This window comes from Rhodococcus sp. USK10, assembly GCF_019378875.1.
Taxonomy (GTDB): Bacteria; Actinomycetota; Actinomycetes; order Mycobacteriales; family Mycobacteriaceae; genus Rhodococcus_F; species Rhodococcus_F pseudokoreensis.
In genome coordinates this window covers 2,890,284-2,947,513 of record NZ_CP076048.1, presented here as the reverse complement: position 1 = coordinate 2,947,513, position 57,230 = coordinate 2,890,284, and the positions used below count along the sequence as shown (strand labels likewise).

Below are 57,230 nucleotides of genomic sequence, written 5' to 3'. Positions count from 1 at the left end.
ATCACCCGAGGAGAGGAACCCACGTGCGTCGACCGACGCGGCCGTGCGTTCGGGGTCGCGCCAGTACCCGAGGAAGATGCCCGGTCCTCCGTAGAAGATCTGGCCCTCCTCGCCGGCCGGTACGGTGGTGCCTTCCTCGTTGCGGATCTCGAGACCGACACCATCGAAAGCACGCCCGTCTGAGGAGAGCACTTTCTCAGGGGGGTCGTCGACACGCACTGCCGTCACCAGTAGTCCTTCGCTACTGCCGTATACCGGCAAGAGTGTGCAGTCAGGTAGTGCCGTCTTCCATTTCCGAAGAAGAGTTTCGGGTATCGGTGCGCCGGCGCTGACCCAAAGTCGCATCGCGCTGACGTCGTGCTCGGCACCGGACTCGATGGCCCCGAGTGCCATCTGGAGGAATGGTGTCGCGGCCATGCTCACTGTGGTCTTGAATTCCGCGATACGCCGGAGTCCCTCGTTGGGCTCCCACACGTCGAGAAGGTGGATCCCGCTTCCGAGGATCAACGGAGTCGCCACACCTACGGCCAGTCCTGTCGCGTGGGTGACGGGGGAGGGCATGAACATCACGTCGTCGGGGTTCAGCCCCATCACCTGCCCGCCGAGCCCGTGGACTGTGAAAGACAGTGTGTTGAAGGTATGTTGACAGCCTTTCGGCCGCGACTCGGTTCCCGAGGTGTAGATGATGGCGTGGGCGGCATCCGCGGGCGGTGGTGGTCCGAGTTCGTCGTCGCCAGGTACATGGTCGCCGGCAATCAGCTCATCGAAGACGATCTCGCCGGCGCCTGCCGTCCCGCGCACGACGACGACGTGTTCGAGTCCGGGTACATCCTTACGCACCTCGGCGAGCATGTCCGTGTATCGGAACTTGCGGAATTCCTCTGTGACGAAGGAGATCTTGGCTCCGGAGTGCGCCAGTACGTAGCGCACCTCGTCGTGCCGGTACACCGGCATGGTCGGCACGAGAACGGCTCCGATCCGGGCGAGTGCCACGTAGATGACGACGAACTCGTTCCAGTTGGGCAACTGGACCTGAACGCGGTCACCCCGTTCGACGCCGAGCGTCTTCAGGGAGGCCGCGAGACGGTACGCCTGCGCTCGAAGTTCACCGCGCGTGAGAGTTCCGTAGCCATCGGTGACGGCGACGAAGTCCGGATCGGTCTCCGCCCACCGGTCCACGTACTGGGTCAGGCTCTCGTCGCGCCAGTACCCGTTCGATCGGAACGCCTCGACGGTACTTGCACTGTAGCGATCCTCGGGGCGAATCGCTCCCGCGTGTTCCATGACATCCATGTGCGGATCCTTGCTTTCAGGTGCCTCTCCTCATCGGGAGACAGGCCGAAGTGTTTGGTCAAACCATAATGCCGACCGGGAGGGGAGGAAAGGTACGAAACGGACTTCTTTTCATCCTCTGGGGTGAGGCAAATATCCCGTTGAGATGAGTGTGCGGAAGGTGCGGGCCCGCAGTGTGCCGCGCCCGCACCCGCGCGTCACAAGTAGATCGACTTCGGCACGAGATAGGCGGACAGGGCTTCTGGACCCAATTCGCGCCCGAGACCACTGGCTTTGACACCACCGAAGGGTGCCGTCGGATCGGGAAGGTAGCCGTTGATACCGATCGTTCCGGTCTGGATACGCCGGGCCACGGCGACACCGTGATCGTGATCAGCGGTGAAGACGGTGCCACCGAGACCGAAGTCGCTGTCGTTCGCGATGCGGACGGCGTCCTCGTCGTCGCGGTACGAAATGATCGACAGCACCGGGCCGAAGATCTCTTCCTGGGCGATGCTGTAGTTGTTGTCGACGTCCGCAAAGATCGTCGGTTCCACGAACCATCCCTTGTGGAGGTCGGTGGGGCGCCCACCACCGACCGTGATGCGGGCGCCGTCGCCCTTGCCCTTCGCGATGTAGGACTCCACCCGCTCGCGCTGCCGGGCGCTAGCCATCGGCCCGATCATCGTGGCGGGGTCGAGGGAACTTCCTACGGTCAGCGACCCGGCGAGGGCGCTGAATGTGTCGACCACTTCCTGGTAACGCGATTGCGGTGCCAGAATGCGGGTGCCGAGGTAGCAGACTTGCCCATTGTTCAACATGGTTGCACCGAACAGCTGTTCCCCGACGGTGGCGAGATCCAGATTCGCGTCGTCGAGGATGATCGCCGCCGACTTTCCACCGAGTTCCAACGTGACCGGCCGCAGCAGTCGGCCGCAGGCCTCGGCGATGTTGCGGCCGGCAGTCGACGACCCGGTGAACGCCACCTTGTCGATGCCGGGATGCGAGACCAGGTACGCGCCCAGTTCGCGACCACCGGGCACGATGTTGATCACGCCCGCCGGCAGGGCGGCTTCTTCGACCGCTTCCGCGAGAACGTAGCTGTCGAGGACCGTCTCGGGGGACGGCTTGATGACGATCGTGCACCCGGCAGCGAGGGCGGGAGCATATTTGAACGCGGCGAGCGCCTGCGGGAAATTCCACGGGACGATCGCGCCGACGACCCCGATCGGGGTCTTGGTCACGAGAGTCGATCCGCCGAGCAGACCCGGCCGCGTCTCCTCGAAGCTGTCGTTTGCGATCAGTCCGGCGTAGTAGCGGAGGAGGATCTGCGGGAAGACCGCCTCCAACTTCTCGGCGACGGCGACGGGCATGCCGTTCTGGGAGCTCACCGCCTGGACCATTTCGGCTGCGCGCTTGTCCAGCGCATCGGCCAGGCGCCCCAGCGCCTGTGCTCGCCGCGCCGGCTCCCACTGCGACCACCCGGCCGGGTCGTCGAATGCGCGGCGTGCGGCGCCGACGGCGGCATCCATGTCGGCTTCAACGCCGTCGGGGGCGTGGCCGACGACCTGTTCGTCGTTGGGTGAGACCACCGTGATCACGCCACTCGAGGTGGGCGCATGCCATTCGCCTCCGATGAAGAAGGCATTGTTGTTCGTGGTCATGACTGGTTCCTCTCGTCTATCTGGGTTGCGGTGCTTTGTTGCCGAGTCGTGAATTCGGACGGTGGCTTACACGGATTCGAGCGGCTCCTCGTAGAGCGGGAATTCCTCGGTGTCGTCGTAGGAGCCGAGGCTCTCCTCGAAACTTTCGTGGATCGCGATCTGGGCGTTCTCGGGGAGGGTGTGCATGATGTGCCGGACGCGTTCCTGGCGGCGGGCGACGGCTTGCCGGAACGGCATGCCGGGTGTGGCTTTCATCTGCGGGACGATGCCTTCGACATCGTCGACGCCGCCGGCGTGGTGGCCGGCGTCGACCATCGCCTGTTCGGCGGCCATGGTGGCTTCGTCTTTTTCCTCGGACATTCCGATCGGGCCGATCATGGTGCCGTTGAGGAATTGTTTGACGACCGGCTGGTCGCTGGTGAGCAGCACTTCGCGGGGTCCGAACATCACCAGTTCCCGGCGGAAGAGCATGCCGATGTTGTCGGGCACCGTGCGTGCGAGGTTGATGTTGTGCGAGACGATCAGGATCGTTGCGTCGATTTCGGCGTTGATGTCGATCAGCGTCTGGGAAATGTAGGTGGTGCGGACCGGGTCCAGACCGGAGTCGGGCTCGTCGACGAGGATGATCTGCGGGTCGAGGACTAGGGCGCGTGCCAGGCCAGCGCGTTTGCGCATACCGCCGGAGATTTCGCCGGGCAGTTTGTCCTCGGCCCCGAGGAGGCCGACGAGTTCCATCTTCTCCATGACGATCTTGCGGACGTCGGATTCGGACTTTTTGGTGTGTTCGCGCAACGGGAACGCGACGTTGTCGTAGAGATTCATCGATCCGAACAACGCACCGTCCTGAAACAGCACCCCGAACAGTTTGCGGATCTCGTAGAGTTCCTTGCTCGAGCACTCGAGAATGTTGGTGCCGTCGATCACGATCGAGCCCTGCTCCGGGCGGAGCAGACCGATCAGCGATTTCAGGAACACCGATTTGCCCGTTCCGGACGGGCCGAGCAATGCGCTGACCTCGCCGGTGGGCAGGGTCAACGTGACGTCCTGCCAGATCCTCTGTGAGCCGAACGACTTGGTCAGTCCCTCGACGGATACCTCGACACCCACGACTACCTCCTAGGTTTGCGAAAACATCGACTGATCCCTTTGTTTCGGGATGCCGTCAGACCGGGGACATTTCCGTCATGACCCACGTACCCTCCTGCTCGGTCATGCCGACCCGGACTCGACTTCCGTCCAACTTCGGTGCAGCGCTGTCGGTGCTGGTGGTCGATTGATTGACGAAGAACAGCAGCGTCACCGCGCTTTCCGATGCGGACACGACGGACGATTCGACGACGGTCGCCGAGGTGACGACCTGGCGTTGTTTCGCCGACGGAATGATGACCTCCTTGCCGACGCTGTCGAACTGGTCGCGGAGGTCGCCGCCGAGACTGGGAAGTACGTCGGTGAAATGGGTGTCGATGGTGTTGAAGTCGTACGACAACACGTCGCCGAGCAGTTGGGTGGCGCGGTCGCGCGCCTGTGTCTGCGCGGCGTCGACCTGGCGGTGGTCGTGCACCTGGAGGGTGATGGCGGCGGCCACCGCGACGAGGCCACCGGCGACGAGCACGGCGAGATAGCGAGTGGCCCGCCGACGTGCGAGGGACCAGGTTGCGACTGCCTGGGGTATTTGGGCGAGTGTGTTTCTCATGCCACGAACTCCACATCTGAGACGAGCCAGCGGCCGTCCACCGAATCGAGGGAGACCTTCATGCGGTACACCCGGATCTCCCCGTCGGGTGCCTCGGTGTTTTTCACCGTGGATGTCACGGCGGCGAGGACGACGGCGTGGTCGTCGTCCGCCTTGACGAGGCCGGCTTCCTTCACTTCGCCGGTCGACTCCACCTGGCCCTGGTTGAGCACGTCACCGAAACTTCCCGATGCGCTGGTGAACTGGTCTCGGAACGGCCCGGTGGTGCCGTCGGCGACGCGCTGGATGTCTTCGTCCACGCTCTGATGCCGCAGCGTGACCAGATTGACCACCACCTGGCGGGCCGTCTCGAGGACCTGTTGGTCTCGTGACTGTGCGGTCTGTTCGGCGCGCAGGTTCGTCCACGAGATCCCGCCGACGACCAGGGCGGCGACGGCGACGAGTACGACTGCCGCCGTCGTCACGATCAACCCTCGGGCACTCTTACGCACCTCGGAGTCGGCTATCGCGGCCGCGGCATCGTTCCCGGCGTGATCGAGGTCTGGTTCGACCTCTACCGGAGCAGTAGTGCCTGCCATGTCAATTCCTCCTCTAACTTTGGTGCAGAAACGCTGGCGATCGAGTACAGATCGCCGTTCGGTGCCCGGAAGTTCCCGGTGATCGGGTCGTACGGGACGCTGGTGTCGCCGTTGCCGCCGGTGAAGTCCTGCGGGTTCGACCATGAGGCCGGTGCGACGGTCAGGGGTTCGGGACCGCCGGGAGCGGGTTGGCTCGCGATCGGGCCCGCGTTCGGTGCGCCGGTGTCCGTCGCCGGCGGCGAATACGGTTGTCCGGGCCGGGCCAGCATTCCCGGCCAGGTGGACGGCAGACCGCCCGGGCAGTTCTCGATCTCGGCTGTTCGCACGGTGGGATCGGTCGCACAGGGGATGTTGCGTGCCCCTCGGGCGACCCGGGGGTCGGCCTGCGGGAGTTTGCAGTAGGAATTTTCCGGTGCCGGGACCGCGCTGAGATCGCTGGGGTCGCGGCGCTGCGTTTCCTGGTACCCCTCGGTGCAGGGGAGCGGGTTCGCGGAGTTGCCGAGTTTGACGTCGAGGGCGCCCTGACCGTACACCCGGTCGTCGGTCTGGACTCCTCGGTGCATGTAGTTGATCGACGCCGACACAGCCGGGTAGATCACCAGGATCTGCTGGATCCCAGGGATGTTGACGCGAGCGACCTCACCGACTGTCTGGAGGTTCGCCAGCAGCAGCGGAACGGTGGGGCGGACGTCGTCGAGAGTGCCACTGACCGTGTCGAAGAACTGTGACCCATTGTCGAGGACGCCACGGACCTGTGCGTCGCTCATCACCAACTGCTCGGAGAACGAGGACAGATCGTGGGAGAAGCTCGCGATGTCGGCGCGGGAGTCGACACCGGCACCGAGGACCGGTTCGGCGTCGTCGAGCAGGGTTCGGGTGGTCCCGATCTTCGCCTGCGCGAGTTCGATGAGTGGACGGGAGGAGTCGATGAGCCGCGACAGCGCCGGTCCCGCCCCGTTGAAGGCAGTGTAGGCCTCGTCGACGGTGACGCGGAGGTCGTCCTTGGGCAGCTCGGACAGGAGAACGTTCACCTTGTCGACGACCTCGGAGGCGGGCACCGGGATTTCGGTGTTCGCCTCGGTGATCACGTCACCGTCCGCGAGGAAGGGGCCTTCGGACGACGCCGGAACCATGTCCAGATATTGCTCGCCGATGGCCGAGACGCTGCGGACGAACGCCCGGCTGTCGGCTGGAATCGCGAAGTCCGAATCGAGCTGTAATTCTGCGGACGCTCGATCGGGGCCGACGTCGATCGATTTCACGACGCCGACGTCGACGCCGCGATAGGTCACCAGGGAGTTCACATAGAGGCCACCCGCGCGGTCGAATTCCGCCGTGACCGTGTACATCCCGATCCCGGTGACCCGCTCGAGCCCGAGGTAGTTGACCGCGGCGTTGCCGACGGCGAGAACAGCCACCACTGTGAAGACGATGAGCTGGAAGCGGACGAGTTTTGATCTCATCAGCGCGGTGCTCCGTTCTGCGGTGCGGACGTCGCTGGTCCGCCGGATGTTGTTGCGCCTGTGGGTGCCAACAGAGGATTCACCGCTTGGCGGGCCGGGTTCAGTCCTGCCAACTCGTCGAGCGGGATACTGCCGAGAACCTTGCCGCCGACCGTCTCGGCGCTGACGTCGAGGGTGAGGAAGAGATTCATGTAGTCACCCCGGACGGCGCGCTGGGTGGTCGTGACCGGGAACGGTATGGTTCCGGCGATCTTCAGCGCCTCCGGCAGGTGATCACCGGCCGCAGCGAGCTGCGAAAGCACCGGCTGCAATGACCGCAGATTCGCATCGAGATCCTCGCGGCTGCTCTCGAGCACCTGGGTGGCGACCTCGCCGAACCGGCCCACGTCGTTCAGCATGGTCGTGAGTTGCTTCTGCTGCTCGTCCAGGATCTGCAGCGCCGGCTGGATCGAGGTGATGCCTCGGTCGATCGTCTGATTCTGGCTGGCGAGTTCCGCGCCGAGGCGGTCGAGCCCGTCGATCGCGCGGACGATGTCGTCGCGCTGTTGATCGACTCCGCCGACGAACTCTTCGAGGTTGCCGAAGAGGCTGCGCAACGATTCCTCGCGGCCACCCAGAACGCGATTGAGTTCGGAGGTCACGGTGCGGATCTGTTGCAAACCACTACCGTTGAGCACGAGGGCCAGCGCCGAGAGCACCTCCTCCGTGGACGGGTACTGACTGGTGCGGTCGAGGGGGATCACGTCCCCGTCGGCGAGTGCACCGACCGCCTCGACGCCGGGCGGCACCGTCAGCTCGAGGTACTGGGAGCCGAGCACGCTGGTTTGCGCGAGCTTGGCGCTGACGTTCGCCGGGATCTCGGCCCCGGGATCGATCTCGAGTGTCAGTTTGGCGCCCCAGTTGTCACCCGTGATGTGGCTGATGTTCCCCACAATGACGTTGTTAGCCTTCACTGGCGAGTTTCCCACCAGATTCTGGATGTCCGCCAACTCGACGGTCACCTCGTGCGCATCACCGCCGACCGCGTTGCCGGGCAGCCCGATCGAATTGATCCCGTCGAATCGGCACCCGGCCGCCGCGGCCACGACGCCGACGAGCATGGTCGCCGTGAGCGCCGACCTTCGAATAGAGTTCGTCATCGTGGTCCCTCCGGAAGGATGAGGTTCTGGAGACTCTGGGTGATGGAGGCGACGGGATCGCTCGGTGCAGGCGCGCCCGGCGTACCTCCCGGCGCAGCCGGGTTGACGGCGGATGCCGGTGTCGCCTGTCGCACGGCGGCGTTGGCCAGAGGTGCGGCAAAAGCGCCTGCAGCCGTGGCGCATTCATTCGCAGGCGCGTCGACCGTGGTCAAGAGTGCGCAGATGAGCGAGCGGGGGTCCGGCATCTCGGGCACGGCGAGGGCACCCGTGAGCGAGTTGGCGTCGGCGTCGTAGATGTTGTAGAAGTCCGACAGCGCCGTCGGTCCGGCGTGCAGGATCGACATCAGGGTGTCTTGCCGGTCGACGAGCAACCGGGTGATGGTTTCGAGCTGCCCGGTATTCTCGACCAGTGCCCCCCGGTTGTCTTCGACAAACTTCGTGACTTCCTGGAACGTGGTCAACATGCTGCTGAGCAGTGCGTCGAGTTCGGTCCGGTTGGCGTTGAGCAGCCCCGACACGTTCGCCAGTTCACCGCTGAACGCCCGAATCTGCTGGTCGCTGGCGGCGAGGGCGGTGGTGAACTTCTGCAGGTTCTCGACGGTGCCGAACAGATCCTCGCCGCTCGCGTTCAGTGTGGTGGCGGCGTCGGAAAGGTGGGTGAGGGAGTCGTGCAGTGCGGTACCCGTTCCGTCCAGGGTGTGGGCGGTGCTGCTCACGAAGCGATTGAGGGAACCGTCCGGGTGCTCCGGGGTGCGGCCCGCGTCCTCGCTGAGTTTGACCACCTGCTTCTTGATCTCGTCGAACTCGACCGGGACGGCGGTGCGGTCGAGGGGGATCTCGTCGCCGTCGGACAGGGTCGGTCCACCCGAGTAGGCCGGCGCCAGCTGGATGTAGCGGCCGGTCACCAGTGTCGGGGCGACGACTGCCGCCTTCGCGTCGGCGGGGACGTCGTACTCGTTGTCGTAATCGAACTCCACGCGGACCCGTTCGCCGTCCGGTTCGATCGTCGTGATGCGGCCGACCTCGACGCCGAGAATCATCACCCGGTCTCCGACATACATGCCGGTGGTGTTCCGGAAGTAGGCCGTGACGTGGTTGACGGAGTGGTTTTCGATCCAGGCGGCGGTCAGCAACCCGACGAGGGCGACCGCGATCACCACGGCGAGCAGTCTCGCAGGCAGTGCCCGTGCCATCTCACGTACCGATGCCATCAGCGCGGCCCCCCGAAACTTCCGGGAAGCTGCCCGGAGAGATTGGCCGGGACTATGTTGTGCAGCAGCACGCCGAAGAACGGTCCGCTGCCCACCGCCTCACCGACCTGCCTTGCGAACCGTTCGAGGCCGGTCAGCGATGCGTTGATGTTGTCGTAATTGCTGTTCAATGTGGCCACCAGAGTCTTCATCTGATCGAGAGTGGGTCCGAGTGTTGCCGCGTTGTCGCGGGACAGCCCGGTGAGCGCATCGGCCACCTGACGGGACTGCACGAGGACGTGATGGATGGTGTCCGCCCGATTGTTCAGCGCGGCGAAGAGCGACTGGCCTTGGCCGAACAATGCGGAGACCTGACCGTCCCGATCCGCGAGGATCTTGGACACGTCGGCCGCACCCGCGAGCAACCGACGCAGTTTCTCGTCCCGGCTCGATACCGTCTCCGACAGGCGGGACAGCCCGTCGAGAGAGGACCGCAGGTCCGGCGGAAGCTCGTCTTCGACCGAAGACACCTGCTCGAGTGCGCCGGACAGGTTCACGGTGTCGGTCTCGGACACCTTGTCGGTGACTTCTTCGAGCGCCCGGGTGATGTCGTATCCCGAGCTGGTCTGTGCCAGGGGGATGGTCGCGTCGTCGGCGAGCTCGCCGTGACGCCCCGGCGTGATCTCCACGTAACGCCGACCGAGAGCAGTTTCGACCTTGATCGCAGCCGTCGTGTCGTCACCGAGCCCGACCGCGCCGCTGTCCACGTCGAACTCCACGTCGACCTTTCCGTCGCTGATCGAAAGCTTCTTCACCTCACCGACTTTCACGCCGGCGATTTGCGTGGTGTCACCGACGGCGAGGCCACTGGCATCGGCGAATTCGGCATGGTAGGTGGTGGCCCCGTTGATGCCGGGGATGGACTTGAAGTTGAGCGCAAGGAAGAGGACCCCGATCAGGACGGCTGTTCCGATCAGTCCCATGCGGAACGCATCCCGCTCGAGGAAGGACTTCTGAGCCATTACTGGCACCTTTCTGCGGGGGCCTTGAACATCGGTGTGACGCCACCGGGACCGGGCCCGGACGCGTACTTGATCGCGAGACCACAGACGAAGAAGTTCACGAAACTGCCGTAGCCCGCGACGCGGCTGATGAGGCGGTAGTTCTCGGGCAAGGTGGAGAGCACCATGTTCAAGGTGTCGGTGTTGGCGTTGAGATTGCCCGCGAGATCACCCAATGCGACGACATCTTGCGCGATCGCCGGCCGGTTCTGGTCGAGCACACTCGAGAGACTGTCGGTGACCTGGTCGATGTTCACCAGGGAGTTGGTGATCAGATCACGGTCACCGTCGAGGCCCGCGACCAGCCGCTGAAGCTGGTCGATGAGCGTCGAAAACTGGTCACCGCGATTGTTCACGGTCCCGACGACGGTGTTGAAGTTGCTCACCACCTGACCGATCGCCTGATCCCGGTCCGCCAGCGTGTTGCTCAAGGACCCGATCTGACTCACCAGACGCCCGATGCTCGCCTCCTGGCCGTTGAGTACCTCGATCAGGGAGGCGGACAGTTGATTGGTCTGATCCGGGTCGAGCCCCTGCAGGAGAGGCCGGAACCCGTTGACCACCTGGTCGAGGTCGAGTGCCGGGGTGGTCTGCTGGAGTGGAATCGGGCCGTCTAGCGCACCGATGGCACCCGGTCCGTTCGACAACTCCACGTAACGGTCACCGATCAGGTTCTTGTACTTGATCCGTGCCGTGGTCCCCTCCGTCAGCGGGCGCTCGGTGGACAGGGAGAACGACACCACCGCGGTGCCGTCCGCGGCCAACTCCACCCCTTTCACCTTGCCCATCGGCACACCACCGACCTTGACGTCCTCGCCGTTGCCCAGGCCGGAGGCGTTCGCGAAGACGGCCTGATAGGTGTTTGTGCTACCGAAGCGCATGTTGCCCACCACCGTCGCGACACCGAATCCGGTCAACGAGGTGACCAGGACGAAGATCAGCAACTTGATTCCGGGTGCCTTCGTCATCAGCGCCCACCTCCGAACATGAACTGTGCGAACGGGTTACCGATCAAATCTTCGACACCGCGCGCGGGCTGGTATGCCTTGCTGCCGTCGTCGAAATCGGTGTGTCCCGGTGCCTGCGCGGGGTCGTAGCACCGCGGTGCGCCGTCCGCACCGTTCTTCGGTGCGTTCTCCGGGTACGTGTACGGCGGATCACCCATCAACAGGGTGCCGAGGATGTTCAACCCGGCCTGATCACTACCACCGACGGTGCGCTCGAGATATTTGTTGGTCTGGTCCATGCTCGCCAAGAAGCACGGATACATCGGCGCATTCTGCGCGAGCAGTGCCGTCGTCGGTTCCAGCACATCCAGCGACTTCTCCAACGGGTCGCCGGAGGCCTCGAAGAAACTCCGTCCGCTGTTGCCGAAGCTGCTGAAACTGAGCAGGAACGCGCTGAACTGATCCTTCTTCTCGGTCACCGTGTCACCGGTGGTGCTGACATGGTCGACGGTCCGAAGGAGGTCCGGAGCGGCGTCGGCGAGGACGTCGGAGACCTCGGCACCCTTGACCAGATCGCGCTGCAACGTGGGAAGACTGCCGTTGAACTCGGACAGGTAGGCGTCGAGCTCGACCATCATGTCGCCGAGTTGGTCGCCGCGGCCCTGCAGCGACGTGGACAACGCACTCAACGTCGCGTTGACCTTCTGCGGTTCCACGGTGCGCAGCACCGTCACCAGCGAGTCGAGGAGGTCGTTCACCTCGGTGGCCACGCCGGTTCCCCGGACCACCGAGCCCGCCGACACAGTGGTCGCCGAGGGATGCTCCGGCTGCACGAGTGTGACGAACTTGCGACCGAACAACGTGGTCGGATCGATCACGGCAGTGATGTTCTCCGGTATCGCCGACGTCCGGCGCTCGTCGATGTCCATGGTGATCTGGGCCTGGTCGTCCACCAGCTGCACCTTCGAGACCCGGCCGACGACGACGTCTCTCATCTTGATATCGGATCCGGGTTCGAGCATGAGACCCGACCGCGCCGAATACAACGTCACCGGGACGGTCGAGGCGAACGATCCGCGGTAGACGCCGACGGATACCGCCGTCGCAATCGCGAACAGCGTCACCAGACACACCCCCAAGAGCACGTACACCAGGCGGCTTCGCTCTTCGATATGGCCACCCATGTCAGCCCGCCACTTTCACGGCGCCGGCGGAGCCACCGTAGACGGCGATTCCGATCAGCAGGTCGATGACCATGATCGCGATCAAGGAGGTGCGCACGGCCCGCCCGACCGCGACGCCGACTCCCGCAGGCCCGCCCTTCGCGTTGTAACCGTGGTAGCAGTGCACACACATCACCACCACTGACATCGCGAGGACCTTCACCATCGACCACGCGACGTCGCTGGGCACGAGGAATACGTTGAAGTAGTGCTGGTACGTTCCGCTCGCCTCGCCGAGGTATTCGGTAACAAGCTGGGTGGCGACGTATCCGACGAACAACGCCACCGCATACAGCGGAATCACCGCGATGATTCCGGCCATTACCCGGGTCGTCACCAGATAGGGGAGCGACGGAATCGACATGGTCTCCATGGCATCGATCTCCTCGCTCACGCGCATCGCGCCGAGTTGCGCGGTGAAACCCGCACCGACCGTTGCCGTCAGCGCAATACCTGCGATGACCGGAATGGCCTCCCGGGTATTGAAGAACGCCGAGATGAATCCGGACAGCGCGCCGATCCCGATGCGCCCCATCGAGGTAGCACCCTGCTGGCCCACTTCGTATCCGACCGCGGTGGTGAGCAGGGAGATGACGACGAGAGTTCCCCCGATGACCGCGAGGGCGCCGGTGCCCATGCTGACCTCGGCGAGTAGCCGGAGCGTTTCCTTCCGGTACCGCCGGAAAGTGCGCGGAATCGCGGTGACGGCATGGCTGTAAAAGTGGAGCTGTCGCCCCATCTCCTCCATGTGTCCGATCGGTGCATCGACCACGCTGAGCGCGACCGTGGCAACCCTGGGTCTCGCGCCGGTGGCCCGAGTAGCTTTCGACACAGAATTCTCCCATTGACAGCCGTCTTCGCGGCTAGAGGTGGAGCGCTGTCAGTGCAGCGCGAGAGTCGTGATAACCGAGTTGGCGAGGAAAAGCAGCAGAAAGCTGAACACGACGGTCTGGTTCACTGCGTCTCCCACGCCCTTGGGTCCGCCCTTCGCGTTGAGTCCCAAATGGCACGCGACGAGTCCTGCCAGCAGGCCGAACACCGCCGCCTTCACCTCGCTGACGAGGAAGTCGGGCAGTTTGGTCAGGATCGAGATCGCCGTGACGTATTGCCCCGGCGACGCGCCCTGCATGTACACCGTCGCGATATAACCGCCCACCAGGCCGACCGCCGACACGAGGCCGTTCAGGAACATCCCGATCAAAGTGGACGCCAACACCCTCGGCACAACGAGGCGTTGAATCGGATCGATCCCCAGCACCTTCATTGCGTCGATCTCTTCACGAATCGTCCGTGAACCCAGGTCGGCGCAGATCGCGGTCGAGCCGGCACCTGCCACGACGAGAACCGTGACAACCGGGCCGATTTCCCGAATGATCGCGACGCCGGCGCCGGCGCCACTGAGGTCGACGGCACCGATCTCGGCCAACAGGATGTTGATCTGATAGACGAACATCATGCAGAAGGGAATCGCCATCAGCAGCGCCGGCATGATCGACACACCGGCGATGAACCACGCCTGCTGCACGAATTCGCGAGCGTGGAAGGGGCGCTTGAACATGCATCGGAACGTCTCCATCGACGTCGCGTAGAACGCACCGACGGCCGTCGGCGCGACCTGGACGGCCTTCCGGACAGCACTCGCTCTCGGCGGGCGAGTTTTCGGATCTACAGACATCGAACGGCCTTTCTCACTGTTTCCGGAGCATCCGACGGGAAAAACAGGGTTGGCCATCACTCGTGGACGAGGACGACCTTCACCGCCTCACCTCGATGCTGCACGGCCACAGCCTCGTTGATCTGAGAGAAGGGCATCGTCGTGATCAACTTGTCGAACGGGAACTTGCCCTGACGGTGGAGATCCAGAAGGTGAGGAATGAACGTGTCGGGATCGGAATCACCCTCGACGATCCCGCGAATCGTGTGACCGAAGAGCTGCGTCGACATCATGCCGACCGGGAGTGTGGCGGTCGGGTCGGCGGGGACCCCGATGAGGCCGAGGGAACCCCGGACGCCCAGTGACTGCAGGATCTGGTCCAGCACGGGAAGTAGCGCTGTCGTGTCGATCGCATAGTTGACGCCGTCGGGAACAATTGCCCGGATCTGCTCGGAAAGAACGCGATCCGCGGGATCGACGACGTGTGTGGCGCCCAGGGAGAGCGCGAGTTCGCGGCGCGACTCGTGCGGTTCGACGACGATGATCACACCGACCTCGCGTACCACCGCGGCAAGGACGGCTGCCAGGCCGACCGAACCTGCCCCGACGACGACCAAGGACGAACCCGGCTCGACGTCGAGAGAGTTCAACACCGCACCCGCGCCGGTCTGGATTCCACAGCCGAGCGGACCGACGAGTTCGAGAGGCGCGTCGTCCGCGACCTTCACGACATTGCGCTCGTGAGCGATGGCATGTGTCGCGAGGGAGGACTGGCCGAAGAAGTTGCCGCCGAGCGTGTCGTCGCCCGAGGTGAGTGCCGAACTGCCGTCCGGGCGCACACCACCGAAGTTGTATGCCATGAAATTGTGGCAGTAGGCAGGCTCACCCTTCTCGCAGTGGGCGCACTGGCCGCAACTGTTGAAGCTGATGGCGACCTTGTCGCCTTCAGCGACCTTGGTGACCCCGGATCCGACCTTCACGACCGTGCCGCTGCCTTCGTGGCCGACGACGCCCGGAAGGGGGAACGGCAGATGGCCCTCCTTGACGGCCAGATCGGTGTGGCAGAGACCGACGCCGGCGATCTCGACGAGGACTTCGTGTTCCGTGGGTTCGCTCAGAGACACGGTCTCGATGGCGAAGTCGCCCGCGACTTCGTGGACTACGGCGGCGGTGATCTGCACGACTGCTCCTCATTTCAGGTGTTCGCCCGAGGACGGGCATCACTTGCGTAGGTGCAATGTTAGGTAGATCACAAGCTCTGAAAACAGGGATGAGCGGCAAGTTCGCTCCAATCTCCCCCCATTTACCCCCGATGGGACTACGGCAGCCCAGGGGGCCAGTCCTCCTGTGAAACTTCTCCACACGGAGTCAAGGCTCGTGCGGCGGAGTCGACGCAGGGTCGGCAGTCTGCGCGCCGCGGGAACCCGATGCCCCCGACGAAGTACCGAAAGCACCCCCTGGTGTGACGCGTCGAGTGCACGCATGAAGAGAGACTTGAGTCACATTCCGAGATCAACTCGATCGATGTCCCATCCCAGGAGGAACCAGTGTCTGTTGATCCTTCGTCGCTCATCATGGGGGTCGCCGCCGCAATCGGCGGTATCGTCCAGGGCGCCGATATGCCCGATGCAGCAGAAGATTTCGCGATGCAGCAGATTTACGCGGTGGCGGATCAGGCGAAAGCCGTCGACGTGACAATCGACGACTACATCGAGTTGCTGCCCGAAAATTCCCGCGAGCCCGCTCGGCAGACACTCGACACGGCTGCCGAGACGGCCCAAAGCGCCGTGGCGCCGTTTCTGCCACCACCCGTAATCGCTGCCCCTGCCGCTGATCCCGGATTCGACGAGCCTCCACCGGTGGTCCCCAGCGAGCCCGAAGAGGTGTGGTCTGCGGAAGAGTCGGAAACTGCAGGTGGCACTGTGGCGGAATCTGTTTCGAACACGGAGCGTGTTGTCACCGGCAACAGCGCAGCCGGTCCGATGCCGATCAGCTCGATCGCCGTGTTCGTCCCCTGGTTCACGAAGGCGGGTGGAATCTGCGAGGGAATCACCGCGCCCGTTCTCGCAGCGCTGTATTCCGTCGAGAACGGATTTCGGTACGGTGCGGCCTCGCCGGCCTCGCCGGCGGGTGCACGTGGACCCGGACAGTTCATGCCGGCCACCTGGGCGCGATACGGCAAGGACGCCGACGGCGACGGAAAGTCGGACGTTCTCGGAGTCGCCGATTCGGTGATGGCGTCCGGGAACCTGCTGTGCGACATGTACAGCCAGATCGGTGAATGGAAGGCGGAGGGTCTCGTGTCCGGGGACACCCTTGACCTGACTCTCGCCGGATACAACGCGGGGATAGGAGCGGTACGCCAATTCGGGGGAATGCCCCGAGGGACCGACGACTACGAGAACCAGACGCGGCCGTACGTCGCGAAGATTCGTGAGTCGGAGGAGCGGTTCGCGTCGGTTCTGCAACTCCTGCGCAGTGATTCGGGGAGTGTCGGTGGTCGCATCGTACAGGCGGCGATTCGGTATCTCGGCTTGCCGTACGTGTGGGGTGGCGGCAGCGTGAAGGGCCCGTCCTCCGGAGGATTCGACTGTTCGGGTCTGACGTCCTATGCGGTGTACGACGCGACCGCCGGATTCATCCTCCCGCGCACGTCGGAGACCCAGTGGAACGTCGGCGTCGAGGTCCCGCTGGAAGACGCGAGGCCGGGCGATCTGCTGTTCGGCAACTGGGGCTCGGGAGGGCCCGGCCACGTGGCGATCTATCTGGGAAACGGTCAGATGGTGCATGCGCCGACGACAGGTGACGTCGTTCGGATCGCACCGGTCTTCGAGGGCATGAAGGCGCGGCGAGTGGTGTCGTAGAAGGCCGGACGGGACGAAGCCCCCACGCCGAGCAGCGCTCGACGGAGGGGCCTCGGTCGGTTGCTAGCCGCGCCCGACACGGGACGCCGGGTCCTCCGGTGTCTTCGCGTCCGGTCGACCGCTGGGCACGCGCGACAGGAAGCGCTCTCGTGCAACGAGATAGAACGGGAAGGCCATGGAGACGCCGATGTAGGACAAGAGCACGAAGACCACGCCCCACTTCCGGCCCAGGCCGATCCGTGCGGTGTCCGTGAGCACCCAGACGATGAAGACCGTCCAGGCGATCAGCATGTCGATGCTCAGGAAGGCGGCGGTGCCGCCCGGCTCGATACCGTCTCCGAAGAATTCGACCGGGTTGAGGATGTTTCCGCCGTCGCCGATCCAGTCGAACGCGAATGGCCAGGTCAGGAGGAGCGCCGCGATCCCGGCGACGACGTAGAAGGCGTGGCGGGCATTCATTGCGGTATTTCCGCGCATCTGCGTGGTCACGACGTCACCTGCTGTCTGCGACGCGAACGTGGATCTCGGCCTCGCTGTCGGCGACGACGAGTTGGCAGGACAGGCGAGAGTCGTCGTCCGCGGCGTCCAGATAGGCGATCAGATCCGTCTCCTCGTCCGTCGGTTCGGCGAAGAAGCGGGTGTACTGCTTCGGGAGGTGGACGTGGCACGTAGCACAGGCGCAACTGCCGCCGCATTCGGCGACGATGCCGGGGAGGTTGTTGCGGAGCGCTGCGTTCATGAGCGTTTCACCGGGTTCGACATCGACGTGCTCCGTCGACCCGTCCGGCAGGTGATAGGTAACTTTCGTCATGTACTGGGGGCACTTTCTCACTCGAAGGTGGTGCGCCGAGTGTCATCTTGTCTCGGCGCACCACCTGGTCAGGCGAACGTCAGGTGGACGGGGAGGTGCCGCAATCCGCCGACGAAGTTGGTCTGGATCATCTTGGGCTCGCCGGTCACCTCGACGCGGCGAAGCTTGGGCAGCAGTTCCTCGAGCATGACCTTCATTTCGAGCTTGGCGAGATGCTGGCCGATGCACATGTGCGGTCCGTAGCCGAACGCGATCTGCTTGTTCGGACGCCGGTCGATGTCGAAGGTGTCCGGGTTGTCGAACACGTCGGCATCGCGGTTACCGGACTGGAACAGCAGCATCAGTCGGTCGCCGGCCTTGATCGAACTCCCACGGAGTTCGTAATCGGTGAGTGCGACTCGGGTGAACTGTTTCACCGGAGACACGATCCTCAACGCTTCGTTCACCAGGTGGGGAACCAGATCGAGGTCTCCCTGCACCTGTTCGAGGATGTCGGGACGCGCGGCCAACTGCTGCAGGCAACCTGCAAGGGTGCTCGCCGTGGTGTCGTGGCCGGCGGTGGCGATGGCGACGAACCACCCGTAGGCGAACGTCTTGGGGAAGTACTCGCCGTCGGCATCCTTCGCGACCGCGATGAGGGTCGCCAGATCGTCGCGTGGTTCTGCTCGCCTGCTTTCGACGAGAACATCGAAGTAGGCGTAGAAGTCGGAGATCGCCGCTGCCCACTGCTGTGCGGCGGCATCGGGAGACAGGCTCTCGATGTCCTCGCGTGTCGCATCCGGGTCGGCGACCCCGAACAGGTCCTGTGTCAGTGCCATCATGCGCGGTTCGTCTTCGACCGGCACACCGAACAACGACATGATGACATGCAGCGGGAAGAACACCGCGAATTCCTGTACGGCGTCGAGGTCCTGGCTACCGGACACGAGCCGATCGACGGATTCCTTCGCCGTCTCGCGGATGCGGGCCTCCCACTTCTTGAGGTTGGCCGGCCGGAACCAGTCGAACGCAACATCCTTGACGGTGGAGTGCTCCGGGGGATCGAGGTAGGGCAACGCGTCCAGGATGCGCAGACTTCCGCCGGTGAGTTTCTTCGTGAACTCGTCTCCGGCCTGGTTGGCGAGAATGGGGTTGTGCGAGCCCTTGTCCTCGCCGCCGCCTGCGCTGAAGATCTGTGGCTGCCGCTCGATCTCCATCAGATCGGCGTGCTTACTGACCAGCCAGAGAGGGTCGTACCCCTCCACGCGTGCCTGCCCGAGCGGCCGGTTCTCGCGCAACCATCGGTAGGCCTCGTACAGCTTCGCGTCGTCCGTGTGTCCCTCGGCGAGAACGATCTGCCGTGCTATCTCATCGGGAATTGTGGCGGTGTCGGCGGATTCGACCGTCGTCATGATCAACCTTCTCTCTGGTGTGGGCTGAACAGCGCTGGGACGTACCGGCGCTGTCGCACGGTGTCCGTTCATGCTGTGACTCGAGTCTCATGCATGAACGGCACCCATGCGTCACCCAGACGAGGGGTTTCGCCCCCGATTCGGAGGCAGTTCTCAGGCCGCCGAGATTCCCCCGTTGACGCTGATTGCCTGCCCGGTCAGCCGGCGGGCGGCGGGGGACGCGAGGAAGACGGCGAGGGCAGCGAGGTCCTCGGATTCGGGTACGCCGAGGTGGGCCTGCTGTGCCGCCTTGGCGAACAGTTTGGCACTGAACCCGTCGGAGGTGATGCGTTCGGTCGACGCGGTGCCGTTGACCAGCGACGGCGTCAGAACGTTCACGCGGATTCCGCTGCGCTTGGCTTCGATGGCCAGCGTGCGGGTGAACATGACGATCGCCGCCTTCGCTGCCCCGATCACGGACTCGCCCGGCGTAGCGGTCTTGCCCGCATCCGAGGCGAGATTGATGATCACTCCGCCCTTCCTCGCCGTCATGTGCGGGACAATCTCGCTCGCGAGATACATGCACGGGAGCGCGAGTTGGTTGAAGATGCGCGCGATGTCGTCGGTGGGAATGTTCGCGAACAGTTCCGGCCGAACGTCGGCGGCTGTCGTGGATACCAGGATGTCCACGCCGCCCAGAATCCGCTCGGCTTCGGACGCGATATGGGCGGCGCCGTCGGAGGTGGTCGCGTCGGCGGAAAGGAAGGACACCTCACACGCCGAGTTGACGGACGAGATGCGTTCGACGGCAGTCTGTCCGCGTTCCGTGCCGCGCCCGACGACCATGATGCGCGGTGCGCCGGCCTGAGCGAGACCGACGGCGGTCGCGAGCCCGATCCCGGCCGTGCCACCGACGATCAGCCCGCTGCTGTCCTTCAGCTCTTTCGGCGGTGAGATTTCATGCGTTCCCATTGTGAGCTCCTTCGGGTGGTGGGTCAGAGAGATACGGTGCCGCGGGCGAAGATGTCCTTCGCGATGATGCGCTTCTGGATCTCGGCTGTGCCGTCCGCGACGAGGTACGCGGTGACGTCGCGGTAGCGTTGCTGCAGAGGCGATTCGGTCGAGTACCCGAGGTTTCCGTGTACGCGCATGGCGAATTCGATCGCGTTCTTGGCCACGACGGGAGGCCACCACTTGCTCATCGACGCCAGGGCGGTGTGCGGCTGGGCGGTGTCCCGGAGCCACAGCGCTCGGTAGCAGATCCAGCGCGCACCTTCCAGATAAGTGGCGTGCTCGGCGAATTGGAACGCGAGTCCCTGGTGCTCGGACAGCGGCTGCCCGAACGTCTCGCGTTGCTGTGCGTACGCGGCGGCTTCCTCCAGGCTCTGTTTCGCGGCGCCGAGGCACATCAGACCGAGGGCGGCACGGCTGAAGTCGAAGTGGTCCATGACCGAGTGAAAGCCCTTGCCGAGTTCGCCGACGAGATGCGACTCGGGAACGAATACGTCGGACAAGTGAATGCTTCCCCAGCCCAAGGGCAGGCAGCCCATGCCGGGCATGTGGCTGATGCTGACCCCGTCCGCGTCGAGCGGCACGACGAAGCAGCTGACACCCCGAGCACGGCTGGATCCGGGCTCTCGCGCGTAGACAAGTGCCGCAGTGGCATTCATCGCCCAGGAGATGGCCGTCTTCTCGCCGTCGAGGCGCCATCCGCCCTCTACCGCCGTTGCGGTGGTGGTCAGTGCACTCGCATCGGAGCCCGAGCCCGGTTCGGTCAACGCGATGGCGATGGTCTGCTCCCCGCCTATGAGGGGAGGGAGGTAGCGCTCCTGGATCTCGTCCCGGCACAGCGCCAGTTGAGAGGCGACCAACCCGATCTGGACGGGTGCCGACGCCATGTTCACGTCGCCATACGCCAGGGTCTCGGTGGCGATCCCGAGGAGGACGGGGTCTTCGGTGCCCGTGCCGCCGTACTGCTCGGGCAGGCCGATGCCCAGCAATCCGAGGTCGCCGATCCTTTTCAGAATGTCGAAAGGGAAGTCCGTTGACGCGGCTCGGTCGCGGTAGCCGGGAAGTAGAACTCGGTCGCTGAACGCGGCCAGCGTCTTTCGGAACTCTTCGTGTTCGTCGGTGAATGCGAATGAAACCATCGGAGTGTGCTCCTGTGCGTGACTCGGCTGGGGGATCACGGCGAGGGGGCGTTGTCGTGCAGTGAGAAGCCGGACGGCCCGTTCCTCGTCCCGTGAGAACTATTCTAGGTTTGAATAGTAGGGCGTCAAAGTTAATCAGGCAAGAGAGGTGCCGGGTAGATCTCTACGTGGGAGATGCGGCGCCCGGGTCAGGCACCTCAACCGCGAGAGGGTCTCCTGCGGTTCTCAGTCCCCGGTTTCGACGTCACCGACGGCGCGACGTACCTGTTGCAGTTGTTCGATCAACGCTTCCAGGGTGTCGGTGTCGACGGGCGCAAGGCCGAAGCGCGCCGCGGCGAGGCGGTCGTTCGCCTCCTCGACCACCTCCAGGCCGGTCGGGGTGAGGGTTGCGAGAACGGTGCGGCGATCCGTCGCGTGGGCTTTGCGTTCGACGAGGCCCGTCTTGACGAGTTGGTCGACCGCCATCGACACGGTGGTGGGGTGGACCATGAGGTACTTGCTCAACTTGCCGAGCGTGCGAGTGCGCTGCTCCGACAGTTGCAACGACGTCAGAATGAGATAAGCGTTGCGCGACAGTCGAAGTGAACGCAGTTCCTGGTCCATGGCGCGCACGATCCACTGGTGCGTGCGGAGCAACGCCATCGTGGTTCCGAATTCCAGATCTGCCGAATCGCGCCGCTGGGACCATTCGGCTCGCATCCAGTCGACCACGTCGTGGCGCGCGCCGTCGGCCGGCGTCGGGAGTTCACTCGCCACTGGGCGTCCTCTCGTCGTCACCGAACCGCGTCGAGGTCGATCATAGAACCGCGGTCAGCCGTGCGAGAGAACGACCTTCCCGAACCCGCTTCCCTGTTCGAGATGCTTGTGTGCGGCGGCCGCTTCGGCGAGTGGGAATGCCGCGCTGATGGGTACGGGCGGGACGGATTCGGTGTCCAGCAGTGTCAGGAGCCCCGCGAAGTCCCGGGGACTGCCCATCGTGGTCCCGATCAGTTCGTACTGGCCGAAGTAGAAAGGCCGGACGTCGAGGGTGGCGAGCTCGCTGCGCGACGCGCCCAGCACGACCAGGCGGCCACCCGGCCTCAGTGCGGCGATGGACTGCTCCCACGTCCCCACCGAATCCAGGACGAGATCGAATCCCTGCCCGTCCGGGGTGAGCCGGCGAGCCTCGTCCGGCCATTCGGGGTCGGTGTAGAGCGCGCCGTTCGCGGCGCCGAGTTCCTGTGCCTGCGCGATCTTGACCGCCGTGGAGGACGTGACGGTGACGTTCGCTCCTACTGCGGACGCCAGCATGACGGCCATGGTCGCGACGCCACCGCCTGCGCCCAGGACGAGCACGTTCTCGCCGGCGCGGAGGCGGCCACGCGTGAACAGGGCGCGGTAGGTGGTGAGTCCGACGAGGGGAAGTGCTGCGGCCTGCTCCCAGCTGAGCCCGCGTGGTTTGGGTGCGACGCAGTCTGCGGGAACGCGCACCAACTCGGCATAGGTGCCTCGTTGGTGATCGCCGAGGATCTCCCACTGTGCGCTCGGCGCAGCGTCACGGTCTCCCCACCACAGCGACGGGAGGACGAGAACCTCCTCGCCCGTGTCGGTGCGAATACCTGCGCCGTCGGCGCCGAGTACGTGCGGCAGCGGTGACGAGTACCTGCCCTGGCGGACGAGGACGTCGTGCCAGTTGAGCGCGGCCGCCTTCAGACGAACGGTGACCCAGCCCGAGCTCGCCACGGGGTCGGAAATCGACTCCACCTTCAAGACATCCGGCTCCCCGAATTCTCGCAACACGACGGCGTCCACACAAAGTCCTTTCGGTCGTACCATTCGCACGGTAGCATGTTTTTCGTGCGCATATGGCGGTGGTTGCCCCTACTGATTGCGGCGGTGACGGCGTTGAGTGCAGGCCTGGTCGCGGCGGCCGGACCTGCGGTCGCCGACATCCCGGCGCCGTCCCAGGATGCGTTCTACCAACCTCCTGCCGGCTACGAGGCGCAGCCCGACGGGACGATTCTGCGATCACGGCCGGTGACCGCGACGGCGCTGAGTGTGCCGATCCCGGTCGATTCCTGGCAGTTGCTGTACAAGTCGCTCGACTCCCACCGAGTGCCGGTGGCCGACGTCGCCACGGTTCTGGTCCCGAGAACGCCGTGGACGGGCGACGGCCCCCGGCCCCTCGTCTCGTATCAGACCGCGGAAGACAGTCTCGGATCTCGGTGCGCACCGTCCTACGCGCTGACGGCGGGGCTCGGAGCGGCGACGTCGAACGCCGCATCTGAGTCCCTGATGATCGCGTATCTGCTGTCCCGTGGTTGGGCGGTCGTCACCGCCGACTACGAAGGGCCGGAGTCCGAGTTCCTCGCCGGACCACAGGCCGGCTACGCGGTTCTCGATGGCATCCGCGCTGCCCTGCAGTTCGGGCCGAGTGGACTGAGCCCGCATGTGCCGACGGGCCTCTGGGGGTATTCGGGTGGCGCGTTCGCCACGGCCTGGGCCGCACACCTCCAGCAGACCCATGCGCCCGAGCTGGGACTGGACGGAATAGCGTTGGGAGGGTTACCGGCAGACCTCGAGGCGACAATGCGGAACGTCGACGGCGGGTACGGTTTCGGCCTCACCTTCGGTGGCGTGACCGGCATCGATCGTGCGTATCCCGAGATGCGGCTGAGTGAACTGTTCACCACGGACGGCCGGGCGGCCATGCAGGCGAGCAGCGCGGCATGCACCGTAGATCTGATCGCGACCTACGCGTTCCGATCGCTGCGCGACTACACCGTCGACCCTCGTCCCTTCGACGTTCCGGCATTACGAGACGCTCTTGCGGAGAACAGTCCGGCCCCGGGCACTCTGAGTGCGCCGATCTACAGCTATCACGCGGACGGGGACGAATTGGTGCCCGTCGCGGTCCACGACGACTTCGTTCGGCAGTCCTGTGCCGCAGGCAGCACGGTGCAGGTAGTGCGGTATCCCGGCGGAAGTCACAACACCACCTTGATCTCCGGCGCTCCGGGTGCGATCGACTTCCTTGCAGCACGTTTCGCCGGCCGGGCTGCCATCGACGATTGCGTGTGACACCTACAACTCTCAGAGCGGGTAGTGCGTCAGCACCCCCATCGGATCGTGCCGCTGCCGTAGTTCTCGGAGGCGCCGGAGGTTTCCGCCGTAGGCCGCGTCGATCTCGGCGCCGGTCTCGGGGAAGCCTGGCCGGACTTCGACGCTGTAGACGCCGGTGGTGTGGGGTGCGAGCGCGTCGAGGGTGCCGCCCGCCCACGACAGGCAGGCGGCGCCGTCGTAGGGATCGGACCAGATCGCGTTGAGCGGGATGTTCCATTCGCCGCCGCGACCCCAGAATGCGGTGTCCTCGTCGCCCACGTCGGCGAGCGCACCGCCGGTGTGCTGGAAGTCGATTCGGCATTCCCGCGTCGGCGCCCCGCGGATCTGGGTGGCGAGGGCTTCTGCGAGTTGGGAGTCGAGGGTCGGTCCGGTGAAGACGGCTTTCCCGAAGAACGACCCCCGCCGTTCACCCGGTTGGGGCAGCCGGATCGGTTCAGGTTCTTCGCCGTCGGCTCCGGGTGGCGCGAATTCGGGTAGCCCGGAGAGGTAGTCGCCCGAGGTCTCGGACCGGTACAGCACGCTGCCCGACACGGCGGCAACCGAGGTGGCGGCGGCCCGGGCGCGGTCGATGTCGGATGCGTCCTCGCTCGCGCACGCGGTGTAGACGAAGAGGACGGGTTCGTCGGCGGACAGTGCGCTGTAGCCGAGCACCGCGCCCATCGTCGTGTCGCGCGGAAGCGTCGGGGCGATACGGAAATAGGTGGCGAGCGCTTCGAGTCCCAGCACCATCCGATCGACCCACACCGGGCCCTGCGGATGCGTGCGCAGCACCGCCGACGTGACGACACCGAAGCACGGTGCGCAACCCCTGACCGCCCACCACAGATCGGCCTCGTCGCCGGTGCTGGTATCGGACAAGTGGACGACTTCGCCGGAGGGCAGGACGAGTTCGACCTCGAGCAACTGATCGACGGTCAACCCGAGACTGCGCGTGAGGTAGCCGACGCCGCCGCGGGTGACGAGTCCGAAGCCCGCATGTCCGACGATCCCGACCGGCACCACCCGGCCGGTGGGGGCGAGGGCGTCCAGCATGGTTCCCACGGTGGCGCCGCCGGCCACGACCACTCGATCGTCCTCGGGCCGGGCCGTGTTCATCTGCGCCGACAGGTCGAGCATGACGGCGTCGTCGGCGACGCAGTTGGAACTCAGCCCGCCGCCGCGGACGGTGACGGTGCCGCCCGTCCGGTGCACGACCCGCATGACGGTGGAGACTTCCTCAACGGACTCCGGTTCGACGACGCAGGACGGGCGGCGTCGCGCGGCGTCGGGAAAGAACACCCTGCCCAGTGCGGTGTGGTAGTCGTCGGTGTCCGGCAGATGAACCCGGTGCGGGAGCACCGCCTTCAGCTGCGCGACACATTCCGCGGATGGTGAACTCACGAGCGCCTCCTATCCGGTTGCGTTACCTGCCTGCCACTCGGCCCACGGGACCTCCCAGTCCCCGTACGTGTCCCACACGGGCAGGATCGGTCCGCCCGAGTTGGTGATCTCGACGACGTCGCCGATACCGAAGTGGTCGAACATCCACTGGGCGTTGGCCGGAGCCAGGTTCACGCAGCCGTGCGAGACGTTGCTGCTGCCCTGATCGCCGACCGACCACGGCGCCGAATGGACGAACTCGCCGTCGTTCGAGATGCGGAGGTTCAGGTCGACCTTCTCGCGGTAGTAGTCGGGGTCGCCTGCGCAGACGCCGTACGTGCAGGAGTCCATGATGATGCTCTGCTGCCTGTCGGAGACCACGTGCGGGCCCTCGTGCGAGGGGTGGTCGGGGGAGCCGAGGCTCATCGGCATCGAGGTCTCCTGGACACCGTTGTGGAACACGGTGAGCACCTCGCTGGCCCCGTCCGCCTTGGCGACCCACGAGTCGTGCACGGTGTAGTCGGCGGCATTGTTCTCGGCACCGAAGACGCCGTCGCCCAGGTCGACGCCGAACACGTCCGCCTCGACGTGGATCTTGGTTCCCGGCGCCCAATAGGTCGCGGCGCGATAGTGCGCGTTCTGATCGTCGGTCCAGTACCAGGCCCCGGGCTGCGGCGGCGTCGTCGTCACGTGCAGTCGCTCCTGCACCGCGGCCTTGTTTGCGACCGGCGAGGTGAACTGGAACACCATGGGCTGGCCGACGCCGATGCCCGTGTCGGCGACGACCTCGGGTGCCGGGACGACGTTCGCATACGCGGTGGAACCGGGAGTCATCGTCGTCACCGTGAACGTCTGCTCGACGGGGGCGCCGTCGGGGTTCACCGCGTCGGCGACGACCGTGTACGTAGACCCGTATCCGAGGGGCGCGCTGCTCGTCCAACGCGTGCCGTCGGGGGCGAGGGCACCGGCGACCGGTGCGCCGGCGTCCGCGGGATTCGTGACGGTTACGGTGGTCAGCCGCCCGCCCGTGGCGGTGACCACGATCGGGGTGGTCGGGTTGATCGGCGCGCCGGCGGCCGCGGGAACGGCAATCGAGGCGGGCGCGGCCTGGGTGGTGGTCGGGGGTTCCGAGGTGCCGGTGTCTCCGATGGTGCATGCCGTGGCCAGGAACGTCAGGGCCACCACTGCAACGATGCCGGCTGTCCGTGTGCGGAGAGTCACGACCACCTTCTTTCGGATCTCGATCAGCGTTCGCCGTCCTCATACTGCCAGCGATCGGCTCGGAGTTTCCTGTCAGACACTCGCCGACCCCGCCCGACCTGGGTGAATCCGTCCACCCACGACGATTTAGACAGCTGTGCTGGCAATGTTTCTGACCTTAGGTGCACGTAGTCGATGCAACATGACGATTGACCTCGGGAAATAAAACAGCTAGACTGGCTAATGAAATTGCTCCGGCGAACGAGAGGCGAATACATGGACGAGAAGGCTGATCGACTCCGTGAGGATGTCGTCATGTTCACCCGGCGCATCCGGACCCAGCGCTCCGGGCACCTGCTCACGCCCTCGCAGCTGCAGGCCCTCGCGCATCTCGACCGGGAAGGTCCGATGAGCGCCCGCGCCCTCGCCGATCTCGAGCAGGTGGCGCCGCAGTCCATCGCGCGGACCGTCTCGATCCTCGAGGACTCCGGGATGGTATCCCGCACCGTGGACCCCCAGGACGCACGGGCGAGCATCGTCGCGATCACCGGGCAGGGATTGCAGACCCTCACCGCCGACCGGTCGCGTCGGAGCGAATGGCTCTCGGCCGCGCTCGCCACCGAATGCACCGAGGCCGAACGCGACCTCCTCTTCATCGCCGGACGGCTACTCCGCCGACTCGCAGCAACCCCTGAGTCGGCGCCGCAGCGGGAGTCACTGATGAACTCGTGAGCGCGACCGTCGCCGACACCGCTGTCGCGCAGAAGTCGCCGTCCGTACCGTTCCGGGTCAGCGGATCCGTCGCCACCGGGAGCATCCTCCAGCCTCTGAACTCCTCGATGATCGCGGTGGCGATCGTCGGTATCGCCGCCCAGTTCGGCTCCTCCTCCGGCATCACCTGGGTGATCTCCGCGCTCTACATCGCCACCGCCGTCACCGCGCCGATGGCGGGGAAGCTCGGCGCCCTCCTCGGCGCCCGGAAGGTGTACCTCGGGGGCCTCGCGCTCGTGGCGCTGGGTTCCGTGGCCGGTCTGCTCGCACCCACGGTCGGCTGGCTGATCTTCTCCCGCATCCTCGTCGGAATCGGAACCGCCACCCAGTATCCCAACGCGATGACGATGATTCGCGGCTACGCGGAACGGCACGGTGCGCAACCGCGCACCGCGATCACGACCCTCGCGATCTGCAGCCAGGGAGTCGTGGCACTCGGCCCGACGCTCGGCGGACTGCTGGTGGGTGCGTTCGGCTGGCAGTCGATCATGTGGATCAACCTCCCGATCGTCGTGTTCAGCGCCGTCGCGGTCACGAAGTTCGCGAACGTCGGTTTCGTCGGCGGCATGTCGGTCAGCCGACGGCAACTGGTGCACGCGCTCGACGTCGTGGGAGTCCTGCTGTTTCTCGCGCTCGTCTCGTCCACGATGCTGTTCCTGCTGTCGATCACCACCGACCCGGTGTGGTGGCTGATCCCCGTGTGGGCGCTGGTGCTGGCGCTGTTCGTCCAGTGGGAACGTCGGGCGGGCGAACCGTTCATCGACGTTCGGGCGCTGGCCCGGAACCGGGCGCTCACCGCGACCCTCGCGCGGACCCTCCTCACCTACACGGCCTTCTACTGCGTCTTCTTCGGAATCCCACAGTGGCTGCAGTACTCCCGGGGGATGGGCGCCACCGAGGCGGGGCTGACGATGCTTCCCGTCGCCGTCGTCGGTATCGGCTCCACACTGCTCGCGTCCCGGACGTACCGGCGGCACGGGGTGCGCCGAACACTCACCATCGGGACGTGCGCGCTGCTGGTGGGCGGGGTGCTCCTGGCCTCGGTGGAAAGCAGTACCGCGCCGATCGTCGTGCTGCTGATGGTCGCGGCGGTGCTGGGAATCCCCAACGGATTCAACAACATCGGCAATCAGAATCTGATCAGCTCGGTCACGTCCGTCGAGGAAGTCGGCACAGCGATCGGGATGTACCGCACCGTGCAGTACATCGGGGCGAACCTGTCGGCCGTCGTGCTGCAGACCACCGCCGGTCACGTCATCGGCGACGACGGACTGCATCGCACGGGATGGTTCATCGCGATCACGGGTGTTCTCCTCCTCGCCGGGGTCCTGATGTCGCGGAACATGGGCGACCGCCGGTCTGCTGCGTAGGAACCGCTCAGGAGGAAACCGTTCCTCCGACCGCCCGCCAGATCAGCGCCGCGGTCCGGGCCGCCCAGTCCGCGGGGGGTGGGTCGCCGGCCAGGGCGCGGCCGTACCAACTGCCCGTCGTCATCGTGACGGCGATCTCGAGATCGGCGTCGGCGTCGATCATCTTCAGCGCCGCGGCACGATCCAGGATGGCGCGGATACGGCGTCGGCGCGGTGCCACCACCCGGGCACGGTACTGCGCGCGGACGTCGCCGTCAGTCGTGTCCTGGAGCATCGTCCCGGCCAGCGACAGCCGGCCGGTGCGCGACACCCCGCGCTGGAAGTCGGCCAGTTCGCGAACCAGATCACCGAACGGGTCCGCCGACGACCGGCCGGTCTCCTCGTCGGCCAACTGCGCCACGACGTCCGCGGCCAACTCCGCCTTCGTCGCCCACCGGCGGTACAGCGCCTGGCGGGTGGTGCCCGCCTCCGCCGCGATCGCGGCGAGCGACATCGCGTCGTATCCGGCCCGGGACAGTTGCCGGCCCGCAGCTTTCAGGACCCGGGTGTCGATGTCGGTGTCGCGACTGCGCCCGGCCACACTCATGCTCGAACCTCTTTTCAATCCAATACTGATGTGTATTGTAATGGAGAGACGACGGAAATCGGGAGCTCGCATGAGTGATCAGGACACCCCGTCCCTGTACGAGTGGGCGGGCGGTGAGCAGTCGTTCCGGCGGCTGATCGACGCCTTCTACGACCGGGTGGAGCGCGACGATCTGCTGTCGCCGATGTTCCCCGGCGGCGTCCACGAGGAGCATCGCCGCAACGTCACCCTGTGGTGGTGCGAGGTGTTCGGCGGCCCGCCGCGATACACCGAAACCCTCGGCGGCTACGAACGGATGTTGCGGCACCACATCGGTCTCGGCATCACGCCGGAACAGCGGCACCGCTTCGCCGCGACCATGAGTCTCGCCGCCGACGACGCGGACCTGCCGTCCGACCCCGAATTCCGGTCCGCCTTCATGGCATACGTCGAGTGGGGGACCAGGCTCGCCCTGCAGAATTCGAGCCCGGGAGCCGAGGTGGTCGAGCACGCACCCGTCCCGCACTGGGGCTGGGGCGTCGCTCCGCCCTACCGCGGCTGACCGGGCAGGGCGCCCGTCCTACAGGATCCCGCCGGTTAACGGACACCCCGACGTCGCTGCGGGTGCCGGGAGAAAGTTGGGGCGGATGTCCATGTCGGGTGCGTCGTAGAGCCGGTGGAACGTCGGGGTGAGCGCCGCCGACATCGGTGGGTTGATCCAGGACCAGTCGGTGGGGCACTTCCGGCCGAGCGACTCTTCGCGTTCGACGTGGCTGATGAACTGCTTGGCGACGGTGTGGTGATCGACCATGTGCACCCCGGACTGCCGGTAACTGTGGATCACGGCGCGGTTCAGTTCGACCAGTGCCCGGTCGCGCCACAGCGTCCGCTCCGAGGACGTGTCCAGGCACAGCTTTTCGGCGATCGCGGGCAGCATGTCGTAGCGATCCTGGTCGCTGAGGTTGCGGGCCCCGACCTCGGTGCTCACGTACCAGCCGCTGAACGGGGCGAGTGGGTAGGTCAGCCCGCCGACCGAGAAGTGCATGTTCGACACGGCAGGCACGGCATGCCATTTGAGACCGAGATCGGCGAACCAGGCGTAGTCGGGGTGCTCGATCTCGACCTCGAGCACCAGCTCGGAAGGAATCTCGTACCAGCGCAGCGTCTCGTCGGGGGTGCTCACCAGCAGCGGCAGCACGTCGAACGGCGTGCCTGCGCCCCGCCACCCCATCTTCGTCACCGCCTCGGTGATTCCGACCTGGGCGGGATCCCCGGTCACCGTCCCGTCCGCGTGGCGGTAGCCGGCGTAGCGGATCAGTTGCGGGCTGACGATCTTGTATTCGCGTCCGTCCGCCAGCGGTAGGGGGCCGACCGTGATGACCGAGCGCAGCGCGCCGCCGTTCGTCGCGACCCGCAGGTGCTCCCAGCACGCCTCCGCAATCTCGTCCGCGGTGGTGGCGTGGCGGGCATCGATCAGCTTCAGCGTGCGCCAGTGCTTGCGACCGACGCAGCGGGCGTGATTGCGCCACGCCAGCTGCGAGCCGACTTCCAGTTCCTCCACGGTGTGCTCGTAGCGGCCCGCCTCGGCCAGCGACTCCAGTGCGTCCGCGAGGCGGGCGGTGGGCAGATGGGCCAGCTCGGGCTCGCTGAAGAACTCTGCGCACTCCCGCATCTGCGCTGCGGACCGCGACGTGACATCCAGCGAGTACGACATAGTCCCTGTGCTGCTCACCATTGACCTCCCGGCGATCGTGGATCCTGCGGCGGTCAGTATGTCAGCGAAGCGGGCACACCCGTCCACCGAGTGCGGACGGGGTGAGGAAATACCGCCGGCAGGACGGCGGTTCCCCCGGAGGTGAAGCTCTCGATTCTGGACCGGTCCCGCACGCGCCGGGGTGCGCCCGACTCTGCCGCGCTGACCGGAACGATCGAGCGGGCGGTGTACGCCGAACACCTCGGATTCGAGCGGTTCTGGGTGGCCGAGCACCACGCCGTGCCGGGCATCGCGAGCGGGTCGCCGCCCGTGCTGCTCGCGGCCCTCGGCGCCCGCACCAGCCGGATCCGGTTGGGGTCGGGTGGTGTAATGCTGCCGAACCACCAGCCGTTGGTTGTGGCCGAACAGTTCCTCATTCTCGAGGCCATGTACCCGGGCCGCATCGACCTGGGGGTCGGACGGTCCCTCGGATTCACGAAGCCGGTGCGGGAGGCACTGCGACGCGACCGCAACGCCCCCGACACGTTCGCGGACGACCTCGACGAGGTCCGGAGCTACCTCGAGGGCAAGGGCGCCGTGACCGCCCGGCCCCAGGTGGCGACCCCGCCGCCGATGTTCGTTCTCGCCACGCGCCGCGGACTCGACTTCGCCGCGAAGGCCGGTCTGCCGGTGGTGGTCGGCGGTCCGATCCTCCACGGGGCGGGCGCGCGCATCCCGGAACTCGACCGGTACCGCGACAGCTTCGTCCCGTCCGCAGCACACCGAGACCCGTACGTGATGATCTCGCTCGAGGTCATGATCGCCGAGAACGACGACCGGGCCCGCGAACTGCTGCTCCCGGAGGCGTGGGCGCTGGCGCAATCGAGCCGGACCGGCGAGTTCCCTCCGCTCGAATCGGTCGCGGACATACGCACGCAGCCCTGGACCCCGCGGCTGCGCGAACAGGTCGACGCGACGATCGCGTCGTCGATCCACGGCGACGCCGAACAGGTGAAGGTCGCGCTCGACGCGCTGAGGGCACGCACCGGCGCGGACGAACTCCTGGCCTCGACGTCCACGTTCGACCGGGACGCGCTGTTCGAATCCGATCGGCTGTTGTCACTCCTGGACGTGTGACCCCGCACGACGCACAACAGTTGCCGCAAGTCTTGCGCAAGTATTGACAACCTTGCGCAAGTCGGTGGATAGTATGTGTCGGCAGTCACAACGAACAGCGAGGCGGTAGCACCGTGGCACCCACCTTGACCGAGGTCGCTCAACGCGCAGGGGTATCCCTGTCCACCGCATCGCGGGCGTTCAGTGCCCCGGACCGGATCGGACCGGACACTCTCGCGCGGATCATCGCGGTCGCCGACGAGATCGGTTACCGGGCGGCGTCGCCGACGCGCAACGACGCCGTGAGGCCGACGGCCACCACCGTCGCTGTCGTGGTGCCCGACATCGGGCACACGGTGTTCGCGAGTTTCGTGAAGGCGGCGCAGGCTCAGGGGTGGCACCGGCGGCAGACCGTGCTCCTCACCGACACGGACGGCAGCGCGGATCGTGAGCGCGAGGTCCTCGGCGAATTGCAGGGTCGCGTCGACGCACTCGTCGTCTGCGCGCCGCGACTGCCCGCGTCCGACATCGTGCAACTCGCCGGCGACACCCCGCTGGTGCTCGTCAACCGGTCTTCGCCCGAATGCGATTGCATCGTGGCGGATTCCGAGGACGGTCTCCGTCAGACCATCGACTACCTGGTCGCACTCGGGCACGAACACCTCGCCTACGTCCAGGGCTCGCCGCAGTCCTGGTCGAATCAGCGTCGCATCGCCGCGGTCGAGGAATTCTGCAAGTCCCGCGATGTGCAGCTGAGCCTGCTCGGCTGGCAGCAGGAGACCCTCGCGGGTGGTCATGCCGCGGCCGCGAGTGTGATCGCGACTGGTGCGAGTGCCGTGATCACTCACAACGATCCGATGGCGATCGGTGTGATGAACGGCGTCCGCGCAATGGGCTTCTCGGTCCCGGACGACCTGAGCGTCGTCGGCATCGACGACTCACCGCTGGCCGAGCTCGCCAACCCCGCGCTCACGAGTGTCAACGTGCCGATGGCGAGAGCCGGCGTGCTGAGTCTCGACCTGGTGTACCAGCGCGCCGGCGAACCGGATTCCGACGTCCGCGAAGTTCACCTCCCCACACAACTTGTCGTCCGTGCGTCGGCCGGACCGGCGCACGATCGGGTGTTTCGCCCCGGAAAAGAGAGCCGCTAGATGAAAATCGTTGTTGCCGACAGTAATCTGATCCCACACCGGGCGCGGTTCGATGCAGCGGTTCCCACAGGATCGCAACTGTCCTGGCACGGCAGCTTCGACGAGGCTGCCCTGATCGAGGATCTGCGTGACGCCGACGTGTACGTCGGGGGAAAGTTCACCCCGTCGATGGCGTCGTCCGCGACCACGTTGCGGCTCGTCCACGTCGCCGGCGCCGGCACGGACAACATCTCGTTCGGCGCCCTGGCCCCCGACGTGCTGGTGGCGAATACCTTCCACCACGAGAACTCGATCGCGGAATACGTCGTGGCGGCCGCAGTGATGCTTCGGCGCGGCTTCGTCGCCCAGGATGCGGCCCTGCGGCGCGGGGTGTGGGCGACGTCGGTCTACGACGAGCGCCTCACGCAGTCGAATTCACTGCAGGGTGCGCGGGTGGGTTTCGTGGGTTTCGGCCACATCGGCAACGCCACGTGGAATCTGTTCCGGGCATTCGGCGCGACAGGAGCGGCCGTGACCGGCCGCGGCAACGTCGATGCGACGGGGGAGGGGTTGGACTGGGCCGCCGATGTGTCCCAACTCGAGCGCCTGCTCGCCGAGTCCGACGTCGTCGTCGTGTCCGCACCGCTCGACGACCGGACACGGGGCATGATCGGCGCCGAGGAATTGCGCGCGCTCGGCAGCGACGGTGTGCTGGTGAACGTGGGCCGCGGACCACTCGTTCAGGAGCAGGCACTGTTCGACGCGCTGTCCTCGTCGACCATCGCGGCTGCGGCCATCGACGTCTGGTACGACTATCCCGGCGCCGACGGTCGAGGTGCGCCCAGTGCCCTCCCGTTCTCCGAACTCCCCAACATCATGATGACGCCGCATTCTTCCGGGGTGTCGCGGCAGACGTTTCTGGGCCGCGTCGAAGACATCACCGGCAACATCACCCGACTCGCACGCGGGGAGCAGTTGCGCAACGTCGTTGCTCCCGCGGTCGGAGCGAAAGGATCACGGGCATGACCGACAAGATCATCTCCGCGGACGTGCTTGTCTGCAGCCCCACCCGTAACTTCGTCACCCTGAAGATCACCACCGCCGACGGCGTCGTCGGTTACGGTGACGCGACACTGAACGGCCGCGAACTGTCCGTCGCGTCGTATCTGCGAGACCATGTCGCTCCCTTGCTGATCGGACGAGACGCGACGCGGATCGAGGACACCTGGCAGTACCTCTACCGTGGGGTGTACTGGCGCCGCGGACCGGTCACGATGGCCGCGATCGGCGCGGTCGACGTGGCGCTGTGGGACATCAAGGGCAAGTCGCTCGGCCAGCCCGTGTACCAGTTGCTCGGCGGTGCCGTGCGTGACTGCGTCCTGTCGTACACCCACGCCACCGGGTGGGATGTGCCCGCGCTGCTCGACTCCGTCGATGCCAAGCGGGAGAAAGGCTTTCAGGCTATTCGTGTGCAGTCCGGGGTCCCCGGACTCGATTCGGTCTACGGCGTGCACAAGGGGGCGGCGGGATACGAGCCCGCGAGCCGCGGGGCGCTCCCGGTCGAAGAGGTGTGGGACACGGACGCCTACCTCAATCATGTGCCCGGGGTCCTCGAGGCGGTCCGGGACCATGTCGGCACCGACCTCAAATTGCTGCACGACGCCCACCATCGGCTCACCCCGCAGCAGGCCGCGCGGCTGGGCAAATCGCTCGAGCCGGTGAATCTGTTCTGGCTCGAGGACGTCACGCCGGCCGAGAACCAGGATGCGTTGCGTCTGGTGCGCAACCACACCACGACGCCCCTGGCGATCGGCGAGGTCTTCAACACGATCTGGGATTGCCAGCACCTGATCACCGAGCAACTGATCGACTTCATTCGCGTGGCGATCGTCCACGCCGGCGGAATCAGCCACGTCCGCAAAATATTTGCGCTCGCCGAGGTGTATCAGGTGCGAGGCGGACCGCACGGACCGTCGGACGTCTCACCGATCTCCCTGGGCGCGAGCCTGCATCTCGGACTGGCGACGCCGAACTTCGGAATCCAGGAGTACATGGGCTACGACCCGCTCGTCAGCGAGGTCTTCCCGCACGCATGGTCGTTCGCGGACGGCCACCTCACCCCGGGTGACGCACCGGGTGTCGGAGTGACGATGAACGAGGAACTCGCCGCGAAGTATCCCTACGAGCAGGCGTACCTCCCGGTCGCCCGGCGCCGCGACGGCTCCATGACGGATTGGTGACGGGCATGACCGAACACCCACTCTCACGCCGAAACGTTCCTGCCGCGGCACTGATCCACCGGCGGGTGCCGGAAGGCACCGGGATCGTGCACCTGGGGCTCGGCAACTTCCACCGCGCCCACCAGGCCGTCTACACCGCGCTGGCAATGGAACGCGAACCCGGGCCGTGGGGGATCCTCGGTGTGGCGAGCCGGTCGAGCGCCGTCGCCGATGCGATGACGGCGCAGGATCTGCTCTACAGCGTCGTCGAGATCTCGCCCGGTGGATCGCGTGTCAGTGTTCCCGGCTCCCACACCGGGACCCTGGTGGCCGAACAGGATCCGGAGTCCGTCGTTCACGCGATCGCGGATCCGGCAACGAAGATCGTGACGATCACCGTGACCGAACACGGGTACACCGTGTCGCCCGAGACCGGATCCCTCGACCTCGACTCCGACGTCGTCCGGCGTGATCTCGCCGAGGCCTCGACGCCGCGCACGACGATCGGACAGATCGCCCGCGCACTGGCCCTGCGGGCGTGCACACACGGCACCCCGATCACCATCCTCAGCTGCGACAACCTGCTGGCAAACGGGCGCCAGACCGAACGGCTCGTGCGCGAGTTCGCCGGCACCTTCAGGGCACCCCTCCGTGACGAGGTACTGACCTGGATGGATGCGTCCGTGGTGTTCCCCAATTCGATGGTGGACCGCATCGTGCCCTCCAGTTCGGACCGCTACAACGAGACGGCCCTGACGCACCTCGGCGTGCGGGACACGATCGCCGTCCCCGCCGAACCGTTCACGATGTGGGTGATGGAGGAGAAGTTCGCTGCCGGCCGTCCCGCCTGGGAGCACGGCGGCGCGCTGTTCACCGACGACGTCGAGCCGTACGAGCTGATGAAGGTCCGGCTGCTCAACGGGACGCATTCGCTCATCGCGTACCTCGGTGCACTCGACGGGTGTGCCACCATCCCCGAGTCCGTGGCGCGACCGTTCGTCGAGGATGCGGCGCGCCGCATCCTGTGCGACGAATACCTGCCGACAGTCACCGTTCCCGAAGCGGTCGACACGGACGACTACGTCCGGCAACTCTTTTCACGTTGGTCCAATACCGCTCTGGGGCACCGCACCTCGCAGGTCGGCTCCGACGGATCGGTCAAATTGGCGCAGCGTATCCCGATCCCCGCGCTCGAACACCTCGGCCGCGGTGACGTCCCGCAGTTCCTTGCGCTGACCGTGGCGGCGTATCTCGCCTGCATCGCCCCGCTGCCTGGGTTCGACCCCGGCCCACACGCACGATCCATGACCGACCCCGCTCGACTGCGCCTGGCAGGAATGGCCGACAACGCCGCTTCCACTACAGAATTCGTTCGCTCCGTCTTCGTCGACGGAGGCCTGTTTCCCAGCGTTCTCGCTTCGCACATCGAGTTCGTCTCGCGGATTGCCGACTTCGTCGACATCATCGTCCGCCACGGGCCGGCTGTCGCCGCCGGTGAAGCATCCGCCCCGGTCCCGGACCTCGGCGCGATCACGCTGCAGTCCAGGGCGACCATCTGACTCTCTCACCCCCCCTGCCCGGAATTTCCGGGAACCACCAATGGAGGAATCCATGGACACTACACTCGACCCCACGGTGAACCCGAAAACACCCGGCCGCGCTGGCGGTACACCTCAGGCAGACCCGGCCGCGGTCCGCCGGGCGGCGTGGGCGGGACTCATCGGCACCACACTCGAGCAGTACGACTTCGTCATCTACGGCACCGCCTCGGCGCTGATCTTCAACACACTGTTCTTTCCGAACATCTCGCCCGCGGCGGGCATCCTCGCGAGCTTCAGCGCCTACGCCGTCGGGTTCCTCGCCCGACCGCTCGGCGGCCTGTTCTTCTCACGCTACGGCGAGCGGCTCGGCCGCAAATGGGTGCTCGTCGCGACCCTGATGCTGATGGGCGGCGCGACACTGGGTATCGGTCTGCTGCCCACCTACAGTCAGGTCGGGCTTCTCGCACCCGCGCTCCTCGTCGCATGCCGATTCTTCCAGGGATTCGGTGCGGGAGCCGAACAGTCCGGTGGTGCAACCCTTCTGACGGAGACGGCGCAGATCGGCAGGAGAGGCCGGCTCGCCGCTCTGGTGATGACCGGGGCCGCGCTGGGCACGGCGCTCGGCGCAGTCGCGTGGATCGCCGCGCAGCTCCTGCCGGAAGAGCAGCTCATGTCCTGGGGCTGGCGGCTCGTCTTCATCAGCAGTCTGCTCGTGACTGTCGCCGCCTTCGTCATCCGTCGCAAGCTCAACGAGAGCCCGGTGTTCCAGGAACTGAAGGAGCAGCACCACGTTCCGAAGACGCCCGTGAAGGAGATCTTCGCGAACGGCAAGAAGCCGCTGTTCATCGTCATGTTCATGACGATCGGCATCAGCGCGCAGTCGTACACGTACCAGGTGTTCATGGCGTCGTACCTCAAGAACGACGTGCACGTCGACCCCACGTTCATTCCCAAGGTACTGCTGGTCGGGGCCATCTGCGGCGGCATCGCGGCCTACGGATTCGGTCGGCTGTCCGATCGGGTGGGCCGCAAGCCGGTGTACATCTCGATCGTGATCGCTCTGATCATCCTGCCGGTGCCGACGTTCCTGGCTCTGAACACCGGCTCGCACCTGTTGATCACGATGGCGATGATCGTCGGCTTCATCCTGGCCTGCCAGGGCGCCGTCGGCGTCACCATGAGCTACTTCCCGGAAATCTTCGGCTCCCGCTACCGCTACGCCGGCGTCACTCTCGGCCGTGAATTCGCCTCGATCTTCGGCGGCGGTGTCGCACCACTGATTTGCGCGGCCCTCGTCACGGCCTTCTCCGGCTCCTGGATCCCGGTGGCCGTCTACATGATCGTGATGGCCGTGACCGTCCTGATCGCCTCGACGATGGCGCCGGAAACCCGCGACCGCGACCTCACGCTGGCCGCCAACGCCACCGACCGCGAGGTAACGGCGGCATGACCTCCTCCGTCATCGCGGTGCTGCGCGCCGCGCACGCCGACCTCTACGCCCCGGTGGTGACCGTCCTCGCCGAGAACGGAGTTCGTGCCGTCGAGCTGACGATGAGCACGCCGGGCACTCTCGACTCCCTGCGCGGCATCCGGCGCGACGCACCCGACGGCGTCGAGATCGGGGTCGGCACGGTCACCACCGTCGACCAGGCCCGCGCCGCCGTCGACGTGGGTGCCGACTTCCTCGTGACACCGACCACGAACCTCGACGTCATCGCCACGGCCGTGCGTGCGGGCGTCCCGATCTACCCGGGCGGATTCACGCCGACCGAGCTGTGGAACGGATGGAACGCGGGTGCGACCGCCGTGAAGTTGTTCCCGGCATCGGTGGTCGGACCGGAGTACATCGCGCACCTGCGCGGGCCCTTCCCCGACATCCAGGTCGTCCCCTCTGGCGGGGTGAGCATCGAGGACGTCCCCGTGTGGATCGCAGCCGGAGCGGCGGCGGTCAGCCTCGGCGGCCCGCTGATCGGGGACGCACTCCGCGGCGGGGACCTCGGTCAGCTGGCCGAACGATGCCGGCGCCTCGCGGGCGTCGTCGCAGAACCGGCGGTCGCGTGATGACGGTACTGACGTTCGGCGAAACCATGGCCCTCACCCGAGCGGCGGACACCGGACCGCTCGCCCACACGTCCACGCTCCACCTGGGAATCGGCGGCGCCGAAACGAACTTCGCGATCGCGCTGCGGCGGCTCGGCGTGGACGTCGCCTGGGTCGGGCGCGTCGGCCAGGACAGCCTGGGTGACCTGGTCGAGCGTGAACTCCGGGCCGAGGGAATCACCGCCGACGTCATCCGCGATCCGGACGCCCCGACCGGACTGATGGTGAAGGAGCGGCGAACCGCCACCGCCACCCGCGTCTGGTACTACCGGGCCGGCAGCGCGGGGTCGCGGCTCACGATGTCGGACATCGCGGACCACCGCCTCGAGTCGGCGTCGCTGCTGCATGTCACCGGCATCACCCCGGCCCTGTCCGACAGCGCCAGGAAGACCACCCTGTACTGCGCCGAACGGGCACGCGCACTGGGCATTCCGGTGTCGTTCGATCTCAACTACCGCCGTGCGCTGTGGTCGCCGGAAGAAGCGGGTCCCGTCTTCCGTGAGCTGATAGCGTTGTCGGACATCGTCTTCGCCGGTGAGGACGAGGCCGCGATCGCAGTGGGGGACGGCGACCCCGCAGAACTCGTCGCGCGTGTCCGCGACCTGGGGCCCCGCGAAAGCATCCTGAAACTGGGAGACCAGGGATGCCTGGCGATGGTCGACGGCGAGACGTACTCCCTGCCTGCGGTGCCGGTGAACGTCGTCGACTCCGTGGGGGCCGGAGACGGTTTCGTCGCCGGATACATCGCGGACCGCCTCGCGGGGGAGTCACCCGGCGACCGTCTGAGGACCGCTGTGACCGTGGGAGCCTTCGCGTGCACGGTGTCCGGCGACTGGGAGGGCATGCCGCGCAGGGACGAACTCGGACTCCTCACCACCGCGGAACCCGTCACCAGATGACAAGCTCCCACCTCCGACAGAACTGGACTTCACCGATGAACACCACCGAGACCACCGGCACGGACACCGTCGAGGTTCCGACGCACGCGCAGGCGGTCGTCGCCCACGGCGCGAACGACCTGCGCGTCGAGGACGTGCCGATCGCCGCACCGAAGCCGGACGAGGCGGTGATCCGCATCGCCTACGGCGGAATCTGCGGATCCGACCTCCACTACTGGAAGCACGGCGCCGCAGGCGAGTCGATTCTCCGCGCACCGATGCGGCTCGGGCACGAGGCGTCGGGCACGGTGCTGATCGGCGCGACGGACGGCAGCGGTCCCCGCCCCGGCACCCCCGTCGCCATCCACCCCGCGACACCCGGCGGCGACAATGCGACGTATCCGGCCGACCGCCCCAACATTTCCCCCGAGTGCACGTACCTGGGCAGTGCGGCGCACTTTCCGCACGCGGACGGGTTGTTCGTCAGCCACGTCGCCGTCCCCACCCGCATGCTGCGGGTCCTTCCAGACAGCCTCGATCTGCGGCTCGCCTCCCTGGCCGAGCCGGCGAGCGTGGCGTGGCACGCGGTGGCGCGGGCCGGGGACGTGACGGGCCGGTCGGTCCTGGTCATCGGTGCCGGGCCGATCGGCGCGCTCGTCGTGGCGGTACTGAAGCGAGCCGGCGCCGGGAAGATCACGGCGGTGGACATGCACGAGTACCCGCTGAAGATCGCGCGCGACGTGGGCGCGGACGTGACCCTGACGGCCACCGACACCGACGCGGTCGCGGCGGTCGGAGCAGACGTCACCATCGAATGCTCCGGCAACCACCGCGGCCTGTCGTCGGCGATCCACGGGACCGCGCGCGGCGGCCGGGTCGTGATGGTCGGACTGCTTCCTTCCGGTGACCAGCCGGTACCCGTCTCGATCGCGATCACCCGGGAACTGGACCTGGTCGGTTCGTTCCGGTTCAACGACGAGATCGACGAGGTCGTGGCCGCTCTCGCCGACGGCTCGCTGGCAGTCGACCCGATCATCACGGCCGAGTACGACGTGGCCGACGCGCTCACCGCGTTCGCGTCGGCCAGGGACGCGTCGTCGTCGAGCAAGGTTCTCCTCCGGTTCTGATCCCGGGATCCTCGCCCCGGCATCGTCGACGCGGCGCAGTTGTCGCATGATGGACTCGACGCACCCCCGAGGTCAGGAGAGCAAGCTGATGAAGGAATTCACCGCCTGGATCGCGCGCGAGAACGAGGGCGCCATCGGCCTCACCGAGGAGACGGTCGACGAATCGTTCCTGCCGCAGGGCGAGGTCACGATCCAGGTCGAGTACTCCAGCGTGAACTTCAAGGATGCGCTGGCGCTGACGCCGAAGGGCGGAGTGGTCCGCGAATACCCCATCGTGCCCGGCATCGACATCGCGGGCACGGTCGCCGAGTCGCAGTCGCCGGAGTTCGCGGTCGGTGACAAGGTCGTCGCCCACGGCTACGACATCGGAACCGCCCGGCACGGCGGGTACGCGCAGTTCGCCCGCGTCCCGGCCGACTGGGTGGTGAAACTCGACGGCATGTCCACCCGCACCGCCGCCGCAATCGGGACCGCCGGCTTCACGGCCGCGATGAGCGTCGAGGCACTGCAGTCCCGCGGCGTCGAGCCGGGCAACGGCCCGGTGCTCGTGACCGGGGCGAGCGGCGGCGTCGGCACCGTCGCCGTCGACCTGCTGTCGGCGGCCGGCTTCGAGGTGGTCGCGTCGAGCGGAAAGCCGGAGAAGGCGGAACTGCTCACCCAGCTGGGCGCGAGCAAGGTGATCGGACGCCTCCCCGAACCCGACACGAAACCGCGTCCCCTCGGCAAGGCGCAGTGGGCTGCCGCGGTCGACTGCGTCGGCGGCGCCACCCTCGCCCACGTGCTCAGCACCATCGAATACGGCGGTGCCGTGGCGGCCAGTGGACTGACCGGCGGACCGAAGTTGGAGACCACGGTCCTGCCGTTCATCCTGCGCGGCGTCAGCCTGCTCGGCATCGACTCCGTGCAGTACCCGATCGACCAGCGGCGCCGACTGTGGGGCCGCCTCGCGTCCGACCTCGCACCCAGCCGCCTCGAGTCGATCACGCACGAGGTCCCGATCGCCGACGTCGTGTCGGTGATCGACCAGGTGCGGGCGGGCACCTGGTCCGGTCGTGCGCTGACGCGCCTGTGAGTACTTATTAACGTGCGGCGGTTAATAAGTACTCACGGGCGGCGGAGCCGCACGATCCAGGCGCGGGTATCGGCCGGGTCGATCACGTCGTCGAGTTCGAAGATCGTCGCCGCGTTGAGTGCCTTCCCGTGCTGGTAGGCGGCGTCGACGAGTTGCGTGAACGCCGCGTCCCGCTCGGCGGGGTCGTCAAGCGCCTCGAGTTCCTTCCGGTACCCGAGGCGCACCGCGCCTTCCAGCCCCATGGCGCCGATCTCGCCGGTCGGCCACGCGACCGTGAACTCGGACGCGTGGAAGGAGCCGCCCGCCATGGCCATCGCGCCGAGGCCGTAGCCCTTGCGCAGGATGACCGTTCCGTACGGCACGGTCATCTGCGCGCCGGTGATGAACAGCTTGCCGAACCGGCGGACCGTGGCCTCCTTCTCCGAGTCGGGGCCGACCATGAATCCAGGTGTGTCGCACAGCGAGACCACCGGCAGGCCGAACGATTCGCACAGTTCCAGGAAGTGGGCCATCTTGTCGGCCGCGACCGCGTCGATCGCACCGCCGAGGTGGTGGCTGCTGTTCGCGACGAGACCGTACGGCGCCCCCTCGACCCGGATCAGCGCGGTGACGATGCCGACGCCGTGGTCGCGGCGTAGCTCGAGGACCGAGCCGACGTCGGCGATGGACTCCACCGCACTGCGGACGTCGTAGGCGCGCAACCGGTTCTCCGGGACGACGTGACGGGCCAGCCGCTCGTCGGGGGCCTCCCAGTCGGGGAGCACCCCCTGGAAGTACGACAGGTACGTCTTCGCCAGTTCGACGGCGTGCGCCTCGTCGCGGGCGAGCAGATCGATCACTCCGTTGCGGCGCTGCACGTCCACTGGCCCGATGTCCTCCGGCCGGTACACACCCAGCCCGCCGCCCTCGACCATCGCCGGGCCGCCCATGCCGATGTTCGCGTCGGGGGTGGCGATCAGGACGTCGCAGACCCCGGCGAGGGCTGCGTTGCCCGCGAAGCAGCGGCCGGACACGACCGACACCAGCGGCACCTTCCCGTTCAGCGCCGCCAGCGACCGGAAGGTGTTCAGGTCCAGGCCCGCGGCGGGACCGGCGTCGGTGTCGCCGGGACGTCCGCCTCCGCCCTCCGCGAACAGGACGACCGGAACCTGTTTGCGGCCAGCGAGTTCGATCACCCGGTCCGTCTTGGCGTGGTTTCGCATGCCCTGGGTTCCGGCGAGCACCGTGTAGTCGTACGACAGCACCACCGCCTGGGAATTCTGCGGACCGAACACGTCCCCGTTGATTGCGGCGAGGCCGGCGATCAGGCCGTCGGCGGGGGTGTTCTCGATCAGGTCCTGCTCGGAGCGGCGACTGCGCTGCGCGGCGAGAACGAGGGGCCCGTACTCGACGAAGCTGCCGGGGTCGACCAGGTCCTCGATGTTGGCGCGGGCACTGCGCCTCCCGAGCTTCGCGCGCTTCGCGATCGCGGCGGGCCGGGCGGCGTCGAGCGTGTAGTCGTGCCGCTGCCGGATCTCCGCCAGATCGGCGCGCTCACGATCGAGATCGGTTGCGCTGTCGGCCACGTCGCCAGCCTCCGATCCGGTGCGGCGGATCACGACCAGTGGATCGCCGGCGTTGACGGTCTGCCCGGGCGACACCAGATTCCGCTCCACCACAGCGCCGGTGGGGGCGGCGATCACGTGCTGCATCTTCATGGCCTCGAGCACCACGATTTGCGCACCCGACGTCACGGCGGCCCCCTCGGTGGCCGCCTCCACGACCGTCCCGGCCATGTGTGCACGCAGGACGTCCTCGCCGGCCCGCAACTCGAGCGTGTCCGACGCGACCTCCGCCGGATGATGCACATGCGCGGCGTCGACGAGGGCACCCATCCGCTCCGCGAGATAGTCGGTGCCCACGACGCCGTCGGCGAAGCCGGGATCCGTGAGAATCGCCCGCAGAAAGCCGATATTGGTGGGGACGCCGTCGACGACGAACTCGGCGAGCGCCGCATCCGCCTTGCGTGCCGCGGCCGCGAACGACTGCCCGCGTGAATGAACGATCACCTTCGCGAGGAGCGAGTCGTACCGCGGGCTCGGCGACAGCCCCGGCCGCCCGTAGGTGTCGACGCGCACCCCCGGTCCCGTCGGCGGGGAGAACACGGACAGCGTGCCCGCGGCGGGAACGGCCTGACCGCCCCGGCGCATCGTCTCCATGTTCACCCGGGACTGGACGGCGATTCCACGCGCGAGCGCGGGTGTGCCCGACGTGTCGAGCCCGACGGCGCCGACCCCGTCCGGCAGCGCCAACTCTCCGAAATCGGCTCCCCGCGCGATGTCGATCTGCACGGCGACGAGGTCGATCCCCGTCACCTCTTCGGTCACCGTGTGTTCCACCTGAAGTCGCGGATTGACCTCCAGGAACACGAATCCGGTCGGGGAGACCAGGAATTCGACGGTGGCCAGTCCCCTGTAGCCGACACTGGCACACAGCCGGGCCGCGGCCTCGTGGAGTTCGCTGCGCAGTCCGGGATCGAGCCCCTGTGCGGGTGCGATCTCGACGAGTTTCTGGTGGCGGCGCTGCACGCTGCAGTCGCGGTCACCGACGGCGAGCGCCCGGGTCACGCCCGCCTGCGGTGCCGCCACCACCTGCACCTCGATGTGCCGGGCGCCCTCGAGCAGCGCCTCGGCGAACACTGCGGGATTGCCGAACCCGAGTTCCGCCTCCGACGCGCACGCCCGGTACGCCTCGTCGATCCGGTCCGCGCTGCGGACGGCACGGATGCCGCGGCCGCCGCCGCCCGCGAGTGCCTTGATCATGATGCCGCGCGGTTGTTCCGCGAAGAACGCGCGGACGCCGTCCAGGTCGGTGGGGCCGTTCGTCGCGGCGAGCACCGGAACCTTCGCGGCGACGGCGGCCTCGCGTGCCGACGACTTGTCGCCGAAGATGTCGAGCACATCCGGGCTCGGACCCACGAACGTGAGTCCGGCGGCGGCGCAGGCGCGGGCGAAATCGGCGTTCTCGCTGAGGAACCCGTAACCGGGATGCACCGCCGTCGCACCGAACTCGGCGGCCGCGTCGAGGAGGGCGCGCACGTCCAGGTACGCGGACGGTCCCGAGCCGCGGAGCGCGACCGCCTCGGTCGCCGCGCGCACGTGGGGGCTGTCCGCGTCGTCCTCCGCGTAGACGGCGACGGTGTCGACCGACATCTCCTCGGCGGAGCGGATGATGCGCAGCGCGATTTCGCCGCGATTGGCGACCAGCAGGGTCACTTGTACTCCTCGGCCAGGGCGAACAGGTCGGCCTTGCGGACCTTTCCCGTCGCCGTCATGGGTAGTGCGTCGAGGACCTCTACGGTGGGCACCTTGTAGGTGGCCATGTTCCGGGCGGCCCACTCCCGCAGTTCCTCACCCGACACCTGACGGTCGGGCAGGAGCTGGACGAACGCGAACGGCACCTGCCCCTTGCCCGGATCGGGCTTCGGGACCACCGCGGCCGACTGAATCGCCGGATGCAGCATGAGCAGTGCCTCCACCTCCGAGGGAAACACGCTCATCCCGTTGGTCTTGATCATCTCCTTGTTGCGGGCCAGATAATGCAGTGCGCCTTTGTCGTTCAGCTTGCCGACGTCACCGGTGTGGAGCCATCCGCCGCGGAGCGCGTCGGCGGTGGCGTCGGGTTTTCCGTAGTAGCCGGTGAGCAGCGACGGACTGCGGACGATGATCTGCCCGGGCTGCCCCACCGGCACCGGAGCCCCGGCCTCGTCGACGATCAGCACGTCGGTGCCCGGAACCGGCGGCCCGCAGAAGACGGGTTCGCTGCGCAGATCCTCGTCGTCGGTCTGGAAGCCGAGCGTGATGGTGTCGGCGGTGTGCGTCTCCGTCATGCCGTAACTGGCTTCCCGGAGCACGTGACCGGTCGCGGCGCGCCATCGGCCGCGGATCCCGGGGTCGAGTTTGAGCACGAACGACACGGCCATCGCGTTGCCGAGGGTGGAGAAGTCCCGGTCGGCGAAACCCGGCAGGTCCATCAGTTCCACGTAGTTGTCGACGGTGCCGACCATCGACGTGACACCACGGCGCTCGACGAGGGTCGCCGCGGCTTCCGGGTCCCATCGGGTGAGCAGGACGACGGTGCCGCCGTTGATCAGCGGATAGAGGATGCCGAAGTCCTCGCCGGCGATCCAGAAGACGGGCAGGAACCCGAGGACGACCGGGGGAGCCTCGCCCACCTGCCTGCCCCCGGCCAGTGTCGCGGTGGCGGCGGTGTACACCATGTGCGCCTGAGTGTGTTTGCAGCCCTTCGGCATCCCGGTGGTGCCGCCGGTGTAGTTCAGCGCCGCGAGCGCGTCGGGATCCATCGGGATCGGATCGGCGCGAGGCGATTCCATGATCCCAGCCCAGTCGGTGGGCCCGGACGCGGTGGGGAACGGCGGTGTGACGCCGGGTTCGGCGGGCAGCAGGTCCGACAGGGCCGTGACCGCGACGTGCCGCAGAGCCGACTCGCCGCGCACGGATTCGACCATGTCCGCGAAGGAATCCTGGGTCAGCAGAATCTCCACGCCGGCGTCACCGAGCTCGTACGCGAGTTCGTGCTCACGGAACAGCGGGTTGATCGGGACGTGGACCGCACCGATCTTCAGTATCCCCAGCATCGCGATGTGGAATTGAGGACAGTTGGACAGGTGGACGCCGACGCGGTCGCCTGCCGACGCGCCCCGCTGCAGCAGCCAGCCGGCGAAGCGGTCCGACAGGTCGTCGAGTTCGGCATAGGTGATGTCGCGGCCGTAGAAGTCGATCGCGACGCTGTGCGGTCGCTGCGTTGCCCAGTGCCGCAGATAGTCGATCACGGTGCGGCCCTCGATCGGGTACTCGACGGACCGCGGCACCTCCGGTGGCCACGCGGCGGCCTGGAGTTCGCGTATCTCGGCGAGGGCCGATTCCAGTGCCGTGGGGTCACTCGAAGGCGAAGTGGGCATACCGAACTCCCGATTCTGTGCGGATTGTCCTTGCTAGGCGAAGCCGATGAGTCTTTCGGAGATGGCGGTCAGGTCTGCGGTGTACCGGCGCTGTTCGCGGGAACTCGCGTCGACCAGCCGGGCCGCGCCCGCGAGTTGGGCGTCGGCGAGGGTCTGCGCGATGCGGGCGGGTGGTGCACAGGGCGTGACGTCGCAGGTGGCGTTGATGCGCTCGATGAACCGGGTGTAGCGGCGGATGAGCCGCGTCTGCACGGTGGTCCAGCTTCGGCCGACCTCGGGGTCGAGCCCGGCGCGGTGCCTGATCAGTTCGAGGACCCGCCCGTTGGTGTAGACGGCCTCGACGAAGGCTTTCGTGGTGGTGCGCAGCACCTCTCGCAGGTCTTCGCTCGCCGGTCCTTCGACGTGCTGCGACTCGAGGAACTCCTCGCAGACGTCGGCGGCGACGGCGTGGAACACCTCGTCCTTCGAGGAGAAGTACGCGTAGAACGTCGCCCGCGACACTTCCGCCCGGGTGGTGATCACCTCGACGGTGGTCCGGTCGTACCCGAGTTCGGCGAAGCAGGCGCTCGCGGCGCGGAGGAGTTCGCGGCGGCGGGGACCGTCGTTGTCCTTACGCGCCGACCGTGCCCGCTCCTGAGCCTCGCTTGTGGTCACGGTCACAGTATGGGTTGATATTGACGTCAATGTCAATCGCGGCTCGACGACAACCTGATCCGCAGCGGGAGTGCGCTGTGGCGGCGCACGAGGAGGCTGGGGAGCCAACGTGTCTCGGCGTCGTCGGCGAGGGAGAACTGGTCGGTGCGCGCGAGCAGTGTGGTGGTGGCGGCGAGTGCCTCCATGCGGGCGAGCGCCGATCCGACGCAGAAGTGGACGCCCTTGCCGAACGCGAGATGGGAGCGGATGTGCGGCCGGTCGAGCACGATCTCGTCCGGCCTCTCGAACGCGGCGGGATCCCGGTTGGCCGCGCCCCACAGCAGGAGCAGGTGGCTACCCGCGGGCAGGTCGACGCCGCCGAGAGCGGTGCCGGCGACCACGTGCCGGTGATGTCCGCGGAACGGGGATTCGAGACGCAGTGCCTCGTCGAGGAACGCGTCGACGAGCGCGGGCTCCTGCCGGAGTCGGGTCTGCACTGCGGGATGGGTGGCCAGGAGGCGGGCGGCGTTCGCGATCAGCCCCGCGGTCGATTCGCCGCCGGCGCCGACGAGCTGGAGCAGGACGAGTGTCGCGACGTCCTCGGACAGTTCTCCGTCATTGCAGGCGTGTGCGAGGACGCCCAGCAGATCCTCCGACGGTTGCGACCTCGCCCGCACGAGTTCGGCCCGCAGGTACGCGGCCAGTTCGGTCACGGAGGCGACCAGCCGGCCGAGGCGACCCGCGTCGACCATCCCGCCCAGCATCTCCGTGCTGTCGTACGCCCAGGCGAGCAGCTGGGGCACGTCCGGCTCCGGCAGCCCGATGAGATGCGCCACCATCGTCAGCGGCAGGCGGTCGGCCATGTCGGCCGTCCAGTCGATCCGCCCGTCCCGCAGGCCCTCGTCCCACAGGGTGTCGACGAGCGACTGCACGGTGGGCGTCAGCGCGCGGATGCGGCGGCCGAGCGTGGGCAGCACCAGCTTGCGGTGGTGCAGGTGCGTCGGCTCGTCGGCGGTGGCCAGCACGTGAATCGCCTGACCGCCGCCGTCCATGTCGAACGTCGTGGGCGGCCCCGACGGTTGCTGCACCAGCACGCCGGTGAGGTGCGAGGAGAAGTCGTCGGTGCGGTTCGCCGCCTCTGTCACGAGGTCCCACGTGGACACGAGGAAGAAGTCGGTGCCTTCGACGCGATGGACGGGGGAGTGCTCGCGGAGAATCCGGTACAGCTCGTTCGGTTCGTCGAGGTGGGTGGGATCGAAGATGTCGATTCCGTGGGTCGGCGAGTGGGCCATCGAGGACTCCTTGTCGGCGAGAACTTGTTGCACATCACCACAGTTCGCGTCGGAGCCGGGTGCTGTCAAGGGCGGCGATCAAGGTGAGATTCTGCTGATCAGCGCGCTGTTCGCACTGCGTCTCACTGCCCGGTGATGCGGGGTTTGTCGATGCTGATCACGACCCCGTAATAGAGGAACGTGTTCTAGAATTGGCAGAGTAACCGTCTCATGGTGAGACAAAATAACGAGGACGTTTCTGGAGGTGCCGTGGACACGGAGCAGGCGGATTGGTTGACCGGAGGGAGCAGGCGGGTGCTTGCGGTCGAGAGGATTCACGCCGCCGCTGCCGACCTCATTCGCGAACAGGGCATCGACGGGGTGAGTGTGGACGAGGTCGCCGCCCGCGCCGGGTGTTCACGCGCCACGCTCTACCGGTACGCCGGCGGCAAGCGCACGCTCGTCGAGGCCGTGATGTCCCGCGCCGCCGACTCCGTGGCCGACCACGTCGAGCAGGCGCTGGAACCGTTCGAGGACTCGGAGCGGATCGTGGAGGCGATCCTCGCCTCGCTGGTGGCTATCCGCGCGGAGCCGACCCTGGTGCAGTGGTTCACCGGGGTGCATCCGAGGAGTACGGACGAGTACCTGGCCCGCGCACCCGAACTCGGCCAGGTGGCGATCTCGCTCACCCGCATCGCGCCCGACGAGGAGGCCGCGGGATGGATCGTGCGCGTCGTCCTGGCCCTGTTGACGTGGCCGCTGCCCGACGCGGCCGCCGAGCGGCGCACCGTCGAACGCTTCGTGGAGCCGATCTTCAGGATTCGCGCGGCGTCGTAGCCGATCGGGTGGGCTCGAGCACGAAGAGCCGGAACTCGCGTCCCCCGGACCGCCGGTGCTCCATGCGGTAGCCGGGCCAGTAGTCGACGACGAATTTCCACAGGTTCTCGCGTTCGTCGCCGGTGGCCATGTGGACGCGCATCCGGGACTCCCGTGCCCCGGCCTTGACGAGCGCCTCGTCGGCGGCGCGCAGATTCGCCGACCATGCCGGGTGCTCGGGGCGGCCCCAGTTGGAACCGGTGACGACGTATCCGTCGCCGTACGGAATGCACAGCAGCGCCGTCGTCCGCGGGGTGCCGCTCTTGCGTCCCGGGACCGTCACCTGCACGGACTGCAGGCCGGCGATGCCGATGAGGCTCACGCGGTTCCCGGTCCACGCGCGCAGGTGTGACTCCAGCCAGATGATCACCGGCGCCATCCGCATCACCCATTCCTGGGTGCCCAGCCACCGCGCAAGGATGCGGAGCGGGTTGCGGAGCGCGCGCAATCGGTCAGGGGGTGTGGGGACGGCGTTCATGGTGGCCATTTTCCCTCAGGTGGGCGGTTCGGGCCGATCGCGATGAGTTTTGCGCATCCCGCGGGTCTAATGGTCAGGTCCCACCGAAAAGACCTCGATTTCACGCCTTGACCCGAACAACGGTTGAGGTTGCAGGATCGGTCAGTAGCAATTCGAGCCACTCGACAGGGGAGTACAGATCATGTCCGACACCGGAGCCACGATTTCTGCAACCACGACCTCACGGATCAACCCGGCGACGCTCGAGCTGAGCCGGCCCTGGGCGGTCGCCGCGACCGTCATCGGAGCACTCGTCCCGAACCTGGTCATCTGGCTGCTCGGCCTCGCCGCCGGCGGGTCGTTCGAGATGACAGATGCGGGCACGACCAGCAGTGTCGCGCCCGGAGGCGTCGTCATCCTGACGGTGGTTCCGACGTTGATCGGGATGACGCTGGCCGCGCTCATCTCACTGAAATGGGTGGCGGTCATTCGGCCCGCCGAGGTGATCGGCGCGCTGCTGCCGCTGGCGACGATCGCGCTCACCGTCCAGGCCGACTTCGACACCGCCAGCACCATCGCACTGGCTGTCATGCACGTGGTGATCGCCGTGGTGATCGTCGTCGGCCTCGAAGCGATGCGGCGTCCACTGGCCCGCGCGCAGGTCTAGGGGGTGCTGTTCACCGGCACGTGCGCCTCGATGGTGAGTGCGATGTGCTCGACGATCCGCTTCTGTGAGATCTTCGGGCTGCCGGTGAGCCAGCGCTGATACAGGAAGGCGATGGCCCCGAACAGGGCAATCGCGTTCAGCTGGGTGTTGACGGCGTCGCGGGGTGCGCCGTCGGCACCCAGCATTTTCAGTGCCGCGGCCATGGGTGTGGTGAACTCGGCAACCAGTTGTTCGCCGCGCTGCGCCAGTTCCGGCACGGACTGCGACTCGACGAACATGATGCGTCCCCGCCGCCGGTCCTCGGCGATGTAGCCGGTGAACGCCTTCACGACGTGGCGGACGAGTCGGCCCGGATCGTCCGGGGCCGTCTCGAGTGCCCCGAGCAGGGTGTCCCTCGCACCCAGGACGACGTGGTCGAGGAGGGCGACGAGTAGCGCCTCCCGGTTGTCGAAACTCTCGTAGAAGTAGCGCTCGGTGAGGCTCGCCTGGCGGCAGGTCGCGCGCATCGTCGTGGCCGCTGTGCCCTCGGTTCCCATGATCTGGAGGCCGGCCTCGATCAGCGCCGCGCGCCTCGCCGCCCGGCGGTCGTCGGGCTCCTGGCCACGCCACCTGCGCGGTGCTCCACGAGGGTTCTCGCTGTCGCTCATTCCGTCATCGTCTCACCGATCCCGGTGTCGATCGGGGTGCCCTCGTGCGCCGACTGTTGACATCAGGTGATGTCAACAGCCATCCTGAGTGCAACGCGTTCCACATCCAGCGGCATTAGGAGATCGCCATGACCACCACTGAGCTTCCGCCCCACCGTCGTTCGACTGCGCCTGCGCTCGGGCCCGATTCGCTGACGTGGCACCGGTTCGGCGACTGGCGAACCGCGCTGCTCATCTCGTGGTCGGGCACGCTGCAGGTGATGCATCCCGTCATCGACGCCGCCCTCGTGCAGCATTCGACCGTCTTCGACAACGAACTCGCCCGGCTCGCCCGTTCCGCGGGGCCGATCATCCGGGCGCTCTACGATCCGACGGGCGCGGAGGCCCGGACGATCCGCGACATGCACAAGGACATCAAGGGCACCACGGACGACGGACGGCGGTACCACGCGCTGAACCCGGGGCCGTATTTCTGGGCACACGCCACGTTCCTCGGCACCCAGTACGTGGTCGCCGACTACTTCGGTGAACCGCTCACCACCGCCGAGAAGGAACAGCTGTATCAGGAGTCGAAGCAGTGGTACGCGCTCTACGGGGTGTCGGCCACCCACTTGCCCGAGACGTACGCCGATTTCGTGGACTACTGGAACGAGATGGTCGGCACCGTCCTGGAAAAGACCGAGACGGTGCGCAGGTCGCGGCTTCTGAGCGGGCTGCCGATGCCACGTCCCGACGATCGCATCCCCGGCGTGGTGTGGCGTCTCGTCGGTCCCGCGCTCGGACGGCTGCTCGTCTGGATCGCCCGGGGAACGCTGCCTCCCGTCGCCCGCGACAAGCTCGGCTGGGAGTGGTCCGCCGCCGACGAACGCAGACTCCGCCGATTCGGAGCAGCCGTGCGGATCGGTTTCCGGATCCTGCCCGAGCGGCGGCGGCTGACTCCCATCGCCCGAAGAGCATGCGACGGAACGGCATCAGGGTCTCGAGGCGCCCGGGTCGGCTGACAGCTCCGTGACCCAGGCCGCGATCTGAGCCCGGGAGGAGAATCCGAGTTTCGCGAGGACGTGCTCCACGTGACCCTGCGCGGTGCGCTGGGAGATCACGAGGCGGGCGGCGATTGCCTTGTTGGTCAGACCCTGCGCGACCAGGTCGGCGACCTGGCGTTCGCGCTTGGTCAGTGCCGCCGCGGGATCGCCGCGCCGCGGCGCTGCCGGCAGACGTTCGCCCAGGGCATACGACGCGGCGGCGGTGAAGCCCAGCGCCTCGCCCTCGCGGGACGCAGTCTCGAACGCGCGGGCACCGAGCGAGCGCCGTGTGACGAGCTCGCATTCGTTGTGGGATTCGGTCAGGTCGGGGATCTGGACGATGGACGTGCCGACCCTCTGTCGAAGCATCTCGGCCGCTGCCAGCAGGACGGCGGCGCGGTGGAAATCGTTCTCGCGGCACGAGATCCAGGCGAGAATTTCGAGGCACCAGGTGGCTCCGAACGGATCGTCGACCACGCGGGCCAGCTCGAGTCCCTTTCGGAGCAGCAGCACCGCGCGATCACGGTCGCCCTCCCGCCACATCACCAGCCCAAGGGTCAGGGACGAGCGGCCCAGGTACACCGATTCACCGTGTGATTCGGTAATCCGGATCGCCTCGTCGAGACAGCCGGTGGCGGCCTCGGCGTGCCCGAGTATCTCGTGAGCCAATCCGAGCGCGTGCAGGGCCGTGACGTGTGCAAGGAGGTTGCGCTCGCCGCGTAACACCTCGAGAGCCTCGGTGAACGAGCTCACGGCGTGCTCCGGGTTGCCGCCGTGCAGTGCGTGCGCTCCGTCGGCTTGAAGCATGAGGGCGCGATCGAGTGCACTGCCCCGGGTCTCGGCAAGCACTCGCCCCTCGTCGATCAGTTCGGCTGCCCGCTCCAGGTCCTCGTGCCGGCTGGCGAGGACGCTGGCCGAATGTAACGCCTTGACCCGGAGTGCGGTGTCGTGTCCTCCCTCCTGCGCCAGTGCGCGGTCGAGCCAGCGGCGCCCCTCGCGGAGCAGCCCACGCGAAACCCAGAACGGATACAGAGCGGTCGCGATCTCCAGCCCAGCCTCGGCCGAGTCGGCAGCCGTGGACAGGCCGTACTCCATCGCTTCGCGCAGGTTGGGTTGTTCACGCTCGAGCCGGGCGAGCCAGGCGACCTGCCGGGGGCCGATCCATTCGGATTCGGCCTGGAGGGCGAATTGCCGGTACCAGCTGTGATGTCGCCGCCGGAGGTCCGGAAGGGTGCCGTCCTGTTCGAGCTTCTCCCGGCCGTACTCGCGCAGCGTTTCGAGCATCCGGAATCGCACCACCGCCCCCGATCCCTCGCGGATGAGGATCGACTTGTCCACGAGCGACGCGACGAGATCGATGAGACCGGCCGGTTCGGCGTCGTACATGGACACCTCCTCGGCGGCGTCCAGTTCGAAGCTGCCGGCGAAGACCGAAAGCCGTGACCACAGCTGCTGCTCGGCGGGGAGACACAGGTCGTAGCTCCAGTCGATGCTCCACCGCAGCGTCTGCTGCCTGGTCGGTGCACTCCGGCTTCCGCGGGTCAGCAGCTCGTACCGGTTGGTCAACCGCTGCAGGATCTGTTCCGGCGACATCGAGCGCAGCCTCGCCGCCGCCAATTCGATGGCCAGGGGCAGGCCGTCCAGCCGGATGCAGATCCGGGCAACGGTGGCGGCATTGTCTTCGGTGACCTCGAAGCCGGGTACCGCCGTGGCGGCCCGTTCGGCGAACAGCGTCACCGCGTCGTAGCCGGGCAGACTCTTCAGCGACGGCTCCTTGTCCGAATCCGGAAGCGCCAGTGGACGAACGCGCAGGGCGGCTTCCCCCGCGACGTCCAGGGTTTCGCGGCTGGTCGCGAGAATCCGCAGGCCCGGGCAGGTGCGCAGCACGGTCTCCGTCAGGTCTGCCGCCGCATCCACCACCTGCTCGCAGTTGTCGAGGACCAGCAGCATGTCGCGCGGCTCCAGGAACTCCACGAGGGTCTGCAGCGGTCTCGGCGACCGCTGCCGCAATCCCAGCCCGGCCGCCACGACTTCTCCCAGCAACGATCCGTCGCGCAATTCGCCCAATTCGACCATCCGGACCCCGTCGTCGAAGGCCCGCCGGATGGTGGTCGCGACGCGCAGTGCCAGTCGGGTCTTGCCGACACCCCCGATTCCGGTCAACGTGACCAGCCGCGACGCCGAGAGCAGTTTCTTGGCCTCGGCGAGCTCTTTCCGCCGGCCGACGAAGCTCGTCAAGTCCAGCGGCAGAGTCCCGTCGGTCGGCGTTCCCGAGGGGGTTCCGCCGGATGATCGTCCGGGCGACGTCGGGCGCTGCGCGTCTCGCTCGGCATCGGGGTCCGGGCCCAACGCCATGTCGTCGACCGGGACACCGCGGCGAAATTGGATGTCCTGCAGCGCTTCACCCAGCATCGCCGCGGACGGGCGCTCGTGCGCGTCTCGCGACATGGCCCGTTCCAGCATGGCGGCCACGTCGGCGTCGATACCCGACTCCCGGAGGTCCGGCGCCGGTTGCGTGGTGATCCGCAGGAACTGCGCGACCACCTGTTCGCCGCTCCGGCGCTCGAACGCTGCATGTCCGGTCAGTGCGGCGAACAGTGTCGCCCCGAGGCCGTACACGTCGGAGGACGGACCCGGGGTGTCGCCCTCGAGGACCTCCGGGGCGGTGAACGCGGGCGATCCGGTGATGGTCCCCGTCGCGGTCTGGAAGCCGCCGGTGATGTGCGCGATGCCGAAGTCCGTCAGCGCCGGTTCGTCGTAGTCGGTGAGCAGGATGTTGCTCGGCTTGACGTCGCGGTGCACGATCCCGAACCGGTGCGCCGTCTCGAGCGCGCCCGCCATCTTCACGCCCAACCGCAGCGCCTCGGTGACGGTGAGCGGACCCTGACGGCGAATCCGCATGTCGAGGGAATCCTGCGGATGGTAGGGCATCACCAGGAACGGACGCCCGCTCGGCGTGACGCCGACCTCGAGCACACTCACGACGTTCGGGTGCCCGGTCAGCCTGCCCATCGCCCGCTGCTCACGGAGGAACCTGGCCCGGCTCTCGTCGTCGAGGTCGCCGCTGAGAACCTTCACGGCCACGGCGCGCTCCAGAGCGGACTGAGTGCAGCGGTACACCACGCCGAAGCCTCCACGCCCGATCTCCCGGGCATCGTCGAACCCGGCCGCGCGCAGTTCATCCGTCGTCGCGGTGTCGGTATCGCGCTGTGTGCGGAGCGGATCGCCGTCGGTTGCCAACGTGCTATCCGCCCCTGTGCCGCCCCGGGAACCGTGGTGTCATCCGCCTACCTCTCGACGACCCTTCCCAGACTATCGCCGCCGCCGGGGCCGCGGACCGAGACGATCCGGAATTCGGTCACGCGGCCGTCGAGCAGGCGACCGGTGGCGGTTTGGGCGGCGCCGCCTAGCGGCGGATCGAACCCCCGTCGACGACGAGTGTCTGCCCGGTGACGAAGGAGGAGCCGGGGGAGAGGAAGAATCGGGTCGGGCCGATGAAATCCTCGACCGTTGCGGCTCGTTTGATCGCTCGCGTGTTGATGTTGGCCTCTTCACCTGCGGCGATCGCCGTCGAGAGTGGGGTCAGCACCAAACCGGGGGCGATCACGTTGACCGTGATGTTCCTGGCTCCGAGTTCCGCGGCGAGGCTGCGGGCAAAGCCGATCACGCCGGCCTTGGAGGCCGCGTACGCCGCTGCGCTCGCCGGGGCCTTGAAGACCGTCCCGGACGAGAACAGGACGATTCTGCCGCCGTCCGCCACCATGTCGGCGACGCCCTGGACGAAATTGAGTGTTCCGTGAAGGTTGACCAGAAGCACCCGTTCCCACTCGGACTTCGGCATCTCCATGAAGGGGCCGAATGCGCCGATGCCCGCGCAGTGGACGATGCCGTCGATCGTTGCCCGGCCGTTTTCGGTCAGGGACTTGCGAACCGTGTCGACCGCGTCGTCGGTGGTGATGTCGCCCTGGAGGTACGTCACGCCGGGGGCAGGCGTTTCCGGCAGATCCCGATCGACGACGGTGATGTCCCACTCGCCTGCCAGATCGCCCGCCAACCCGGCGCCGATTCCGGACGATCCGCCGGTGAGAACGAGCGAACCCACGGTGGACGCGGTCGCGGCAGTGCCGCCCGGGGTCGGCATCAGTTCGTACCGCCGGTGCAGCTGTCGAGGAACTCGCCGATCACGGCCCACGTCTCCTTCGGATGGGTGATGTTCGGGCAGTGCCGGTAGGGCAGGACCATGGCGCGGGAATTCTGGAGTTCGGCCTGCAGGTGCTTGCTCCACCCGGCCTCGAGCAGCACGTCCTCGGAGCACTCGAGGAGCAGCACGGGGGTCGGAACGCCGGCAAGTGTGGCGGGGTACGGATCGGCGGGG

Annotated in this window: 52 protein-coding genes (2 of these 52 cut by a window edge); 18 read left to right on the top strand and 34 right to left on the bottom strand. The window is 66.9% G+C overall.

The window, feature by feature from the left end; genetic code table 11:
• The 14 genes from I1A62_RS20600 to I1A62_RS20535 all read right to left on the bottom strand — a co-directional run.
• A protein-coding gene (locus tag I1A62_RS20600; RefSeq protein ID WP_124391692.1) for an AMP-binding protein crosses the window boundary here: on the bottom strand, positions 1-1,293 show its 5' portion. The gene continues 375 nt to the left of window position 1, outside the view; the window shows 1,293 of its 1,668 coding nt (coding positions 1-1,293); it begins with the start codon at positions 1,291-1,293; its stop codon lies beyond the left edge, outside the window.
• A gap of 197 nt (positions 1,294-1,490) precedes the next feature.
• Positions 1,491-2,936, bottom strand: a complete 1,446-nt coding sequence (locus tag I1A62_RS20595) for an aldehyde dehydrogenase (protein ID WP_219459601.1) — start codon at positions 2,934-2,936, stop codon at positions 1,491-1,493.
• 66 nt (positions 2,937-3,002) lie between these two features.
• Positions 3,003-4,043, bottom strand: a complete 1,041-nt coding sequence (locus I1A62_RS20590) for an ABC transporter ATP-binding protein (protein ID WP_124391690.1) — start codon at positions 4,041-4,043, stop codon at positions 3,003-3,005.
• Positions 4,044-4,098: 55 nt separating this feature from the next.
• A complete protein-coding gene (locus tag I1A62_RS20585; protein WP_219459600.1) occupies positions 4,099-4,629 on the bottom strand; it encodes a hypothetical protein in 531 nt (176 codons plus the stop codon).
• Positions 4,626-5,207, bottom strand: coding sequence for a hypothetical protein (locus I1A62_RS20580; protein ID WP_219459599.1), 582 nt, complete (start codon positions 5,205-5,207; stop codon positions 4,626-4,628). Before I1A62_RS20580 ends, I1A62_RS20585 begins: the two co-directional genes overlap by 4 nt.
• On the bottom strand, positions 5,183-6,670 hold the full coding sequence (locus I1A62_RS20575) for an MCE family protein (protein WP_219459598.1): 1,488 nt from the start codon (positions 6,668-6,670) through the stop codon (positions 5,183-5,185). The genes I1A62_RS20580 and I1A62_RS20575 overlap by 25 nt, the downstream gene beginning before the upstream one ends.
• Positions 6,670-7,809, bottom strand: a complete 1,140-nt coding sequence (locus I1A62_RS20570) for an MCE family protein (protein ID WP_219459597.1) — start codon at positions 7,807-7,809, stop codon at positions 6,670-6,672. The genes I1A62_RS20575 and I1A62_RS20570 overlap by 1 nt, the downstream gene beginning before the upstream one ends.
• Entirely contained in the window at positions 7,806-9,020 is a 1,215-nt protein-coding gene (locus I1A62_RS20565) for an MCE family protein (protein ID WP_219459596.1), read from the bottom strand. The genes I1A62_RS20570 and I1A62_RS20565 overlap by 4 nt, the downstream gene beginning before the upstream one ends.
• Positions 9,020-10,021: an MCE family protein gene (locus I1A62_RS20560; protein WP_219459595.1), complete on the bottom strand. Its 1,002-nt coding sequence runs from the start codon at positions 10,019-10,021 to the stop codon at positions 9,020-9,022. The genes I1A62_RS20565 and I1A62_RS20560 overlap by 1 nt, the downstream gene beginning before the upstream one ends.
• Positions 10,021-11,028: an MCE family protein gene (locus I1A62_RS20555; RefSeq protein ID WP_219459594.1), complete on the bottom strand. Its 1,008-nt coding sequence runs from the start codon at positions 11,026-11,028 to the stop codon at positions 10,021-10,023. The genes I1A62_RS20560 and I1A62_RS20555 overlap by 1 nt, the downstream gene beginning before the upstream one ends.
• Complete coding sequence (locus I1A62_RS20550; protein ID WP_124391682.1) at positions 11,028-12,191, bottom strand: MCE family protein; 1,164 nt, start codon at positions 12,189-12,191, stop codon at positions 11,028-11,030. Before I1A62_RS20550 ends, I1A62_RS20555 begins: the two co-directional genes overlap by 1 nt.
• A gap of 1 nt (position 12,192) precedes the next feature.
• On the bottom strand, positions 12,193-12,978 hold the full coding sequence (locus tag I1A62_RS20545) for an ABC transporter permease (protein ID WP_237735154.1): 786 nt from the start codon (positions 12,976-12,978) through the stop codon (positions 12,193-12,195).
• Positions 12,979-13,110: 132 nt separating this feature from the next.
• Positions 13,111-13,905 carry an ABC transporter permease gene (locus I1A62_RS20540; protein ID WP_124391681.1) on the bottom strand — a complete coding sequence of 265 codons (795 nt, stop codon included), beginning with the start codon at positions 13,903-13,905 and terminating at the stop codon, positions 13,111-13,113.
• A gap of 56 nt (positions 13,906-13,961) precedes the next feature.
• A complete protein-coding gene (locus I1A62_RS20535) occupies positions 13,962-15,065 on the bottom strand; it encodes an NAD(P)-dependent alcohol dehydrogenase (protein WP_124391680.1) in 1,104 nt (367 codons plus the stop codon).
• 366 nt (positions 15,066-15,431) lie between these two features.
• Here I1A62_RS20535 and I1A62_RS20530 point away from each other — a divergent pair, with 366 nt between their 5' ends.
• On the top strand, positions 15,432-16,748 hold the full coding sequence (locus tag I1A62_RS20530) for an NlpC/P60 family protein (RefSeq protein WP_124391679.1): 1,317 nt from the start codon (positions 15,432-15,434) through the stop codon (positions 16,746-16,748).
• Between the two features lie 63 nt (positions 16,749-16,811).
• Here I1A62_RS20530 and I1A62_RS20525 read toward each other — a convergent pair whose 3' ends face one another.
• The 7 genes from I1A62_RS20525 to I1A62_RS20495 all read right to left on the bottom strand — a co-directional run bounded on the left by I1A62_RS20525 (position 16,812) and on the right by I1A62_RS20495 (position 22,870).
• Positions 16,812-17,237: a DUF2834 domain-containing protein gene (locus tag I1A62_RS20525; protein ID WP_225858076.1), complete on the bottom strand. Its 426-nt coding sequence runs from the start codon at positions 17,235-17,237 to the stop codon at positions 16,812-16,814.
• A gap of 4 nt (positions 17,238-17,241) precedes the next feature.
• Positions 17,242-17,559: a 2Fe-2S iron-sulfur cluster-binding protein gene (locus tag I1A62_RS20520; protein WP_095862197.1), complete on the bottom strand. Its 318-nt coding sequence runs from the start codon at positions 17,557-17,559 to the stop codon at positions 17,242-17,244.
• A 68-nt stretch (positions 17,560-17,627) separates the two neighbouring features.
• Positions 17,628-18,950 (bottom strand): cytochrome P450, encoded by a 1,323-nt coding sequence (locus I1A62_RS20515; RefSeq protein WP_124391678.1) that lies wholly within the window; start codon positions 18,948-18,950, stop codon positions 17,628-17,630.
• A gap of 153 nt (positions 18,951-19,103) precedes the next feature.
• Complete coding sequence (locus I1A62_RS20510) at positions 19,104-19,901, bottom strand: SDR family NAD(P)-dependent oxidoreductase (protein ID WP_124391677.1); 798 nt, start codon at positions 19,899-19,901, stop codon at positions 19,104-19,106.
• 23 nt (positions 19,902-19,924) lie between these two features.
• Positions 19,925-21,079, bottom strand: a complete 1,155-nt coding sequence (locus I1A62_RS20505) for an acyl-CoA dehydrogenase family protein (protein WP_124391676.1) — start codon at positions 21,077-21,079, stop codon at positions 19,925-19,927.
• A 225-nt stretch (positions 21,080-21,304) separates the two neighbouring features.
• On the bottom strand, positions 21,305-21,835 hold the full coding sequence (locus tag I1A62_RS20500) for a MarR family winged helix-turn-helix transcriptional regulator (protein ID WP_124391675.1): 531 nt from the start codon (positions 21,833-21,835) through the stop codon (positions 21,305-21,307).
• Between the two features lie 54 nt (positions 21,836-21,889).
• The gene (locus I1A62_RS20495; protein WP_124391674.1) at positions 21,890-22,870 is read right to left on the bottom strand and encodes a zinc-binding dehydrogenase; all 981 of its coding nucleotides are present in this window, start codon (positions 22,868-22,870) and stop codon (positions 21,890-21,892) included.
• 45 nt (positions 22,871-22,915) lie between these two features.
• Here I1A62_RS20495 and I1A62_RS20490 point away from each other — a divergent pair, with 45 nt between their 5' ends.
• A complete protein-coding gene (locus I1A62_RS20490; RefSeq protein WP_257890847.1) occupies positions 22,916-24,139 on the top strand; it encodes a lipase family protein in 1,224 nt (407 codons plus the stop codon).
• 12 nt (positions 24,140-24,151) lie between these two features.
• Here the strand turns inward: I1A62_RS20490 and I1A62_RS20485 are convergent, their stop codons facing one another.
• Positions 24,152-25,561 (bottom strand): FAD-binding protein, encoded by a 1,410-nt coding sequence (locus I1A62_RS20485; RefSeq protein WP_219459593.1) that lies wholly within the window; start codon positions 25,559-25,561, stop codon positions 24,152-24,154.
• A gap of 9 nt (positions 25,562-25,570) precedes the next feature.
• Positions 25,571-26,767, bottom strand: coding sequence for an Ig-like domain-containing protein (locus tag I1A62_RS20480; RefSeq protein ID WP_124391671.1), 1,197 nt, complete (start codon positions 26,765-26,767; stop codon positions 25,571-25,573).
• Between the two features lie 249 nt (positions 26,768-27,016).
• Here I1A62_RS20480 and I1A62_RS20475 point away from each other — a divergent pair, with 249 nt between their 5' ends.
• Positions 27,017-27,472 carry a MarR family winged helix-turn-helix transcriptional regulator gene (locus tag I1A62_RS20475; protein ID WP_124391670.1) on the top strand — a complete coding sequence of 152 codons (456 nt, stop codon included), beginning with the start codon at positions 27,017-27,019 and terminating at the stop codon, positions 27,470-27,472.
• The gene (locus I1A62_RS20470) at positions 27,469-28,881 is read left to right on the top strand and encodes an MFS transporter (protein WP_219459592.1); all 1,413 of its coding nucleotides are present in this window, start codon (positions 27,469-27,471) and stop codon (positions 28,879-28,881) included. The genes I1A62_RS20475 and I1A62_RS20470 overlap by 4 nt, the downstream gene beginning before the upstream one ends.
• A gap of 7 nt (positions 28,882-28,888) precedes the next feature.
• Here the strand turns inward: I1A62_RS20470 and I1A62_RS20465 are convergent, their stop codons facing one another.
• A complete protein-coding gene (locus I1A62_RS20465; RefSeq protein WP_124391668.1) occupies positions 28,889-29,467 on the bottom strand; it encodes a TetR/AcrR family transcriptional regulator in 579 nt (192 codons plus the stop codon).
• A 70-nt stretch (positions 29,468-29,537) separates the two neighbouring features.
• On the opposite strand from I1A62_RS20465, the gene I1A62_RS20460 reads away from it, so the two are divergent.
• Positions 29,538-30,008 (top strand): group II truncated hemoglobin, encoded by a 471-nt coding sequence (locus tag I1A62_RS20460; protein WP_124391667.1) that lies wholly within the window; start codon positions 29,538-29,540, stop codon positions 30,006-30,008.
• 18 nt (positions 30,009-30,026) lie between these two features.
• Here the strand turns inward: I1A62_RS20460 and I1A62_RS20455 are convergent, their stop codons facing one another.
• Positions 30,027-31,160 (bottom strand): nitric oxide synthase oxygenase, encoded by a 1,134-nt coding sequence (locus I1A62_RS20455; RefSeq protein ID WP_219461298.1) that lies wholly within the window; start codon positions 31,158-31,160, stop codon positions 30,027-30,029.
• Positions 31,161-31,301: 141 nt separating this feature from the next.
• On the opposite strand from I1A62_RS20455, the gene I1A62_RS20450 reads away from it, so the two are divergent.
• From I1A62_RS20450 to I1A62_RS20405, 10 genes are all read left to right on the top strand, one after another.
• Positions 31,302-32,276, top strand: a complete 975-nt coding sequence (locus I1A62_RS20450) for an LLM class flavin-dependent oxidoreductase (protein WP_219459591.1) — start codon at positions 31,302-31,304, stop codon at positions 32,274-32,276.
• 113 nt (positions 32,277-32,389) lie between these two features.
• On the top strand, positions 32,390-33,406 hold the full coding sequence (locus I1A62_RS20445) for a LacI family DNA-binding transcriptional regulator (RefSeq protein ID WP_219459590.1): 1,017 nt from the start codon (positions 32,390-32,392) through the stop codon (positions 33,404-33,406).
• Positions 33,407-34,411 (top strand): 2-hydroxyacid dehydrogenase, encoded by a 1,005-nt coding sequence (locus tag I1A62_RS20440; protein WP_219459589.1) that lies wholly within the window; start codon positions 33,407-33,409, stop codon positions 34,409-34,411. It begins immediately after the preceding gene.
• On the top strand, positions 34,408-35,625 hold the full coding sequence (gene manD / locus I1A62_RS20435; protein WP_219459588.1) for a D-mannonate dehydratase ManD: 1,218 nt from the start codon (positions 34,408-34,410) through the stop codon (positions 35,623-35,625). Before I1A62_RS20440 ends, manD begins: the two co-directional genes overlap by 4 nt.
• Positions 35,626-35,630: 5 nt before the next feature.
• A complete protein-coding gene (locus I1A62_RS20430; RefSeq protein ID WP_219459587.1) occupies positions 35,631-37,163 on the top strand; it encodes a mannitol dehydrogenase family protein in 1,533 nt (510 codons plus the stop codon).
• A gap of 52 nt (positions 37,164-37,215) precedes the next feature.
• Entirely contained in the window at positions 37,216-38,595 is a 1,380-nt protein-coding gene (locus tag I1A62_RS20425; protein ID WP_072937195.1) for an MFS transporter, read from the top strand.
• Positions 38,592-39,206, top strand: coding sequence for a bifunctional 4-hydroxy-2-oxoglutarate aldolase/2-dehydro-3-deoxy-phosphogluconate aldolase (locus I1A62_RS20420; RefSeq protein WP_124391660.1), 615 nt, complete (start codon positions 38,592-38,594; stop codon positions 39,204-39,206). The genes I1A62_RS20425 and I1A62_RS20420 overlap by 4 nt, the downstream gene beginning before the upstream one ends.
• Positions 39,206-40,144: a sugar kinase gene (locus tag I1A62_RS20415; RefSeq protein WP_124391659.1), complete on the top strand. Its 939-nt coding sequence runs from the start codon at positions 39,206-39,208 to the stop codon at positions 40,142-40,144. The genes I1A62_RS20420 and I1A62_RS20415 overlap by 1 nt, the downstream gene beginning before the upstream one ends.
• A 35-nt stretch (positions 40,145-40,179) precedes the next feature.
• On the top strand, positions 40,180-41,250 hold the full coding sequence (locus I1A62_RS20410; RefSeq protein ID WP_219459586.1) for an L-idonate 5-dehydrogenase: 1,071 nt from the start codon (positions 40,180-40,182) through the stop codon (positions 41,248-41,250).
• 88 nt (positions 41,251-41,338) lie between these two features.
• Positions 41,339-42,322 carry an MDR family oxidoreductase gene (locus I1A62_RS20405; RefSeq protein ID WP_124391657.1) on the top strand — a complete coding sequence of 328 codons (984 nt, stop codon included), beginning with the start codon at positions 41,339-41,341 and terminating at the stop codon, positions 42,320-42,322.
• A gap of 32 nt (positions 42,323-42,354) precedes the next feature.
• Here I1A62_RS20405 and I1A62_RS20400 read toward each other — a convergent pair whose 3' ends face one another.
• From I1A62_RS20400 to I1A62_RS20385, 4 genes are read right to left on the bottom strand one after another with little or no spacing between them, the layout of a single operon-like run.
• Positions 42,355-45,576 carry a carboxyl transferase domain-containing protein gene (locus I1A62_RS20400; RefSeq protein ID WP_219459585.1) on the bottom strand — a complete coding sequence of 1,074 codons (3,222 nt, stop codon included), beginning with the start codon at positions 45,574-45,576 and terminating at the stop codon, positions 42,355-42,357.
• A complete protein-coding gene (locus I1A62_RS20395) occupies positions 45,573-47,282 on the bottom strand; it encodes an AMP-binding protein (RefSeq protein ID WP_219459584.1) in 1,710 nt (569 codons plus the stop codon). The genes I1A62_RS20400 and I1A62_RS20395 overlap by 4 nt, the downstream gene beginning before the upstream one ends.
• A 33-nt stretch (positions 47,283-47,315) precedes the next feature.
• A complete protein-coding gene (locus I1A62_RS20390) occupies positions 47,316-47,942 on the bottom strand; it encodes a TetR/AcrR family transcriptional regulator (RefSeq protein WP_219459583.1) in 627 nt (208 codons plus the stop codon).
• 26 nt (positions 47,943-47,968) lie between these two features.
• On the bottom strand, positions 47,969-49,207 hold the full coding sequence (locus tag I1A62_RS20385) for a cytochrome P450 (RefSeq protein ID WP_219459582.1): 1,239 nt from the start codon (positions 49,205-49,207) through the stop codon (positions 47,969-47,971).
• A gap of 210 nt (positions 49,208-49,417) precedes the next feature.
• On the opposite strand from I1A62_RS20385, the gene I1A62_RS20380 reads away from it, so the two are divergent.
• Positions 49,418-50,023 carry a TetR/AcrR family transcriptional regulator gene (locus I1A62_RS20380; protein WP_219459581.1) on the top strand — a complete coding sequence of 202 codons (606 nt, stop codon included), beginning with the start codon at positions 49,418-49,420 and terminating at the stop codon, positions 50,021-50,023.
• Here the strand turns inward: I1A62_RS20380 and I1A62_RS20375 are convergent.
• Positions 50,001-50,540, bottom strand: coding sequence for a nitroreductase family deazaflavin-dependent oxidoreductase (locus tag I1A62_RS20375; RefSeq protein ID WP_374710799.1), 540 nt, complete (start codon positions 50,538-50,540; stop codon positions 50,001-50,003). The genes I1A62_RS20380 and I1A62_RS20375 overlap by 23 nt on opposite strands.
• 181 nt (positions 50,541-50,721) lie before the next feature.
• Between I1A62_RS20375 and I1A62_RS20370 the strand changes: the two genes are divergently transcribed.
• Entirely contained in the window at positions 50,722-51,186 is a 465-nt protein-coding gene (locus I1A62_RS20370) for a DUF6069 family protein (protein WP_124391650.1), read from the top strand.
• Here I1A62_RS20370 and I1A62_RS20365 read toward each other — a convergent pair.
• Positions 51,183-51,833, bottom strand: a complete 651-nt coding sequence (locus I1A62_RS20365; protein WP_124391649.1) for a TetR/AcrR family transcriptional regulator — start codon at positions 51,831-51,833, stop codon at positions 51,183-51,185. The genes I1A62_RS20370 and I1A62_RS20365 overlap by 4 nt on opposite strands.
• 128 nt (positions 51,834-51,961) lie before the next feature.
• Between I1A62_RS20365 and I1A62_RS20360 the strand changes: the two genes are divergently transcribed.
• Entirely contained in the window at positions 51,962-52,834 is an 873-nt protein-coding gene (locus I1A62_RS20360) for an oxygenase MpaB family protein (RefSeq protein WP_219459579.1), read from the top strand.
• Here the strand turns inward: I1A62_RS20360 and I1A62_RS20355 are convergent.
• From I1A62_RS20355 to I1A62_RS20345, 3 genes are all read right to left on the bottom strand, one after another.
• Positions 52,805-56,095: a protein kinase gene (locus tag I1A62_RS20355; RefSeq protein ID WP_219459578.1), complete on the bottom strand. Its 3,291-nt coding sequence runs from the start codon at positions 56,093-56,095 to the stop codon at positions 52,805-52,807. The genes I1A62_RS20360 and I1A62_RS20355 overlap by 30 nt on opposite strands.
• 166 nt (positions 56,096-56,261) lie before the next feature.
• Positions 56,262-56,996, bottom strand: a complete 735-nt coding sequence (locus I1A62_RS20350; RefSeq protein WP_124391646.1) for an SDR family NAD(P)-dependent oxidoreductase — start codon at positions 56,994-56,996, stop codon at positions 56,262-56,264.
• Positions 56,996-57,230, bottom strand: partial view of an alpha/beta fold hydrolase gene (locus tag I1A62_RS20345; RefSeq protein ID WP_192581836.1) — the end only. Its footprint extends 608 nt past the window's final position; only the last 235 of its 843 coding nucleotides appear in the window; its start codon lies beyond the right edge, outside the window — the gene reads right to left on this strand; its stop codon occupies positions 56,996-56,998. The genes I1A62_RS20350 and I1A62_RS20345 overlap by 1 nt, the downstream gene beginning before the upstream one ends.

Excerpts from the sequence above, each read along its gene's own strand:
- I1A62_RS20440 (WP_219459589.1), top strand. The coding sequence starts at position 33,407 with ATGAAAATCGTTGTTGCCGACAGTAATCTGATCCCACACCGGGCGCGG.
- I1A62_RS20515 (WP_124391678.1), bottom strand. The coding sequence starts at position 18,950 with ATGACGACGGTCGAATCCGCCGACACCGCCACAATTCCCGATGAGATA.
- I1A62_RS20405 (WP_124391657.1), top strand. The coding sequence starts at position 41,339 with ATGAAGGAATTCACCGCCTGGATCGCGCGCGAGAACGAGGGCGCCATC.
- I1A62_RS20425 (WP_072937195.1), top strand. The coding sequence starts at position 37,216 with ATGGACACTACACTCGACCCCACGGTGAACCCGAAAACACCCGGCCGC.
- I1A62_RS20560 (WP_219459595.1), bottom strand. The coding sequence starts at position 10,021 with ATGGCTCAGAAGTCCTTCCTCGAGCGGGATGCGTTCCGCATGGGACTG.
- I1A62_RS20385 (WP_219459582.1), bottom strand. The coding sequence starts at position 49,207 with ATGGCCCACTCGCCGACCCACGGAATCGACATCTTCGATCCCACCCAC.
- I1A62_RS20370 (WP_124391650.1), top strand. The coding sequence starts at position 50,722 with ATGTCCGACACCGGAGCCACGATTTCTGCAACCACGACCTCACGGATC.
- I1A62_RS20585 (WP_219459600.1), bottom strand. The coding sequence starts at position 4,629 with ATGAGAAACACACTCGCCCAAATACCCCAGGCAGTCGCAACCTGGTCC.
- I1A62_RS20410 (WP_219459586.1), top strand. The coding sequence starts at position 40,180 with ATGAACACCACCGAGACCACCGGCACGGACACCGTCGAGGTTCCGACG.
- I1A62_RS20520 (WP_095862197.1), bottom strand. The coding sequence starts at position 17,559 with ATGACGAAAGTTACCTATCACCTGCCGGACGGGTCGACGGAGCACGTC.
- I1A62_RS20360 (WP_219459579.1), top strand. The coding sequence starts at position 51,962 with ATGACCACCACTGAGCTTCCGCCCCACCGTCGTTCGACTGCGCCTGCG.
- I1A62_RS20540 (WP_124391681.1), bottom strand. The coding sequence starts at position 13,905 with ATGTCTGTAGATCCGAAAACTCGCCCGCCGAGAGCGAGTGCTGTCCGG.
- manD (WP_219459588.1), top strand. The coding sequence starts at position 34,408 with ATGACCGACAAGATCATCTCCGCGGACGTGCTTGTCTGCAGCCCCACC.
- I1A62_RS20580 (WP_219459599.1), bottom strand. The coding sequence starts at position 5,207 with ATGGCAGGCACTACTGCTCCGGTAGAGGTCGAACCAGACCTCGATCAC.
- I1A62_RS20350 (WP_124391646.1), bottom strand. The coding sequence starts at position 56,996 with ATGCCGACCCCGGGCGGCACTGCCGCGACCGCGTCCACCGTGGGTTCG.
- I1A62_RS20545 (WP_237735154.1), bottom strand. The coding sequence starts at position 12,978 with ATGGAGGAGATGGGGCGACAGCTCCACTTTTACAGCCATGCCGTCACC.
- I1A62_RS20460 (WP_124391667.1), top strand. The coding sequence starts at position 29,538 with ATGAGTGATCAGGACACCCCGTCCCTGTACGAGTGGGCGGGCGGTGAG.
- I1A62_RS20395 (WP_219459584.1), bottom strand. The coding sequence starts at position 47,282 with ATGCCCACTTCGCCTTCGAGTGACCCCACGGCACTGGAATCGGCCCTC.
- I1A62_RS20375 (WP_374710799.1), bottom strand. The coding sequence starts at position 50,540 with ATGAACGCCGTCCCCACACCCCCTGACCGATTGCGCGCGCTCCGCAAC.
- I1A62_RS20365 (WP_124391649.1), bottom strand. The coding sequence starts at position 51,833 with ATGAGCGACAGCGAGAACCCTCGTGGAGCACCGCGCAGGTGGCGTGGC.
- I1A62_RS20505 (WP_124391676.1), bottom strand. The coding sequence starts at position 21,079 with ATGGTTTCATTCGCATTCACCGACGAACACGAAGAGTTCCGAAAGACG.
- I1A62_RS20420 (WP_124391660.1), top strand. The coding sequence starts at position 38,592 with ATGACCTCCTCCGTCATCGCGGTGCTGCGCGCCGCGCACGCCGACCTC.
- I1A62_RS20455 (WP_219461298.1), bottom strand. The coding sequence starts at position 31,160 with ATGTCGTACTCGCTGGATGTCACGTCGCGGTCCGCAGCGCAGATGCGG.
- I1A62_RS20380 (WP_219459581.1), top strand. The coding sequence starts at position 49,418 with ATGGTGAGACAAAATAACGAGGACGTTTCTGGAGGTGCCGTGGACACG.
- I1A62_RS20415 (WP_124391659.1), top strand. The coding sequence starts at position 39,206 with ATGACGGTACTGACGTTCGGCGAAACCATGGCCCTCACCCGAGCGGCG.
- I1A62_RS20465 (WP_124391668.1), bottom strand. The coding sequence starts at position 29,467 with ATGAGTGTGGCCGGGCGCAGTCGCGACACCGACATCGACACCCGGGTC.
- I1A62_RS20565 (WP_219459596.1), bottom strand. The coding sequence starts at position 9,020 with ATGGCATCGGTACGTGAGATGGCACGGGCACTGCCTGCGAGACTGCTC.
- I1A62_RS20475 (WP_124391670.1), top strand. The coding sequence starts at position 27,017 with ATGGACGAGAAGGCTGATCGACTCCGTGAGGATGTCGTCATGTTCACC.
- I1A62_RS20570 (WP_219459597.1), bottom strand. The coding sequence starts at position 7,809 with ATGACGAACTCTATTCGAAGGTCGGCGCTCACGGCGACCATGCTCGTC.
- I1A62_RS20595 (WP_219459601.1), bottom strand. The coding sequence starts at position 2,936 with ATGACCACGAACAACAATGCCTTCTTCATCGGAGGCGAATGGCATGCG.
- I1A62_RS20550 (WP_124391682.1), bottom strand. The coding sequence starts at position 12,191 with ATGGGTGGCCATATCGAAGAGCGAAGCCGCCTGGTGTACGTGCTCTTG.
- I1A62_RS20575 (WP_219459598.1), bottom strand. The coding sequence starts at position 6,670 with ATGAGATCAAAACTCGTCCGCTTCCAGCTCATCGTCTTCACAGTGGTG.
- I1A62_RS20430 (WP_219459587.1), top strand. The coding sequence starts at position 35,631 with ATGACCGAACACCCACTCTCACGCCGAAACGTTCCTGCCGCGGCACTG.
- I1A62_RS20555 (WP_219459594.1), bottom strand. The coding sequence starts at position 11,028 with ATGACGAAGGCACCCGGAATCAAGTTGCTGATCTTCGTCCTGGTCACC.
- I1A62_RS20510 (WP_124391677.1), bottom strand. The coding sequence starts at position 19,901 with ATGGGAACGCATGAAATCTCACCGCCGAAAGAGCTGAAGGACAGCAGC.